This is a genomic window from Halomonas sp. HNIBRBA4712, from assembly GCF_043558675.1.
In the GTDB taxonomy this organism is placed as follows: Bacteria; Pseudomonadota; Gammaproteobacteria; order Pseudomonadales; family Halomonadaceae; genus Vreelandella.
Genome location: NZ_JBIFXR010000005.1, coordinates 1 through 56,427, shown reverse-complemented (window position 1 = coordinate 56,427; position 56,427 = coordinate 1). Strand labels below are relative to the sequence as shown.

At 63.0% G+C, this 56,427-nt stretch carries 49 protein-coding genes and 2 pseudogenes (1 of these 51 only partly in view); 24 read left to right on the top strand and 27 right to left on the bottom strand.

Features of this window, described 5'->3' with window-relative positions:
• Positions 1-746: the 5' portion of an NRAMP family divalent metal transporter gene (locus ACGK9R_RS11140; RefSeq protein ID WP_394581233.1), read on the bottom strand. 574 nt of this gene lie to the left of the window's left edge; the window shows 746 of its 1,320 coding nt (coding positions 1-746); the start codon lies at positions 744-746; the stop codon falls past the left edge of the window.
• 183 nt (positions 747-929) lie between these two features.
• Between ACGK9R_RS11140 and ACGK9R_RS11135 the strand changes: the two genes are divergently transcribed.
• A complete protein-coding gene (locus ACGK9R_RS11135) occupies positions 930-1,568 on the top strand; it encodes a hypothetical protein (protein ID WP_394581231.1) in 639 nt (212 codons plus the stop codon).
• Positions 1,569-1,636: 68 nt separating this feature from the next.
• A complete protein-coding gene (locus ACGK9R_RS11130) occupies positions 1,637-1,909 on the top strand; it encodes a DUF2798 domain-containing protein (RefSeq protein WP_394581230.1) in 273 nt (90 codons plus the stop codon).
• Positions 1,910-1,915: 6 nt separating this feature from the next.
• Here the strand turns inward: ACGK9R_RS11130 and ACGK9R_RS11125 are convergent, their stop codons facing one another.
• Genes ACGK9R_RS11125 through ACGK9R_RS11105 form a run of 5 tightly spaced genes read right to left on the bottom strand, consistent with a single transcriptional unit; the run spans position 1,916 to position 7,754 of the window.
• On the bottom strand, positions 1,916-5,374 hold the full coding sequence (locus ACGK9R_RS11125; RefSeq protein WP_394581228.1) for a pilus assembly protein: 3,459 nt from the start codon (positions 5,372-5,374) through the stop codon (positions 1,916-1,918).
• A gap of 7 nt (positions 5,375-5,381) precedes the next feature.
• Positions 5,382-5,819, bottom strand: coding sequence for a PilX N-terminal domain-containing pilus assembly protein (locus tag ACGK9R_RS11120; protein ID WP_394581225.1), 438 nt, complete (start codon positions 5,817-5,819; stop codon positions 5,382-5,384).
• Positions 5,816-6,832 carry a PilW family protein gene (locus ACGK9R_RS11115; RefSeq protein ID WP_394581223.1) on the bottom strand — a complete coding sequence of 339 codons (1,017 nt, stop codon included), beginning with the start codon at positions 6,830-6,832 and terminating at the stop codon, positions 5,816-5,818. Before ACGK9R_RS11115 ends, ACGK9R_RS11120 begins: the two co-directional genes overlap by 4 nt.
• A 1-nt stretch (position 6,833) precedes the next feature.
• Positions 6,834-7,229: a type IV pilus modification protein PilV gene (gene pilV / locus ACGK9R_RS11110; RefSeq protein ID WP_394581219.1), complete on the bottom strand. Its 396-nt coding sequence runs from the start codon at positions 7,227-7,229 to the stop codon at positions 6,834-6,836.
• Between the two features lie 12 nt (positions 7,230-7,241).
• Positions 7,242-7,754 (bottom strand): GspH/FimT family pseudopilin, encoded by a 513-nt coding sequence (locus ACGK9R_RS11105; RefSeq protein WP_394581217.1) that lies wholly within the window; start codon positions 7,752-7,754, stop codon positions 7,242-7,244.
• 396 nt (positions 7,755-8,150) lie between these two features.
• Here ACGK9R_RS11105 and ACGK9R_RS11100 point away from each other — a divergent pair, with 396 nt between their 5' ends.
• The 4 genes from ACGK9R_RS11100 to ACGK9R_RS11085 all read left to right on the top strand — a co-directional run bounded on the left by ACGK9R_RS11100 (position 8,151) and on the right by ACGK9R_RS11085 (position 13,037).
• Positions 8,151-8,339: a hypothetical protein gene (locus tag ACGK9R_RS11100; RefSeq protein WP_394581215.1), complete on the top strand. Its 189-nt coding sequence runs from the start codon at positions 8,151-8,153 to the stop codon at positions 8,337-8,339.
• Positions 8,332-9,801: a sodium:solute symporter family protein gene (locus tag ACGK9R_RS11095; RefSeq protein WP_394581213.1), complete on the top strand. Its 1,470-nt coding sequence runs from the start codon at positions 8,332-8,334 to the stop codon at positions 9,799-9,801. Before ACGK9R_RS11100 ends, ACGK9R_RS11095 begins: the two co-directional genes overlap by 8 nt.
• 205 nt (positions 9,802-10,006) lie before the next feature.
• A complete protein-coding gene (locus tag ACGK9R_RS11090; protein ID WP_394581211.1) occupies positions 10,007-11,578 on the top strand; it encodes a Re/Si-specific NAD(P)(+) transhydrogenase subunit alpha in 1,572 nt (523 codons plus the stop codon).
• Positions 11,579-11,594: 16 nt separating this feature from the next.
• Positions 11,595-13,037 (top strand): NAD(P)(+) transhydrogenase (Re/Si-specific) subunit beta, encoded by a 1,443-nt coding sequence (locus ACGK9R_RS11085; protein ID WP_394581209.1) that lies wholly within the window; start codon positions 11,595-11,597, stop codon positions 13,035-13,037.
• Positions 13,038-13,131: 94 nt separating this feature from the next.
• Here the strand turns inward: ACGK9R_RS11085 and ACGK9R_RS11080 are convergent, their stop codons facing one another.
• From ACGK9R_RS11080 to ACGK9R_RS11040, 9 genes are all read right to left on the bottom strand, one after another.
• Positions 13,132-15,120: a methyl-accepting chemotaxis protein gene (locus ACGK9R_RS11080; protein WP_394581207.1), complete on the bottom strand. Its 1,989-nt coding sequence runs from the start codon at positions 15,118-15,120 to the stop codon at positions 13,132-13,134.
• Between the two features lie 240 nt (positions 15,121-15,360).
• Positions 15,361-15,783 (bottom strand): VOC family protein, encoded by a 423-nt coding sequence (locus ACGK9R_RS11075; protein WP_394581205.1) that lies wholly within the window; start codon positions 15,781-15,783, stop codon positions 15,361-15,363.
• Positions 15,784-15,841: 58 nt separating this feature from the next.
• A complete protein-coding gene (locus ACGK9R_RS11070; protein WP_394581203.1) occupies positions 15,842-17,611 on the bottom strand; it encodes a S8/S53 family peptidase in 1,770 nt (589 codons plus the stop codon).
• A gap of 75 nt (positions 17,612-17,686) precedes the next feature.
• Positions 17,687-18,610, bottom strand: coding sequence for a biotin-dependent carboxyltransferase family protein (locus ACGK9R_RS11065; RefSeq protein WP_394581201.1), 924 nt, complete (start codon positions 18,608-18,610; stop codon positions 17,687-17,689).
• Positions 18,610-19,311, bottom strand: a complete 702-nt coding sequence (pxpB, locus tag ACGK9R_RS11060) for a 5-oxoprolinase subunit PxpB (protein ID WP_394581199.1) — start codon at positions 19,309-19,311, stop codon at positions 18,610-18,612. Before pxpB ends, ACGK9R_RS11065 begins: the two co-directional genes overlap by 1 nt.
• Entirely contained in the window at positions 19,308-20,066 is a 759-nt protein-coding gene (locus ACGK9R_RS11055; RefSeq protein WP_394581197.1) for a 5-oxoprolinase subunit PxpA, read from the bottom strand. Before ACGK9R_RS11055 ends, pxpB begins: the two co-directional genes overlap by 4 nt.
• A gap of 105 nt (positions 20,067-20,171) precedes the next feature.
• Entirely contained in the window at positions 20,172-20,918 is a 747-nt protein-coding gene (locus ACGK9R_RS11050) for a sulfite exporter TauE/SafE family protein (protein ID WP_394581195.1), read from the bottom strand.
• Between the two features lie 80 nt (positions 20,919-20,998).
• Positions 20,999-21,802 carry a 5-deoxy-glucuronate isomerase gene (gene iolB / locus ACGK9R_RS11045; protein WP_394581193.1) on the bottom strand — a complete coding sequence of 268 codons (804 nt, stop codon included), beginning with the start codon at positions 21,800-21,802 and terminating at the stop codon, positions 20,999-21,001.
• Between the two features lie 108 nt (positions 21,803-21,910).
• Positions 21,911-22,774, bottom strand: coding sequence for a MurR/RpiR family transcriptional regulator (locus tag ACGK9R_RS11040; RefSeq protein ID WP_394581191.1), 864 nt, complete (start codon positions 22,772-22,774; stop codon positions 21,911-21,913).
• A 340-nt stretch (positions 22,775-23,114) separates the two neighbouring features.
• On the opposite strand from ACGK9R_RS11040, the gene ACGK9R_RS11035 reads away from it, so the two are divergent.
• The 7 genes from ACGK9R_RS11035 to ACGK9R_RS11005 all read left to right on the top strand — a co-directional run bounded on the left by ACGK9R_RS11035 (position 23,115) and on the right by ACGK9R_RS11005 (position 32,654).
• The gene (locus tag ACGK9R_RS11035; protein ID WP_394581189.1) at positions 23,115-23,939 is read left to right on the top strand and encodes a TIM barrel protein; all 825 of its coding nucleotides are present in this window, start codon (positions 23,115-23,117) and stop codon (positions 23,937-23,939) included.
• Positions 23,940-23,970: 31 nt separating this feature from the next.
• Complete coding sequence (locus tag ACGK9R_RS11030) at positions 23,971-24,867, top strand: sugar phosphate isomerase/epimerase family protein (RefSeq protein WP_394581187.1); 897 nt, start codon at positions 23,971-23,973, stop codon at positions 24,865-24,867.
• Positions 24,868-24,928: 61 nt separating this feature from the next.
• Positions 24,929-25,939 (top strand): Gfo/Idh/MocA family protein, encoded by a 1,011-nt coding sequence (locus tag ACGK9R_RS11025; protein WP_394581184.1) that lies wholly within the window; start codon positions 24,929-24,931, stop codon positions 25,937-25,939.
• Positions 25,940-26,304: 365 nt separating this feature from the next.
• Entirely contained in the window at positions 26,305-28,224 is a 1,920-nt protein-coding gene (iolC, locus tag ACGK9R_RS11020) for a 5-dehydro-2-deoxygluconokinase (RefSeq protein WP_394581182.1), read from the top strand.
• A 25-nt stretch (positions 28,225-28,249) separates the two neighbouring features.
• A complete protein-coding gene (gene iolD / locus ACGK9R_RS11015) occupies positions 28,250-30,100 on the top strand; it encodes a 3D-(3,5/4)-trihydroxycyclohexane-1,2-dione acylhydrolase (decyclizing) (protein ID WP_394581179.1) in 1,851 nt (616 codons plus the stop codon).
• Between the two features lie 117 nt (positions 30,101-30,217).
• A complete protein-coding gene (iolE, locus tag ACGK9R_RS11010) occupies positions 30,218-31,126 on the top strand; it encodes a myo-inosose-2 dehydratase (protein WP_394581177.1) in 909 nt (302 codons plus the stop codon).
• A gap of 25 nt (positions 31,127-31,151) precedes the next feature.
• Entirely contained in the window at positions 31,152-32,654 is a 1,503-nt protein-coding gene (locus tag ACGK9R_RS11005; protein ID WP_394581175.1) for a CoA-acylating methylmalonate-semialdehyde dehydrogenase, read from the top strand.
• 66 nt (positions 32,655-32,720) lie between these two features.
• Here ACGK9R_RS11005 and ACGK9R_RS11000 read toward each other — a convergent pair whose 3' ends face one another.
• Positions 32,721-33,494, bottom strand: a complete 774-nt coding sequence (locus ACGK9R_RS11000) for a substrate-binding domain-containing protein (protein ID WP_394581629.1) — start codon at positions 33,492-33,494, stop codon at positions 32,721-32,723.
• Between the two features lie 129 nt (positions 33,495-33,623).
• Positions 33,624-33,740: pseudogene (locus tag ACGK9R_RS10995) on the bottom strand (LacI family DNA-binding transcriptional regulator); the annotation flags it as partial.
• Positions 33,741-33,844: 104 nt separating this feature from the next.
• Between ACGK9R_RS10995 and iolE (ACGK9R_RS10990) the strand changes: the two are divergent.
• The 8 genes from iolE (ACGK9R_RS10990) to ACGK9R_RS10955 all read left to right on the top strand — a co-directional run bounded on the left by iolE (ACGK9R_RS10990) (position 33,845) and on the right by ACGK9R_RS10955 (position 44,124).
• Positions 33,845-34,795, top strand: a complete 951-nt coding sequence (gene iolE, locus ACGK9R_RS10990; protein WP_394581172.1) for a myo-inosose-2 dehydratase — start codon at positions 33,845-33,847, stop codon at positions 34,793-34,795.
• 34 nt (positions 34,796-34,829) lie between these two features.
• Positions 34,830-35,993, top strand: coding sequence for a Gfo/Idh/MocA family protein (locus ACGK9R_RS10985; RefSeq protein ID WP_394581170.1), 1,164 nt, complete (start codon positions 34,830-34,832; stop codon positions 35,991-35,993).
• Positions 35,994-36,060: 67 nt separating this feature from the next.
• Complete coding sequence (locus ACGK9R_RS10980) at positions 36,061-37,671, top strand: solute:sodium symporter family transporter (protein ID WP_394581168.1); 1,611 nt, start codon at positions 36,061-36,063, stop codon at positions 37,669-37,671.
• Between the two features lie 44 nt (positions 37,672-37,715).
• Positions 37,716-38,879: a Gfo/Idh/MocA family protein gene (locus tag ACGK9R_RS10975; RefSeq protein WP_394581166.1), complete on the top strand. Its 1,164-nt coding sequence runs from the start codon at positions 37,716-37,718 to the stop codon at positions 38,877-38,879.
• 321 nt (positions 38,880-39,200) lie between these two features.
• A complete protein-coding gene (locus ACGK9R_RS10970) occupies positions 39,201-40,916 on the top strand; it encodes a purine-cytosine permease family protein (RefSeq protein WP_394581163.1) in 1,716 nt (571 codons plus the stop codon).
• Positions 40,917-41,159: 243 nt separating this feature from the next.
• Positions 41,160-42,137 (top strand): TRAP transporter substrate-binding protein, encoded by a 978-nt coding sequence (locus ACGK9R_RS10965; RefSeq protein ID WP_394581161.1) that lies wholly within the window; start codon positions 41,160-41,162, stop codon positions 42,135-42,137.
• A gap of 57 nt (positions 42,138-42,194) precedes the next feature.
• A complete protein-coding gene (locus ACGK9R_RS10960; protein WP_394581159.1) occupies positions 42,195-42,758 on the top strand; it encodes a TRAP transporter small permease in 564 nt (187 codons plus the stop codon).
• A 61-nt stretch (positions 42,759-42,819) separates the two neighbouring features.
• A complete protein-coding gene (locus ACGK9R_RS10955) occupies positions 42,820-44,124 on the top strand; it encodes a TRAP transporter large permease (protein ID WP_394581157.1) in 1,305 nt (434 codons plus the stop codon).
• 10 nt (positions 44,125-44,134) lie between these two features.
• Here the strand turns inward: ACGK9R_RS10955 and ACGK9R_RS10950 are convergent, their stop codons facing one another.
• From ACGK9R_RS10950 to ACGK9R_RS10915, 8 genes are all read right to left on the bottom strand, one after another.
• Complete coding sequence (locus ACGK9R_RS10950) at positions 44,135-45,664, bottom strand: diguanylate cyclase (RefSeq protein ID WP_394581154.1); 1,530 nt, start codon at positions 45,662-45,664, stop codon at positions 44,135-44,137.
• A 246-nt stretch (positions 45,665-45,910) separates the two neighbouring features.
• On the bottom strand, positions 45,911-47,266 hold the full coding sequence (mgtE, locus tag ACGK9R_RS10945) for a magnesium transporter (protein WP_394581152.1): 1,356 nt from the start codon (positions 47,264-47,266) through the stop codon (positions 45,911-45,913).
• A gap of 162 nt (positions 47,267-47,428) precedes the next feature.
• Positions 47,429-48,076 carry a 3-oxo-tetronate 4-phosphate decarboxylase gene (gene otnC, locus ACGK9R_RS10940; protein ID WP_394581150.1) on the bottom strand — a complete coding sequence of 216 codons (648 nt, stop codon included), beginning with the start codon at positions 48,074-48,076 and terminating at the stop codon, positions 47,429-47,431.
• A complete protein-coding gene (otnK, locus tag ACGK9R_RS10935) occupies positions 48,073-49,353 on the bottom strand; it encodes a 3-oxo-tetronate kinase (protein ID WP_394581147.1) in 1,281 nt (426 codons plus the stop codon). The genes otnC and otnK overlap by 4 nt, the downstream gene beginning before the upstream one ends.
• Positions 49,354-49,376: 23 nt before the next feature.
• A complete protein-coding gene (locus tag ACGK9R_RS10930; protein WP_394581145.1) occupies positions 49,377-50,864 on the bottom strand; it encodes a tripartite tricarboxylate transporter permease in 1,488 nt (495 codons plus the stop codon).
• A 36-nt stretch (positions 50,865-50,900) separates the two neighbouring features.
• Positions 50,901-51,368, bottom strand: coding sequence for a tripartite tricarboxylate transporter TctB family protein (locus ACGK9R_RS10925; protein WP_394581143.1), 468 nt, complete (start codon positions 51,366-51,368; stop codon positions 50,901-50,903).
• An 86-nt stretch (positions 51,369-51,454) separates the two neighbouring features.
• Positions 51,455-52,420: a tripartite tricarboxylate transporter substrate binding protein gene (locus ACGK9R_RS10920; RefSeq protein WP_394581141.1), complete on the bottom strand. Its 966-nt coding sequence runs from the start codon at positions 52,418-52,420 to the stop codon at positions 51,455-51,457.
• Positions 52,421-52,503: 83 nt separating this feature from the next.
• Positions 52,504-53,700 (bottom strand): flagellar biosynthesis protein FlgA, encoded by a 1,197-nt coding sequence (locus ACGK9R_RS10915; RefSeq protein ID WP_394581139.1) that lies wholly within the window; start codon positions 53,698-53,700, stop codon positions 52,504-52,506.
• A 24-nt stretch (positions 53,701-53,724) separates the two neighbouring features.
• On the opposite strand from ACGK9R_RS10915, the gene ACGK9R_RS10910 reads away from it, so the two are divergent.
• Complete coding sequence (locus ACGK9R_RS10910) at positions 53,725-53,964, top strand: hypothetical protein (RefSeq protein ID WP_394581137.1); 240 nt, start codon at positions 53,725-53,727, stop codon at positions 53,962-53,964.
• A gap of 215 nt (positions 53,965-54,179) precedes the next feature.
• The gene (locus tag ACGK9R_RS10905; protein WP_394581135.1) at positions 54,180-54,854 is read left to right on the top strand and encodes a GntR family transcriptional regulator; all 675 of its coding nucleotides are present in this window, start codon (positions 54,180-54,182) and stop codon (positions 54,852-54,854) included.
• Positions 54,855-54,887: 33 nt separating this feature from the next.
• Here ACGK9R_RS10905 and ACGK9R_RS10900 read toward each other — a convergent pair whose 3' ends face one another.
• Both ACGK9R_RS10900 and ACGK9R_RS10895 read right to left on the bottom strand, forming a co-directional pair.
• Positions 54,888-55,094, bottom strand: a complete 207-nt coding sequence (locus tag ACGK9R_RS10900) for a hypothetical protein (RefSeq protein WP_394581133.1) — start codon at positions 55,092-55,094, stop codon at positions 54,888-54,890.
• Positions 55,095-55,313: 219 nt separating this feature from the next.
• Complete coding sequence (locus tag ACGK9R_RS10895; protein WP_394581131.1) at positions 55,314-55,679, bottom strand: hypothetical protein; 366 nt, start codon at positions 55,677-55,679, stop codon at positions 55,314-55,316.
• Between the two features lie 333 nt (positions 55,680-56,012).
• Here ACGK9R_RS10895 and ACGK9R_RS10890 point away from each other — a divergent pair.
• Positions 56,013-56,427 (top strand): annotated as a pseudogene (locus ACGK9R_RS10890) (transposase); the annotation flags it as partial.

Here is a 56,427-nt window from a genome sequence, read left to right as displayed (position 1 = left end):
ATGTTGAAATCGATCTTCTCGGCGGCGGTGTCGCTGCGCGCGCCCTGGTTTTTATTGCGCGCCTCGGACCACAGCGAGTTCATCACCGCCAGCGTAATGTCCGACGGCATTAATCCAAGCACAGCCACCAGCGTCACGAAGGTCGCGACACTCCATAGCGGCGAGACCGCCGTAGCGGGGTAGAACGTCCACTCCACCAGCGGGATCGCGGCGACGGCGGCCAGCACCGTGGTCACGCTCAGGATCACCACGAATACCTTGTTGACCCAGTCCAGCAGCCGGTAGCCGCCGGCGAAGGTGAGTACGCCGCAAAGCGCGATCAGGATCACGGCCACCGTGGGCGGGCTGAGCGTGAGCGGCACGATGCTGCCGGCAAGCCCAGCGGTGGTGATCGCGATGGCGGCGATGATGATCGCGGTCACCGGAATCTGCACCAGCGCGAACAGGCCCACCACCGAGCGACCGAAGGTCTGGCGGTACCCCTCGACCAGCGACTTGCCGGTCACGCTGACGTAGAAGGGGCCAAAAAAGAACGAGGGGTACTTGAGCAGTACGGCGAGCAGAATGAACCCCAGAAGGCCAATGCCGTACTCGGCGCCGGCCCGGGTGGACTGCACTACGTGGGAGGTGCCGATGGCCGCACCGGCGAACAGAAAGCCGGGGCCGAGGGCGGCCAGATACTTTTTGGCGTGCGACGGTGAGCGCGCGGCATCGCCGGGCAGTGAAGCGGAGTCCTGGGAGGGCATGAGCGATTTCCTTGTGAGCCTTGAGACCGGCAGCGGTATTGTTGTTTTGTCGTTACCGAGTGAGGCGCCATGGTAGCCTGGCTTGGCTGCGCTTTCATGCCACATTCGACTATTACGTCGTATCTGTTATATGAAAGGATCATCGCTGAACGCGCTTCTTTCACTCAATCAAAAGGTCTGCCCATGCTTGTCGCTCTCGTTTACGGTTTGATCTTCGTTGGCGTCACCGCCACGCTCTATCAGCTCTATGCGGTGAACTACGCCATCAATTTCGATAACGCTCGAAAGCTCTCTCCCAGCGATCATGCAAAGCTCGAGCGGCTGGGGGCAGCGGCGGGGCAAAGTGGGTGGGATAAAGACGCGCAAGCGGAAACCTTCGATCACGCGGTTGATGCGACCCTGGGCGAGCACTTCGATAAAACGCTGGTGCGTGAAGCGATCGAAAGCGGCGATGAGAATGCCGCCCGCGCGCTGCTGCGTCGCCACGACGATCTACGCTTTGGCTCACGCGTCAGTGCCCGCATTGGGCCGCTTGGCCGCGCCCATTTGCCCCGACGCGACTGGCGGGCGCTGTTCATTACACTGGTGATCGTCAATAGCCTGATCGCGCAGTTTTTGGGCGGCATGAGCATCTATACGCTGCTCTACCCGGTACAAACGCCGGCACTTTCCTGGCTCAACGAGCCGGCGATCCTGATGGGGCTGATCTTTTTGCTCCTTCCGGTGAATTATCTGATCGGTCAGCTGGATTTTTATCTGAACGATCTTTACCGGATCGGACGGCTTACGCGGGAAAAGAGCGCCAAGGCGCGCTTCGCCTGAGCCGCCTTCATAATACGCCCAGCAGTGGTTAAGATAGCAGGCTCATTAAGTAGAGGAAGATCCTGTTCATGAGCTTGAAACGCTACCCCGAGCAGCGCCTGCTGGCAGCGCGCAAGCTGCACCCGAAGTTCACGCCCGTGGTCTTCGCCTTTTATATGTCCTCGATCATGGCGTTTTTGATGACGATCGTGATCACGGCCGTCAACGCCGGGATGGTCGAGGGCTTCATGTCGTTGGTCTGGCAGGCCTACCGGGTGGCGATGCCGGTGGCCTTTGTCTGTATTCTGATGGTGCGCCCGGTGGTCGCGCGGCTGGTGCAGTGGACCGTGCGCTCGGTTTGATTTCCCTCAATAGTTGACCTGGCGCCAGGAGCGGCGGCCGAGCGGCGTTTCGATGAGCTCGACGATCGGAGAAGTGTCGCTGGTCCCGTCCGGGTTGCCGGTGAAGAGGGTTTCTCGCCCATCGGCGCTCTTGACGCCGACCAGACGCTCCCCGCTGCCTATCTGAAGCCCCACGATCGCATCACCGTTGATTTTAGTTTCGCTGTCGATCGTGCCGTCTCGATTGAAGTCGAAGATCGTCCCCCCACCGCTGCCACCGGTATCTGCCAGCAGCGAGAGAAAATAGCCCACTCGCTTGCCGGCACAGGGGTTCGTGGTGTCTGGCCGCATGGTCGAAAAGCGCACCCGCCGAGGCAGGCCGCTGGAGAAACTGGGCGAGGCGACGACCCGCTCGCCCGCCGGTAGCGCCAGGCGCCAGCCAGGCTGGCTGGTCAGCGCCGCGTTGGTCGTCGCGCGCACGGTCAGCCCGCCCTGGGAGCCGGTGCCGCTGATGCGCTGTTCCAAAAGCTGTGAGGACGTGACCGGGGTCGTGCGGCTTACCTGATCGCGAATGCCGATCAGCTGCTGCACATTATTGTCGGCAAGATCCGAGTTTCGGAAGTAGCTGCCGGTGCCGAAGATCACCATGAGCTGGTTGTTGGCTCCGCCGCTCAGAGTGACCGCCGGGGCCGAGGTGATCGGCTGGCTGCGCGCGCCGGTATAGAGTTTGGTGATCTGCCCGCCGCTCTGGGTCAGCGGAAAGCGCCATAGCGTGCCGTTCAAATCCCCGGCATAGGCGAAGCGCGCGCCCTGGTTGAAGGTGGGCCAGGCGGTCACGGTGGGCGTGGCAAGCCCATTGGGCGCATCCACGCTGCCTTCACCGGTGTCGAGTCGGGCGATAAGCGCACCGGTTTGCAGATTGACCACGTAGAGCGCGGCCTTGTAGCTCGCGCTGTTGTAGCCGTTGCCGAAAATCGCCGCCCAGGTGCCGTCGCTGAGCTGGGTGATGGTGGGTTCGCTCACGCCGCTGCCAAGCTCCGGGCGGCGAAACTCCCACAGTACGCTTTGCGCGCCCATGCTGGTCGGGTTGCTCACATCCAGCGCAAACACCGTGCGCCCGCCGGCACCCATGGTGCCGACCGCGATGGCACGTTTACTGCCGTCACTCCGCGTGATTTCCCGCGCGGCGGGCGTGCCGTCCATGAAGTAGCGGTGGCTATAACCGGGGCGCGTCAATTCGCGAAGCGGCGGCGAGGCGCCTTGGGTAAGCTCGGAAGGCAGGTAGGCAAACAGCTCGCGGCCGGTATCGGCGTGAAAGCCGTGCAGCATCCCGTCGTTGGCCGCCACCAGCAAAAGCGGCGGGCGAGTGTCGCTACCTGGCAGCATTACCGGGCTTGCGTTGATGATATCGCCCAGCGGCGACTGGCGGGTGCGCAGGCCGGTCTGGTTCGACCCCTGCAACCAGTTGATTTCGGCTTGGGTAAAGCCGCTGGTGACCGTACTGAGCAGCGCCCCGGTTTTACGGGTTTGGCCTTGGGGCTGGTGCGAGGTCAGCAGACGCCGGGTGCCCACCTGGCGGGCAAGCTCCGTCTCGGCATTCCAGCGCGGGGTACGTTGGCCGCTGGCGTCGATAGTGGAGGCGACCAGCCGGCCCGACCAGTCACCGCTACGAAACCCCGCGCTATAGAGCAGGTTGTTACCTTGCAGGTCGAAGGTATCGCTACTCACCGCTGAGGCGGTGCTGGACTGCGACGAGGCGATGATCTGGCCCAGCACCTGGCGCATGACCTGGTTGAGCGAGGCCTCGTCGTTGGCGAAGTAGGCGCGCTCGGTGCCGCCAGCCTTGGCCAGCTCCCCGAGCGGGTCGGCGGGCACGCCGGGCAGGTTATTGATATCCGGCGGCAGGTTGAAGCCCACCACGTAGGTGCGTACCGGGTTGCGCAAGCTGCTTGCGGTATCGTTGTAGAGCCGCCGAATGGCGTTCTGGGCATCGGTTAGCGCCTGGCTTACGTTATTGCCCAGCGAGCGGCCGGTGCGATCCACTGAGGGCAAACCGTCGGTCAACCAGATGTTGGCGTTGATCAGGCACTGTTGAGCGCTTTGATTGCTCATATTGGGAATACTGATACCGGAGCTACGTCCTTGAGCCGTTCCGAAGGAGTTACCGGCACGGGTATTGTTCAAGAAGTAGTCCCGCACGGTGTACATGGTGCCTTCGATGGGCGTCAGGCCGGTGGCCAAAAGCGGCCATGCAGGGTCCGTCATGGGGTTGCCGCTACCGTTCCAGTCGTGGCGCTGGGGTTGGAGCTTGGCCAGGATTTGGTTCCAGTGGGCGTCGTCGATCGAACCGTTTGCGTTGAGTCCGCCGATGGGCACATGCAGGTAGCCAAGGCCTGGCGAGGAGGCGGTACGCCACTCGAGCTGGTTAAGCGCCAGCGAAGCTGTGTGCGCACCCCAGTTGGGGATGCCGCGTTGGCGAAGGCTATCGACAAGCGGGAGAGTGTACTCACCCACGATAGGACGGAAAAACGGGAGACCGGTATTTCCTGCAATAACCGGGTCGTCGTACCAAACACGATTGGTCTCGATCATCGGCCAGCCCGTATTGCTGCCTGCCACCCTTCGATACCGTTCGACGCGCTGATCGGTCGTCGCCGTAGGGTTTTGAATGTTACGCCAGTATTCGGTGACGTCACGAGTGGGCACGCCAGTCGTATAGGACTCATCGAAGGTATACCCCGGTACGCCAGCGTTAAAAAAGACGTAATAGTTGCTGCCGGGTAGCCGCGCCCGGTAGCGCTTGGTGGTGGCGTTCCAGGCCCCGGTGAAACTGGGTACATACCAACTTGGGTTGGCATCACTGGAGTAGCGGGCATCCAGCGCTCGCTCGGTCAGACGCCACACCACCGTTCGATTGGTGAAGGCGTCATCTCGATTGCGCGATGCGGGGTTCTGCTCATAGGCCATTAGCCCGAGGTTAATATCCCCCCGGTAGCGGTCGATCAGCTCGCGGCCCACTTTCTTCATGATGCTCGACTTGCTCAGCGGCGAGCGTGCGCCCGCCGGGCACTGAGATGCGTTGAACGTGGTGAGCTGACACGCCGCCAGCGTCTCGCGATCCCCGGAGTTGTTGCCAATCGCCACGCGCCCATCGAGCCCTTCCTGACCGCTTTCGGAGTTATCCAGAATCAGCAGAATGTTGGGCGGAACCTGGCTGACCGCGTTGAGCGGCGCGTTGGCGAGCCCCGTGCGGTCGGTGGGGATCTCGTACTGATCGCGGCCATCGTCCGTGCCGCCGCCTATTGGAGTGTCGGGTGGCGGCGGCGGCTCGGGTTGAGGGTCGGGCACGGTGGGCTGGGTGGGGCCAGGAGTGGGCGAGGTGGGCGGCGGGCTGGTGCCAAGCGCCAGCGCGTCGGTTGCGTCAAAACCCGTCCAACATACCAGAACGAGCGTATAGAAAAGTCGTAGGCCTTTGTTCTTTGACATGGTGAACTCACTCTATACGGACATAAACGGCTTCGAGATTGACGTTGGTCTCCTTCGAGCGGCCAAACCCTTTGGCTTCGATGCGATACAGCACTTCGAGTGTCTCGACCCCTTGGCTGGTGACGCGCGAGCCGATGACTTCGCCGGTTTGTCGAAGCATCCGGTACTCCGGGTCGTGAATAAAGCTGGCGCTATCGGATGAGTAGGAACTCCAGCCGCTGGTAGGCTTGCGGCCTTCTTCAAGAATACGCTCAGCTTCCTGGAGTGCGGCCTCGGCCGCCTGTAGCGCCATGCTGTACTCCTGCTGATTGACCGCCATGTGGCGTTGCACCATCGAGCCCTGCATCGACGACAGGCTCACCAGCGTGACGATAGCGAGAAAAACCAGGCTCAGCACCAGCGCAAGCCCGCGCTGGTTGGCCGGGGTGGCGCCTTCGCTGTTCACAGCCGGTTCCTCAGGTCGATGGTGGTGGTGAAGGCCTGATAAAGGCGGCCGTCATTGGCTTGGAACGGATTCGTTTGAAAGTTGCCGGTCGCAATTTGTGTCGGCGTTTGGCGCAAGTCGGTGCGTTCACTCTGAATGATCAGACTGACGCGCACGGCGCGAACGGCCGGCCATTCAGCGGCGCTGACGTCTTCCACCGGTTTGTAGCTTCCATCCACCAGATACCGCGCGCGCAGGGCGACCACGTGGCTGGCCAGCACTTCGTTTTGCGTTGTCGCGGTGCTGGTATCCAGACGCATCAGCGAAGGCACGCCCGCATTGTTTGAATCATTGCCCAGGTAGTAAACGCCGCTATTGAGTACGGTGAGCGTAACGGTCTGATTCTGTATATAAGACAGGGGCGATGCTTGAATGCTGTTGGCAGGCCAACCGGCCGTGCTTTTCTGCAGCTTGCTGGCTGCGGTGGCGGCGTTAAGAATAAGATCGCATTTTTGCGCGCTTTGAAGCAGCAGCATGCGGCCCACTGTGTCAGGAGGCGCAGAAGGTGCAGGAGGAATGGGTTTAAAATCGTAAAGCTGCCCGGAAACCGACGTGATTGTGCCCGGGGTCGACGCGCCCGCCGCGCGAAAAGCGATGCTCTGGGAGTTACCGAGCGGGTTAGTCAATGAGGAGAAGGTCCGCGTTTGCGAGGCGGTAAAACCCTGCAGGCCCGGCGCTGGCGTAGGCGTTGCACCGGAAGCGCTTAGCGGTGCGCGTACGCTGACGTTCACCTGGTTGGGCGCGCAGCCGCCCTTGAAGTCCGCTTGGCGAAGCTCCCGAGAAAGCGTCTCTAAAGCGAAGCGCCCGGTGTCCTGCATGTTGGCAAGGGCAGTGGTGGTGCGGTAGTTCTGTTGCGATGCGACAAAAAGCTGGGTGGCGCCCAGAATCACCAATACGCCGATCACCATGGCGACCATCAGCTCGATGAGGGTAAACCCCGTTTGTTTTAGAGAGGCGCCACGAGCGGTGTTCATTTCATAGCTCCGTGACCAGTTCGACCGTGCGCTTCTTGCTTGAGAAGGGGTTATTGAAACGCACCGCGACACTAACCTGATCATTTACCTCGACCTTGCCTTCGCCACCGGGCAGCACAGCGTTGAGGTCGCTTATCCATGTGGCAGTATCGTTGGCGACAAGCCCCGTACCGCTGGAGTCCTCGCCGAAATCAAGACTATAGGCGCTGGCCTCGCTGCGATTGGCGCGAATGCGATCCATCATGTCCTGAGCCATATTGGTAGCCTGGGTCTCGAGATAAGCGCTACGCTGCTGGGAAAGCGAATTGGTCTGCAGCGCCACCACGCCTAAAAGGCCAACGGACATGATCAGCATGGCCACCAGCGACTCGATCAATGAGATACCCCGCTGTTTCATGTTCGTGAAGCCTCACTGTTTATTCGGGAAAGGGCATTGGTGGACATCCAGTACACGCGATAGGCCGCTCGGCTCCAGGCGAATACAACGCTGCTGCTGATCGACGGCGAACGCAATGAAGGTGGTTCGGGGGATACTGATGCCCTCGTCGTCTAAACGCCCCAGGCTGGAAAAACGCAGCTGGCCCATGTTGCTCTTTTGCGGAACGCCGAACTCAACACTCAATTGGTTGGAGGCCGCAGGCCACTGGCGTAGCGTGGTGGACTGCGTTCTGACCTCCCAGCCGGCGGCCCAATTTCCCGCCAGTGGCACAAGCGTTATGTAAGTATTACGCCGCACCGCTTCGCTTCGCGCATAGTTCAGCGCGGTCTTGAACTCGTTGGTGGCGCTGACCACGCGGTTGACCTCGAGCATGCGCGCGAAGTTGGGCAGGCCCACGCTCGCCATGAGCGCGATAATGGCGATGGCCACCAGCAGTTCCAGCAGGGTAAACCCTGCCATCGAGCGTTTTCGTCTCAGCGCCACGTCACTCTCGCCGGCCGCATGATGTGGCTAGAATTCATTCATTATCATGATCTAATATCGTCATTTTGGATGATCGGTAGGAGCCTTTAGTAATAGTAAAGTACCAGATGAAGGAAAAGGGTAGTCGAGAAATACCTGCCATTAATGGCCCCTATTGGCGCCAATGCCCGAATCCGTCGTTACTCCGCTCTCCAGCGGCGTTTTGAACCCTGTCGATACGCTAACGGCACGCGGCTTCGAAACTTGAGGAGAACGCGCATTTTTGTCGACAATCGCCGTTTTAGTGCGCCTGCTATCCGCTTTTAGTCGTTAATTTGAATTACGATATCTGGTTGTCGGTGCGGGAGCGTGTATGCTTGAGCGCCTGTCAATCACAACGGATACAAGAGGACAGCAATGGCGCGTGATAAATGGAGTTGGGCGGTGGCGGCGGTCGTGGTGCTCTGCTGTGTGGTGCCTTACACCCTGCTGACTAATGTGGCGGCCTGGTACGGCAGTTTTCTCTTCTGGAGCGGCGCAGGGCTGGTGGTCATCGCCTTGAACATTGTCATCACCCGTTCGTTCAAGGAGTTCGACCGTGACTGAGTCGATGATCTGGTTCGCCATCGCGGCCTATCTGGTCGTCTCGGTCGTGATCGCCTTTCTCTCGCGCCAGGGGCGGGCCGAGAGCATGTCGGGCTACTTTCTGGGCAACCGGCAGATGAATGGGGTCGTCTCGGCGCTGAGCTACAGCGCGACGACCTACAGCGCCTTCATGATGGTGGGGCTCGCCGGGCTCACCTACGCCGGCGGCGTGGGGGCTCTGGGGTTTGAAATCATCTATTTTGCCGGGGTCTCGCTGGTGGCGGTCTTCGGGCCGCGTTTCTGGGCGGTGGGGCGGGCGTTCGGCTTCGTCACACCCAGCGAAATGCTGGGCTTTCGCTATCACAGCAAGGCCGTGGCGCTGTCGATGTCGGTGGCCAGCTGTATCTTTTTGATCCCTTACTCGGCGGTGCAGCTGGCGGGCGTGGGGTATCTGCTCGAGGGCATGACCAGTGGGGCGATCGGCTTCACCACCGGGGTGGTGCTGGCCACCGCCATCGCGGTCTTCTTCGCCTTCGTGGCGGGCATTCGCTCGGTGATGTGGACCGACTCGCTGCAGGCGCTGATGATGATCGTCGCCTCCACCCTGGTCGCGCTGCTGGTCATTCACGGCCTCGGCGGTTTCAGCGGGCTGTTCGAGACGCTGTCGACCGAGCACCCCGACTCGCTCACCGTACCAGGCCCGGGGCTTTTCAGCCTGACGACCTTTCTGGGATTGAGTATTCCCTGGTTCTTCTTCAGCCTCTCCAACCCCCAGGTGAGCCAGCGCCTGTTCATGCCCTCATCGCTTTCGGCGATGCGCCAGATGCTGATCGGCTTCATGGTCTTCGGCTTCATTTATACCCTGGTGTCGGTGCTTTGGGGCTTCTCTGCGCTGGCGGCGTTTCCGGATCTCGAACGGGCGGACCTGGCCACGCCCACGCTGCTCGGTTCCGACTTCATCCCGCCGTTACTGGGCGTGATCGTGATGATCGGCATTCTGGCGGCGGCGGTCTCCACCATCGATTCGATCATGCTGACGCTGGCGTCGATGCTCTCGCGCGACGTTTACGCCCACGTCAAAAGCGGCGCCAGCGAAAAGCGCCAGCTGTTGATCGGCAAGTTCGTGATACCGGTCATCGCGCTGCTGGCGCTGGGCTTTGCCGAGCTTCAGCTCGATCTGATCGCGGTGTTGTCGGTAGCGGCGTCGTCCGGGCTGGTGGCCATGGTGCCGGCCATCGTTGGGGCGTTTTTCTGGAAGCGCGGCACCGCCCTGGGGGCGCTTGTCAGTATTATCGGTACAAGCGCGTTCGTGCTCGTAATGTACGCCACCGGCAACTCGCTTCTGGGGCTGCCGGCGGGTATCTGGGGGATTCTGGTCGCCACGCTGCTGTTTCTGGGCGGGAGCCTGCTGAGTACGCCGCACACGGCCTCGCGGGATGACTTTTTCGAGGCGGTGGACGGGGTACTGGCCAAACGCCGTTAACGAGCGTGGCGCTCTTCGGCTTTAGACGAAAGTAGCGGCCAGTGGTATTAGCCAAAATGCGCATGGCAATGTATGTAATATTACTACATTGTGGTGTCATCCGAGAGCAATTCGGCGGTTCGGTGATGAACCGCGTTTTTTCAGGCGGTGCTGAGCGTGCAAGCAGTGAGCGCCGCCTGACTTTTTCACCCAGGAGGGGCAACGAGTGAAAATAGGCGCATTAAAGGAGAGTCACCGGGGCGAGGCGCGGGTCGCGCTGACCCCGGAAAGTGCGGGCCAGCTTCAGAAGCTGGGCCATGAGTGCCTGATCGAAGCCGGGGCCGGCGTGGCCGCAGGCTTCGACGACCAGGCCTACCGCGACGCCAACGTCACCGTGGTCGAGGGCGCTCAGCCGCTGTTTGACGACGCCGATGTCGTCATCAAGGTGCGCGAGCCCAGTGACGAAGAGGCCGAGCGCCTGCGCGAAGGCCAGACGCTGATCTCGTTCTTCTGGCCCGCCCAGAACGAGGCGATGCTCGAGAAGTGCCGGGTGAAGGGCGCCAGCGTCATCGCCATGGACATGGTGCCGCGTATTTCCCGGGCCCAGAAGATGGACGCGCTCTCGTCGATGGCCAACATCGCCGGCTACCGTGCGGTGATCGAGGCGGGCAACCACTTTGGGCGCTTCTTCACAGGCCAAGTGACCGCCGCGGGCAAGGTGCCGCCGGCCAGGGTGCTGGTGATCGGCGCGGGCGTTGCGGGCCTTGCCGCCATCGGCACCGCCACGAGCCTCGGTGCGGTGGTGCGCGCGTTCGACGTGCGCCCGGAAGTCTCCGAGCAGATCGAATCGATGGGCGCGGAGTTCCTGTTTCTCGATTTCGACGACACCCAGGACGGCTCGGAAAGCGGCGGCTACGCTTCGCCCTCGAGCCCGGAGTTTCGCGAGAAGCAGCTCGAGTGCTTTCGCGAGCAGGCGCCGGACGTCGATATCGTCATCACTACCGCGCTGATTCCCGGCAAGCCTGCACCGAAGCTCTGGCTCGAGGACATGGTCGCGGCCATGAAGCCGGGTTCGGTGATCGTCGATCTCGCCGCCGAGAAGGGCGGCAACTGCGACCTGACGAAGCCCGACGAGCGCGTGGTGTCTGACAACGGCGTAATCGTGGTCGGCTACACCGATTTTCCCTCGCGCATGGCGACCCAGGCGTCGCTTCTCTACGCCACCAACATCCGCCACATGCTGACTGATCTGACGCCGGAGAAGGATGGCGTGATCGTTCACGACATGGAGGATGACGTGATTCGCGGGGCGACGGTGACGCACAAAAGCGAGATCACCTTCCCACCGCCGCCGCCGAAGGTGAAGGCGATCGCCGCCGCCAAGCCCAAACCGAAGGAGAAGGAGCCGACCGCCGAGGAGAAGAAGGCCGCCGAGCTTGCCACCTTCAAGGCGCAGACCAAGCGCCAGGTCACGCTTCTGGCCGTGGGCGGGGCGCTGATGCTGCTGCTTGGCCAGGTCGCGCCGGCGTCGTTCATGCAGCACTTTATCGTCTTCGTGCTGGCGTGTTTCATCGGCTTCCAGGTGATCTGGAAGGTGAGCCACTCGCTGCACACGCCCTTGATGGCAGTGACCAACGCGATTTCCGGCATCATCATTCTCGGGGCGATTCTGCAGATCGGCTCCGGTAGCGCGATCGTCACGCTGCTGGCGGCGATCTCGGTGCTGATCGCTACCATCAACATCGTGGGGGGCTTTCTGGTGACACGCCGGATGCTCGCCATGTTCCAGAAATCCTGAGCGGCGGAGAGACGACATGTTGGGTCAAGGATTCGTATCGGCCGCGGCGATCGCGGCAAGCGTTCTATTCATTCTTTCGCTCGGGGGCTTGAGTAATCAGGAGAAGGCCAAGCGCGCCGTCTGGTACGGCATCATCGGCATGGCGGTGGCGGTAGGCTTCACCGCCTTCGGCCCCGGCATCGGCGGCTACGGCTGGCTGATCCCGATGGTGCTGATCGGTGCCGGCATCGGTGCGTACCTGGCGCGCAAGGTCGAGATGACCGAAATGCCCCAGCTGGTGGCGGCGCTGCACAGCTTCGTCGGCCTGGCGGCGGTGTTCGTCGCCTGGAGCGCGGATCTCGAGCGCCGCCGGGTACTGGCGGCCCGCGCCGCCGATGGCGTGATGCAGGAGTTCTCGGCCTTCGCCGCGCTGGTCGCCACCAAGGCGCCGGACGAGCTGACGTTCCTGCAGATCGAAGTGGTGCTGGGCATCTTCATCGGTGCGGTGACCTTTACCGGCTCGGTGATTGCGTTCGGCAAGCTCGCCGGCAAGGTCGACGGCAAACCGCGCCAGCTGCCGGGTGGGCATCTGCTCAACGCCGGTGCCGCGGTGCTTTCACTGGTACTGGCGATCATGTACCTCAACGGCGCCGGCTTCTGGACGCTGATTCTGCTGGCAGCACTCGCGTTCTTCATCGGCTACCACCTGATCATGGGCATCGGCGGCGCCGACATGCCGGTGGTGGTCTCCATGCTCAACAGCTACTCCGGCTGGGCGGCGGCGGCGATCGGCTTTACGCTCTCCAACGACCTGCTGATCGTGACCGGGGCGCTTGTCGGCTCCTCCGGGGCGATTCTCTCCTACATCATGTGCAAGGCGATGAACCGTAACTTCGTCAACGTGATTCTCGGCGGCTTTGGTGGAAGTCAGGGCCCCGCGGCGGAGATCGAAGGCGAGCAGGTGGCCATCGACGCCGGTGGCGTGGCCAGCGCCTTGAACGACGCCGACAGCGTCATCATCGTACCGGGCTACGGCATGGCGGTCGCCCAGGCGCAGAGCGCGGTGAGCGACCTGGTGCGCAAGCTGCGCGCCGCCGGCAAGGAGGTGCGCTTTGGCATTCACCCGGTCGCCGGGCGCCTGCCGGGGCACATGAACGTGCTGCTGGCAGAAGCCAAGGTGCCGTATGACATCGTGCTGGAAATGGACGAGATCAACGACGACTTCGCCGAGACCGACGTGGTGATCGTCATCGGCTCCAACGACATCGTCAACCCGGCCGCCCAGGAGGACCCGAACAGCCCGATCGCCGGCATGCCGGTATTGAAGGTGTGGGAGGCCAAGCAGGTGTTCATTTCCAAGCGGGGCCAGGGTACCGGCTACTCCGGCATCGAGAACCCGCTGTTCTACAAGGAGAACAGCCGCATGTTCTACGGCGATGCGCGGGAAAGCCTGAATACCTTACTGCCGCTGATCGACTGACGGCCGGTTCTTGAAACGCTAGCTCTTGAAACGCAAAACCCGCGACCTGGTCGCGGGTTTTTTGTGCAACTGTCTGAGCCTCAGCCGCTTTGAGTTAGAACTCCTCCCACTCGGCCACGTCCGACGGTGGTTGGCGCCATGAGAGCGGCTTTTGCGGTGAGGGCAGCGCGGCGGCGCCTTTGCCGGGCGCGGGCCTTGCCGCCGAGAGCGTCGAGGCAAAAGAGGGCGACTCGTTGCCCAGCACGAACTCGCTCATCAGCCGGTCCAGGCGCTCGGCGTTTTCGCGCATCTGCGCGGCAAGCGAGGCGTTCTGGCTGACCATGGTGGCATTTTGCTGGGTCATGGTGTCCATTTCCGCCACGGCGGTGTTGACCTGGTCGATGCCCGAGGTCTGCTCGCGGGCGCCGGCGGCGATCTCGCCCATCACGTCCGTGACCTGGGTGATGCTCTTGTGAATCTCCTCCATCTGCTGGGCGACCGCGTCGACGATCTGGTTGCCCTGTTGGGCGTGGCCCACGGAGACATCGATCAGCGCGCGGATGTCTTGGGCGGCGCTGGCCGAGCGGCTGGCCAGCGTGCGCACCTCGTTGGCAACCACGGCGAAGCCGCGGCCCTGCTCGCCGGCCCGCGCCGCCTCGACCGAGGCGTTGAGCGCCAGGATGTTGGTCTGAAAGGCGATCGAGTCGATCAGCCCGATGATCTCGCTGATCTTGTGCGACGACTCGTTGATCGCCTGCATCTTGCTCTGCATCTCGCGCATCGACTCGGTGCCGCGCTGGGAAGCGCCGGCGGCCTCGAAGGCGAGGCCATTGGCCTGTTCGGAGGCCTGGGAGGTGTGCGCCACCGTCGAGTGGATCTCCTCCATCGAGGCGGAGGTTTCCTGCAGGTTGGCGGCGGCCTGTTCGGTGCGCGAGGAGAGCTCGCGAGTGCCGTCGGCGATATCGCCGGCGCCGAGCAGCACCGTCTGGGCATTGTGGCGCACTTCCAGAAGCGTGCCCTGCATCCGCTCGACGAAGGCGTTGAAGCCTTTGGCCAGGTCGCCCACTTCGTCCTGACTCTTCACCTCCAGGCGCCGGGTCAAATCGCCCTTGCCCTGGGCGATCTCTGCCATGGCGGCGGCGGTACGCTTGACCGGCGCCAGCGCGCGGCGCGCGGCCAGCGCTACCACCAGCAGCAGAAGGCCAAAGAGCACGAGCCCCACCACCAGAAGCGAGAACAGAAGCGAGTGGGTAACCGAGGTAAACACGGCCTTTGGGATAGTCGTGCCCACGACCCAGGACGTGCCTTCGACCGGCTGCCACATCAGCGTCTTGTGCTCGCCGCTGGGCATGATGATATCGCCGGCACCGGGCGTGCCGTCGAGCATCTGCGCGCCCAATGTGCTCAGGCCCTGATAGCCGTGGGTTTGATCACCCTCGGTATAGTTGAGCGCCAGGCGGTAGGAAGAATCCGGGTGCGCGATGACGCGGCCCAGGCTGTCGATCATCCAGCCGTAGCTACCTTCCCCCACGTTGATGTCCGAGGTGATGCTGGACAGCGACTCGAGCGACAGCGCCAGCCCCAGAAGCCCGGTTCGATTACCCTGGGCGTCGAAGACCGTCTCGACCATCAGCGCGGCGGGTTCGTTGGTTGCCATCGAAATGAACGGGTCGAGCAGCAAGCGGTCGGCGCTGCCCTCTACCACCAGCGCCTGAAAGTAAGGGCGCTCGGCGATATTGAGCGGCAGTCCGTCCTGGTTGATCGTGTTGCCGGCGGCATCGGAGAGAAACAGCGACTCGATCATGCCATCAAAGGCGTGGCGCTTGGCCAGCCACGGCACGAGACTCTCGAGCGACGCCCCCTGAGCGAGACGGTCGTCCTGGGCCAGAATGCCGAGCCAGTTACGATAGCCGTCGACCCAGCGGCCGATTTCGTCGCCCCGCGCGTCGACCTGGCGCATGGCGCTATTGTCGATCAACGCCGGAATCGACTGGTTGAGTTGAAAACTGATCACTGCGCCCAGCGTAATGGCTACGGCCAGCAAGGGAAGCGCGGTCGCCAGCAGCAGCTTCTGCGTCAGCGACAGGCGAGAAAGTTTATTCATCGAAAGCCCCAAAGAGTCGGCTTCGTTCACCACGGGTCAGCGCGGCTCAAAAGCCGAAAGCGAATATTGTGCCTTGTTACAGCGTTAATAACGGCAAAGGGGGGCGGAACTTGAAAAAAAGAGTGATCTTTAACCGATTTTAAGCAGTGTGATGCGAGAGGGAATGAATGCAGGCGATGAGGCTCGCAAGGGGCAAAAGCGGCGCTTGGCGCCGCTTTTGCTGGACGGTAGGGATTTTGCTCAGGCGAAGCCGTCGTCGTACTCGGCGAGAATTCCCCGGCCGCGCTCGACGAACTCGATGGTGTTGTCTTCGGGGTCGTCGAGAAACAGCGTGCCAATGCCCGCATCCAGCGGACCTTCGGCGCTTTTAACCTCGACACGCTTCTGCTCGTTGGAGAGCTGGTAAGGGCGCTGGCCCTGATCCAGTAGATAGCGGGCGCACTCGTTGAGCGATTCGACTTCGAAAGCGATATGGCGCGACGGATCATATGGCGCCCGTTCGCGATCCGAGGGCATCAGATGCAGCGAAAAGCCGTGGCCGGTGTGCAGCCAGTTGGATTTTTCCGGATGCTGCTGGAAGCCGATCACGCGGGTGTAAAAATCCGTCAGCAGGTCCATGTCGTGGGTGGCAATGGCTGCGTGGTGGACGCCTTTTAGGGTCATGGGGTCTCCTTTCGTCAATGTCCGTATCGAGTACTTGCTCCTGAAGGTTAGCTCATTCTTATGTACCCGGCGTCCGTTCCAGGCTTTGTACCGTCAAATCCAGCGCCTTGTACATGTCGAGCCGCGCGGAGAGGCCGATATCCGGGTGGTTGAGGTCGTTGGCGCGCTCCGAAGGGATAATGGGCGCGGTGAGGTCGTCGGCATCGGTGGGCTCGAAGTCGTACTCTTCGCCGATCGGCATGGCGCTGCGGCGCAAAAGGATACGCAGCTGCGCCGGTGTCAGGGTGGGGTCGATCGACATCATCGCGGCGATCAGCCCGGCGACCAGCGGCGTGGAGTAGGAGGTGCCGCAGTGGGCCTCGCCCTGCTTGGCCTCATCAACCGTGGAGCCGCGCACGCAGGCGGCGGCGGTGATGTCCACGCGCATGTCGATGTTTGAGGCGTCGCGCTTGATCGCGTAGCGCACGTCTTCGACCGCTACGTCCTCGCCGCTTCGTTCATGACCGCCGACCACGAACAGCTGGTCGGTGACGAAGGACGAAGGCAGGCGATATTCGTCGCGCCCGGAAAACGAGGAGGCGTTGCCCGCCGAATTGACCACCACCACGTCCGGATGCTCCCGGCGCAGCCAGAGAAAGAACTCCTCGAGCAGCTCCTCGTAGCCATCCATGGCGATGCCGGAGCGTATCAGCGAGTCGACCTCGTCACCGTTGATATCGGTGGTGCCTACCCGGTGAATGCCCCAGCTCCAGTTGATGACTTTTGCCCCGTCCTGCACCAGATTGACCGAGGCGGCGATGTTCGCGGTGATACCGGCGTCCGAACCGCGGTCGACGATCACGTCGAAGCCCGGGCCAACGCTGTCGAGGCCTCTGAGAAAGCCGCTGTTGCCGCCTTCGTTCCAGGCCGCGGCCAGAATGCCGGCCACCGTGGTGCCGTGGCCGTCCGGCGCATCGGCATCCTTGGCGTAAACGCAGGTACGGGTCGCCTCCATGCGGCAGTCGCCCAGGTAGTCGGCAAAGTCCGGGGCGTCGAAATCGACGTTGCGTTCGATCACGCCGATGCGCACGGGGTGGGTATCGACGTCGTCGTGATCACGCGGCAGGCGCCGCTGATAGAAGTTCACCGCGTCGAGAAAGCGATTCGCCGCCCACTCCTGGTCGTGGGCCTCGGGCGGGGTGACCGCGTCCGCTTCGATGCTCTCTTCGGCATTCGACTCCTCGACGACCACGGCATCGACGCTGAGCTCGCTGCCCAGGCGCAGCACCAGGGCGTCGCGGGCGTCCAGGTCCTTTGCCGGCAGGCGCAGCTGATACGTGTTGAGCGGCGGAATCTGGCCGACCACCTGGGCGTCGTACTTCTCGGCCAGCCGGCGCGCCTCCTCCAGCCCGTCGTACTCCTCCTCGATGATCAGGCTGATGAGATCGACGTAGCTCGATACGCCATCCATGTTCTCGGCAATCTCATTTTCGGTGGCGGCGATCACGTGGCTGCCGCGAAGGCTCGCCCACACCGGATTGCTCTGGCGCTGATCCTGCTCGAGCCACAAGGGGCCGCTCTGGGCATCGCTATCCAGGGTGATGCGAAGCACGCCGTTCTGCTTCTCGATGCGCTCCGGTGCCAGCGCCGTGCCGGCGAACGTCACCTGGGGCGTGGCGTCATCGAGCCCGCTGACCTGCAGGCAGAACGTCTGCGTCTGCTGGCCGAGAAGATCGCCACAGCGCTGAAAGAGCTCGATACGAAGGGGGGCCTCGCTGGCCGTGACCGGCGAGGAAAGCGCCAGTGCCAGGCTTGCAATCAATGGCAGCGCGAAGGGGTTGACGGTCATGTCACGGTTTCCTTTGAGGCAAGAGAGGCGGGTGAGCATAACCTCGGCGGTTTAACCTGACATGAACGAGCGGGTCTATGCCCAGACGCCGAGCTGGCGGCGGTGAAGGAGCTGCGCCTGGGTGGCACTAACCGGCGCGAGGCGCACTTTGGTGCCGGGCAGGCACTGGGCGAGCCGGGCGCAGGCGCTGGGGGTGAGCGCGCCGATACGCGGATAGCCGCCGATCGTCTGACGATCGTTCATCAGCACGATCGGCTGGCCGTCCGGGGGAATCTGCACCGCGCCGAGCGGAATGCCTTCCGAGACGATGCCGGACAGCGCGCTTTGCAGCGGCGTGCCGGTCAGGCGAATGCCCATGCGGTCGGCGCGCTGGTCCACCGTCCAGACCTGGTTGAAAGCCTGGTAGAGGTTGCGTCCGGCAAAATGCGACGCCTGGGCGCCGAGCACGAAGGGCAAGGTGCACTCGGTGCTGGGCAGGGGTAGCTGGATGCCGCGCGGCAGCGTGCGATGGGTCGATTCGCCGCCAAACCAGGTGAGCCGGTCGCCGGCTTTTAGCGGCGTACCGTCGTCCGCAAGCCCGCCGATCTTCTCGCGCGCCGTGCAGGCGCGGCTGCCAAGCGTTTTGGGTGCGTCGAGCCCGCCGGGAAACGCCAGGTAGGTGCGAAGCCCCCCCTTGGGTTGGCGAAAGCAGAGCCGCTGCCCCGGGGCCAGCGTGAACGTGCCCTGGGCGGCGAGCGGCGCGTCGTCGAGGCGCGCGTCGAGATCCGCGCCGACCAGCGCCAGCGTCACCTCGCATTCGGCCTCAAGGGTCAGATTGCCACCCATGACGATTTCGAGCGCGGCGCTGTGCGGGTCGTTGCCCAGAAGCCAGTTGGCCCAGCGATAGGAGATCCAGTCCGCCGCACCGCCCTGGGTGATGCCCAGGTGATTGAGCCCGAAGCGGCCGGTGTCCTGAACCAGCGCGAGCGGGCCTGCCTGAATGACGCGTAACCCTTGCATCAGCGCTCCTCCATCGGGGTGGTGTCGCCACCGGCGGCTTCGAACTCGGCCTTCGAGATCGCCTTGAAGCGCACCTTGTCGCCGGGGCTGAAAAGCGGTTCGCCGCGGCGGGCGTACTCGAACAGCGGCACCGCGGTGCGCCCGAGAATGTTCCAGCCGCCGGGAGAGAGCAGCGGGTAGATCGCGGTCTGGCGCTCGGCGATACCGACGCTGCCCGCCGGGACGCGCTGCCGAGGCGTGGTCAGGCGCGGCGTGGCGAGCGCTTCTTCCACCAGGCCCATGAAGCCGTAACCCGGTGCGAAGCCGAGTGCGAACACGCAGTAGTCGTGGCTACAGTGGCGCTCGATTAGTGCCTCGACGCTGAGCCCGGCGCGCTCGGCTATGCGGGAAAGCTCCGGGCCGACGCTGTCGTCGTACCATACGGGGATTTCGTGGAGCTGGCCGTTTTGCGTCGTGGCCGGCTGCAGGCCGTCGAGCGCCTGGCGCACCTTGTTCGAAGCCTCGCTGAACGAAAGCGCCAGGCAGTCGTAGTGGATCAAGAGCGTGGTGTAGGAGGGCGTCAGGTCGATCAGGGCGTCGCCGAAGGCCTCTCGCAGGGCGGTGTCTGCCGCCATGATCCAGGCCATGTTCTCTTCTTCGATGGTATCGAACAGGCGCACCGTGATCGCGTCCATCGCCGCGGTTTCAAGGCGCGGCCTCACGCGCGCTCCAGCGCGTCGAACGCCTCACGAATGGCGCGCACCGCCTTGATCGATTCCGGGTTGTCGCCGTGTACGCAGAGCGTATCGCAGGCAAGCGTCAGTGGCGTGCCGTCGCGGGCGGTCAGCGCCTCGCCTTTGGCAAGTGCCACGGCCTGGGCAACGATGGTCGCGCGGTCATGATGCACCGCGCCTTCGAGCCGGCGCGAGGCGAGATGGCCGTTGGCTTCATAGGCGCGGTCGGCGAAGGTCTCGAACCAGAGAGTGACGCCCATTTTCGCCGCCAGCTCGCGCTGGCCCTGGGGGTCGGCGGTCGCCATCACCATCAGCGGGAGCTCGGCATCGAAGGCCTTGACCGCGAGCAGCGCGCCTTCGAGCAGTTCGAGGTTGGCGGCCATGTCGTTGTACATCGCCCCGTGGGGCTTGATGTAGGCAAGCTCGGCCCCTTCGGCGCGGCAGATGCCGGAAAGCGCGCCGGCCTGGTAGAGGATCATGTCCTCGACCTCGGCGGCCGAGCAGGCCATCGAGCGCCGCCCGAAGCCCATCAGATCCGGGTAGCCCGGGTGGGCGCCGATACGCACGCCGTGTTCGGCGGCCAGCGCCACGGTGCGGCGCATCACGTGAGGGTCCGAGGCGTGGTAGCCGCAGGCGATGTTGGCGCAGTCCACAAACGGCATCACCTCGGCGTCCATGCCCAATTGCCAGTTACCGAAGCTTTCGCCCATGTCGCAGTTGAGCAGCGGGAGGGATACGGTCATGGGGCTCTCCTGGTGGTTATTCTTCGGCGCCGTAAAAGGATTTTATAGCAATGCTCGCCGCGCGATCGCAACCCCGGCCCGACGACCGGGCAAAAGCCCGGGCGACTAGCCGCCCCAGGCCTGCCACACCAGCTGCGCCCCGACCAGGAACATCGCCGCGATCACCAGCCGGTAGAAGAGTACTTCGTTGACGCGGTGCTGTAGCCACAGCCCGTTACGTACGCCGACCCAGGCCAGCGGCACCAGCAGCAGCGATGCCCAGGCGCTGGTCAGGTTGATCTCGCCAAGCCATAGATAAGGCCCCAGCTTGATCACGTTGACCGTGGCGAAGGCGATCACCGAGGTGGCGATGAAGGTCTCCTTGGGCAGCTTGCGCGGCAGCAGGTACAGATTCAGCGGCGGGGCGCCGGCGTGGGCGATGAAGCTGGTGAAACCGCAGGTCGTGGCGGCGGGCAGCGCCCAGTAGGAGGAAATGGGCTTGCTGGCGACGGGTTTGATCAGCATGTAGAGCGCGAACGCCAGCGACAGCACGCCCAGCACCAGGCGCACGCCCTGCTCGCTCAAACTGCCAAACAGCGCGGTGCCGATCGCCACGCCAACGAACAGCCCCGGCACGAATCGCCACACCTCCGCCATGCTCTGCTTGCCCCACCAGGCTTTCACCGCGAAGGCGTCCATTACCAGCAAAAGGGGCAGTAAAAGCCCCGCGGCTTGGGTCGGGCTGATCACCAACGCCATCAGCGGCACCGAAAGCGTGCCGAAACCGCCGGCGAAGCCGCCCTTTGAAACGCCGGTAAGGTAGACGGAAAAGGCGATGACCAGCCAGGCGATGAGCGAGTAATCGGGCAGCATGAGGCGTCCTCTTAAGCAATGAAAACCCCGCCGCAGCGGGGTCGATAAAGTGTAGCGAGGCGCGAGGGCGGGTTGAAGGCTCAGCCCTTGATCAGCCACTCGTGGTCCGGGTCGTTGTGGAATTTCCACACCCGCTTTGGCCCCGCCATCACGTTGAGATAGTAGAGCGAGTAGCCGTGGGGGGCGCCGACCGGATGATAGCCTCTGGGCACCAGCACGCAGCGGCCGTTTTCCACCGCCATGGTCTCGTCGAGCGAACGGTCGTCGGTGTAGACGCGCTGGAAGGCGAAGCCCTGAGGCGGGTCGATGCGGTGGTAGTAGGTCTCCTCGAGCTGCGACTCCTCGGGCAGGTTATCCACATCGTGTTTGTGCGGCGGGTAGCTCGACCAGTTGCCTTCCGGGGTGTACACCTCGACCACCAGCAGGCTGTCGGCGGATTCGCTGTCCGGCAGGATATCGTGCACGTGGCGCACGTTGCTCCCCTGGCCGCGGGTGCTCTGCTTGATGTCGCTCGGGGCGATCAGGCGCACGGCGTGGTTGCCCTGGCCCGGCGCTGCGCATACCGCAAGCTCAAGCTCGGTGGTCGCCTCGACTTCGTAGCTTGCGCCGTTGGGCAGGTAGACGGCGTAGGGCGGGATCTGCTCGAACACGTCCATCCGCTCGCCGATATCCTCGAAGCGGTGCTCGCCGCTGATCACGGTGGCGCGCCCGGTCAGCAGCACCAGGCACACCTCCTGGTCGCCGGTGGTCGCCTCGATACGCTGGCCCTTCTCGAGTTTGTGAACGCGAAAACCGATGTACTCCCAGCCCGCCGAGGCCGGGGTCACGTCGATGATCGTGCCCTGTTCGTCCGGGGCGGCGGGGTGAACGAGTAGCGATGACATGGCGGCTCTCCTCATGGGCTCGCGCGATGGCGAAGGTTGAAAGCCTTGAGTGTAGAGCCTTGGAATAAATATTCCAATTGAACGAAGGTTTAGAATTAAAGCCCGCGCTCAGTTGGAAAGCGGCGCCGGCGTCGCCTCGAGGTGGTCGCGCGCCTTGTCCTGGCGCACGCCCAGGGCAATCGCCAGGGTCTGGGTCAGGCAGAGCGACGCGGTGAGGCCGCGAAAGCTTTTCACTTCGGCCTCATACACCAGCAGTGAAACGTCGGCGAAGCGCACCAGCGGGCTCAGCGGGGAGTCTGTCAGCACCACCAGTGGAATACCGCGCTGGTGCGCCTGCTCGGCCACATCCTGGGACTCCTGAGCGTAGGGCGAGAAGCTTACCACCAGCAGTGCGTCCTCCTGGCTTGCCGCCTTGACCTGCTCGCCGTACATGGCGCCGAGCCCGTTCATCAGAAAGGCGGGCTTGTCGATGTGATGCAGCGCATAGGTCATGTAGCTGGCCACCACGAAGCTTCGCCGCGCGCCCATGACGTGCACCGCCCGGGCGTTTTCGAAGATATCCAGCGCCTGTTCCAGGTGCTTCGGGTCGATGCGCCCGGGCAGCTGGCCGAGCACCTCCTGATGGGCGGTGGCGAACTCCCAAAGCAGCTGGGCGCTGTCGAGTTCGTCGCCGGTGGCGCTGCGCACCGCGCGAATGCGCTCGCTGTAGTTGGGCAGCTCGTCGAACAGCCGCGAGCGAAACAGCAGCTGCATTTCCGAAAATCCAGAGAAACCGAAGCTGTTGGAGAAGCGGATCAGGGTCGACGGCGTGACGCCGGCCTGCTTGGCGAGCTGCGCCACGGTAGCGAAGGCGACCTCCTGGGGGTGGTCGAGAAGGAACTTCGCGGTCTGCTGGAGCCGGCGGCTCAGCGACGGGTAGTCGGCGGTGATGCGCTCTTCTAGGGTGGCGAAGCTCTGCGGTACTTGGCTCATGGCGGGCGCCTGCGGGTCACAAAATCGTTATAGGGTTATGCCCTAGCGTAGTGAAGTGGGAATGGAAATTCTATATCTCCTGAAAACGTTCCGGATGCCGAGCAGGTGCGCGTTCCCAAGCCAGGGAACGGCCGAATGCACTACTGCTTTAGTCGAGTTTGTCCGAGCAAAATGCGCCATTATTCATTTCAAGCAATTGTTTTTAATTAATTTAATGTTCTGCTGAGTGAAGTTTCCTGAGGGCGGAATATTCTGATCGTTGTTCGTTTGGAATATATATTCTATTCTCTCGCTACTCTGGAATACCTCAAAAAAACCGCTTTTAACCCAGGAGACCGCCATGGCGCACAACAACCTCAACTTCGCGCTCAACCACATGGTCAACCCCCGCTGGACGCCCCAGCAGTTGATCGAGACCGCCGCCGAAATGGGCGTGCGCGCCGTGGAGCTTCGCAACGACGTGGGCGACAACAGCATCGTCGACGTGGCCTCGGCCAGGCGCGCCGGGGAGCTGGCCCGCGAGCACGGTATCGAGGTGCTGAGCCTCAACGCGCTCTACCCGTTCAATGTCTGGAACGCCGAGCGCGAAGCCCAGGCCGACAAACTGATCGAGTGGGTCGATGCCGCCGGCGGTAAAGGTTTGGTGCTTTGCCCATTGGTAGACGCCAATGACTCACGCGACGGCAAGGCGCGTCGCGAAGGCCTCGAACAGGCGCTGATCGCCCTCGACGAGCGGCTGGGCCGCCATGACCTGAAAGGCTTCGTCGAGCCGCTGGGGTTCCCGATTTCGTCGCTGCGCTTCAAGGCCGAGGCGCTCGAGGTGATCGACGCGCTGGGGCTCGCCGAGCGTTTCTCGCTGGTCCACGACACCTTCCACCACCAGGGCGCTGGCGAGCAGGCGGTGTTTGCCCGCCGTACGGGGCTGGTACACGTTTCTGGCCTCGACGACCCAATGATCAGTTTTGAATCGATGCTCGACGAGCACCGGGTGCTGGTCGACGAACGCGACCAGCTCGACAACGTCGGCCAGCTGCGCGCGCTGTTAAGTGATGGTTTCGATGGCTACGTCTCCTTCGAGCCCTTCGCCCCAGCGGTGCACCAGCACCCGGAACCCGAGCAAGCGCTGCGCGAGAGCATGGACTTTCTACGCCGGGCACTCGCCTGAGTCCGCGCCGATAACAACACAGGAGACGTCCATGAAGATCGCCCTCGACCCCCACATGCACCGCCATCTTTCGCTGCCGGAGATTTGCCGGCTGACCCGCGAACTCGGCTACGACTACATCGAACTCTCGCCGCGCCCGGACTTCATGGTCTGGTGGACGCGCCCGCGCACCTACCCAAGCGCTATACGCGAGTTCAAGGCCGCGATGAAGAAGTACGATGTGGGCCTTGCCACCATGCAGCCGATGTACCGCTGGTCCAGCCCCTACCGCGACGAGTGGGAAATGGCGATGGATAACTGGAAGCGCCTCATCGAGGTGGCCGTCGAACTCGACAATCCGCTGCTGATCTCCGAGTTCGGCCGCGGCGGCTCGGTCGAGCGCTCCCAGGCGGACCGCGACGGTATCCACACCCCGGAGGCGTGCGAAAACGCCTTCTGGCGTTCGATGGACGTGCTGGTGCCGATTCTCGAGCGCGAAGGGCTGACGCTCAGCCTCGAGCCGCACCCGGAGGATTGGATCGAGACCATGGCGCCGGCAGTCGAGATCATCAAGACCATCGATTCACCGGCGGTGAAGTGCTCCTACATCGCGCCGCACTGCTTCTTCTACGGCGACGATCTGGCCGAGACCCTGCGCGCCACACAAGGCGAGCTGGTGCACGCCCGGGTTGCCGACACCTTCAACCACAAGGCGTCGTCGCAGCTTCGCTATATCGTCAATCCGCCCGGCTCGACGGCGCGGGTGCATCAGCACCTGGACATGGGCGAAGGTGAAATCGACTGGGATGTCTTCTTCAAGACGCTGCACGAGATCGGCTTCGACGGCGTGCTCTCGAGCTGCGTGTTCGGCTGGGAGGAGCGCGCCGAAGCCTCCAACCGCTTCATGCGCGAAGAAATCCAGCGCTACGTCGACAGGTACTGGAAATAAACGTACTGAAACTGACACGCATTCAACCCGATACGTACGCAACAATAAGGAGGGTCACGCCATGACCATCAAACTCGGCATCATCGGTACCGGCATGATCGGCGAAGAGCACGCCCGCCGGATCACCTGCGAGCTGACCGGCGCCATTATTACCGCGGTCACCGACGTCAACCAGGAGCAGGCGCGGGGCGTGGTCGAGCGCCTCGGCCTTGCCGCCGAGGTCTACCCGGACGGCGCCTCGCTGATCGCCTCGCCTGAGGTCGACGCGGTAATGGTCACTTCCTGGGGGCCTACTCACGAAGAGTACGTGCTGGCGGCAATCAAGGCGGGCAAGCCGGTGTTCTGCGAAAAGCCGCTGGCCACCACGGCCGATGGGTGTCGCAACATCATTAACGCCGAGATCGAAGGCGGCCGGCGGCTGGTGCAGGTTGGTTTCATGCGCCGCTACGACAGCGGCTACCGGCTAATGAAAGAGGCGATCGACGCCGACCGCCTGGGCGAGCCCTTGATGATCCACGCCGCCCACCGTAACCCGGAGGTGCCGGAGCGCTACGTCACGCCGATGGCGATTCACGACACCCTGATCCACGAGCTCGACACCTTTCGCTGGCTGCTCGACGACGACTACAAGAGCGCCCAGGTGGTCTTCCCACGCAAGACCCGCCACGCCCACAGCCAGGTGGCAGACCCTCAGATCGTGCTGCTCGAAACCGTCAAGGGCGTGCGTATCGACGTCGAGGTGTTCGTCAACTGCCGCTACGGCTACGACATCCAGTGCGACGTGGTGGGCGAGGAGGGCGTGGCCCGCCTGCCGGAGCCCCAGTCGCTACAGTTTCGCCAGGCCGCCCAGCGCTCCAACGACATTCTGATGGATTGGAAAAAACGCTTCGGCGATGCCTTCAGCGTGGAGCTTCAGGCGTTCATCGACGGCGCGGCGAGCGGCGAGCTCGGCGGACCCTCCTCCTGGGACGGCTACGCTGCCGCGGTGGTGGGCGATGTCTGCGTCAAGGCCCAGGAGAGTGGCGCGATCGAGGCCGTCGAGATGCCCGAGCGGCCGGATTTCTACGCCTGAGCCAACCCGATTTATCAAGGATGTAATACGCTCACTGTTTCGCAGGCACAGGATTTATCAGGAAGAGAAGGCTCTATCAGGAAGAGACGGCTTCATCAGGGAAGGCAGGCTCCGCCAGGGATGGCGGGGCCGTTTTTTTTGGTTCGAACTCGGGTTGAATTCGCTCTACGACCAAAGCATAGCGCGCTTTTCATTTCATTCGTTGAGTATTTGGAATAAAAATTCTATATTGAGCGCAGACGCCATCAACGACGATGTTTTGATCACGACATTCTTACAACGACCTTCCTATAAACAGTGCAGCCGCCGGGCCGTGATGCGATCACCGAAACAGGCGGCGCGGGAAACGCGCAGGATGTGACGCCATGAACGAAAACAAGACGCTGGATCTGATCTGCCTCGGCCGAGCCGCCGTCGATCTTTACGGCCACCAGGTGGGCAGCCGCCTGGAGGACATGGGAAGCTTCGCCAAGTACCTGGGCGGCTCCTCGGGCAACATTGCCTACGGCACCGCCCGCATGGGGCTCAAATCCGCCATGCTCACTCGGGTGGGCGACGAGCACATGGGCCGCTTCGTGCGTGAGGAGCTTGCCCGCGCCGGGGTCGATACGAGCCACGTGGTGACCGATAAGGAGCGCCTGACGGGGCTGGTGATTCTCGGCATCAAGGACCGCGACACCTTTCCGCTGATCTTCTACCGCAATGACTGCGCCGACATGGCCGTCGACAGCGCCGATTTCGACCCCGCGTTCATCGCCTCGAGCCGCGCGCTTCTGATCACCGGCACCCACTTTTCCACCGAGCAGACCTACACCACCAGCAAGACCGCCATCGAGTATGCCAAAGCGGCGGGCACCAGGGTGATTCTCGATATCGACTACCGACCGGTGCTGTGGGGCCTGACCACGCTCGGCGACGGCGAGACCCGCTTCATCTCCAACGAAGGGGTGAGTCGCCACCTGCAGACCATCCTGCCGGATCTCGACCTGATCGTGGGGACCGAAGAGGAGGTGCATATCGCCGGCGGCAGCACCGATACCCTTGAAGCGCTGAGAAAGATCCGCGAGCTGACCGACGCCACCATCGTGCTCAAGCTCGGCGCCCAGGGCTGCACCGTGCTCGACGGCGCAATCCCGCAAAGCGAGGACGATTTCGAGGTTCACACCGGCGTGCGGGTCGACGTGCTCAACGTACTCGGCGCGGGGGATGCCTTCATGAGTGGCTTTCTGCGCGGCTGGCTGCAGGGTGAGTCTCACGCTCAGAGCTGCGCCTACGCCAACGCCTGCGGGGCGCTGGTGGTGTCGCGCCACGGCTGCGCGCCGGCGATTCCCAGCGCCGAGGAGCTCGACGACTACCTGACCCGGGCCGAGAGCATTCCCCGCCCGGACCTGGACACCCGGCTCAACTACCTGCACCGCGTCACCACCCAGCGCTCGCCGAAGGTGTGGAACGATCTGTGCATTCTGGCCTTCGATCACCGCAAGCAGCTTTTCGACATGGCCCGGGAAGAGGGCGCCGATATCGAGCGTATCTCCACGCTCAAGCAGCTGCTGGTCAAGGCGACCGAGCGCGGAAACGAACACCTCGGCGACAGCAAGGTGGGCGTGTTGATCGACGACACCTACGGCCAGGAGGCGCTCAACGCCGTGACCGGCCGCGACTGGTGGGTCGCTCGCCCGGTGGAGCTGCCAGGCTCACGGCCGATCGAGCTCGAGGGTGGGCGCAGCATCGGCTCGCGGCTGGCCCAGTGGCCGAAGGAGCACATCGTCAAGTGCCTGGTGTTCTACCACCCGGAGGACCAGGTGGCGCTGCGCCAGGCTCAGGAGCGCCAGGTGATCGAGCTCTACCGCGCCTGCAGCGACGCCGGCAACGAGCTGCTTCTGGAGATCATTCCGCCAAAGGACGTCAGCGCCGACGACGACGTGTTCATCAGCGCCATCCAGCGCTTTTACAACCTCGGTGTCTACCCGGACTGGTGGAAGCTGCCGGCGCAAAGCGCGGATGCGTGGCGGCGTATCGGCGAGCTGATCAAGGCGCGGGCGCCGCACTGCCGGGGCGTGGTGATGCTGGGGCTCGACGCGCCGCTCGAGGAGCTCAAACAGGGCCTGATGAACAGCGCCGGGGTGGATATCTGCAAGGGCTTCGCCGTGGGGCGTAGTATCTTCGGCGAGCCCAGCCGGCGCTGGCTGCGCGGCGACTACGACGACGAGCAGCTGATCCAGGCGGTACTCGACAACTACCTTGCGCTGGTCGACGCCTGGCAGATGCGCCAGCGCGCGGCCTGATACGAACCGAACGAGAGACAGGGCTATGACAACCATTCGACTCACCATGGCGCAAGCCGTCGTTCGCTACCTGCAGGCGCAGAAAGTGGACATCGACGGGCAGATCGAGCCGCTGATTCCCGGCGTCTGGGCGATTTTCGGCCACGGCAACGTGGCCGGGCTCGGCGAGGCGCTGTACCAGGCGCGTGAAACGCTACCCACTTACCGCGCCCACAACGAGCAGGGCATGGCCCACGCCGCCATCGCCTACGCCAAGACGCAAAACCGCCGCCAGCTGATGGCCTGCACGGCGTCCGCCGGGCCGGGCTCGACCAACATGGTCACCGCCGCTGCGCTTGCCCACGTCAACCGCCTGCCGGTGCTGTTTCTGCCCGGCGACACCTTCGCCACGCGCATGCCGGACCCGGTGCTCCAGCAGGTCGAGAACTTCCACGACCACACCCTGACCTCCAACGACTGCTTCAAGCCGGTCAGCCGCTTTTTCGACCGTATTACCCGGCCCGAGCAACTTTTGACCTCGCTGCCCCAGGCGCTGCGCGTGCTGACCGACCCGGTCGAGTGCGGCCCGGTGACGCTGGCGCTGCCCCAGGATATCCAGACCTTCGCCTTCGACTACCCGGAGCACTTCTTCGACGAGAAGATCCACCGCCTGCGCCGCCAGGCGCCGGATCGCGACGAGCTCGAAAGTGCGCTCGCGCTGATCCGCCAGGCGAAGAAGCCGCTGGTGATCGCCGGCGGCGGCGCCCACTACGCGGGCGCGCTTTCCGAACTCGAGGCGCTAGTGACGCGCTTTCACCTGCCGGTGGGCGAGACTCAGGCCGGCAAAGGGGCACTGCCCTGGGATCACGCCCAGAATGTCGGCAGCATCGGCGTGACCGGCGGGGCGGCGGCCAACGCCCTGGCCGCCGAGGCGGACCTGATCGTCGCCGTGGGCACGCGGCTTGGCGATTTTGCCTCCGGCTCGCGGGCGATGATCAACCCGGACGCGAAGCTTCTGAGCATTAACGTGGCCTCCTTCGATGCGGTCAAGCACAAGGGCCAAGCGCTGGTGGGCGACGCCAAACTCACCCTTGCCGAGCTTGCCGATAAGCTCGAGGGCTGGCAGCCGTCCGGCGAGTGGATCGAGCAGGCGGCGGCGCTTCGCGACGACTGGAACCGTACGGTAGATAAGGTCACCGCGGATCGCAAAAGCGCGCTTCCCTGCGACGCCGAGGTGGTCGGGGCGGTGAACCGCGCCGCCGGCGAGCGCGATATCGTGGTCTGCGCTGCCGGCGGGTTGCCCGGCGAGCTGCAAAAACTCTGGCGCACCCGCTATGACCGTGGCTACCACATGGAGTACGGCTACTCCTGCATGGGCTACGAGCTGGCAGGGGGCCTCGGCGTCAAGATGGCCAGGCCCGACTCCGAAGTGTTCGTGATGGTCGGCGACGGCTCCTACCTGATGCTCAACTCCGAGATCGCGACCTCGGTGATGCTTGGCCACAAGATCATCGCCGTGGTGCTGGATAACCGCGGCTACGGCTGCATTCACCGCCTGCAGCAGTTCTGTGGCGGGCCGGGCTTCAACAACATGCTCGAGGATTGCGTGAGTGTGGAGGCGGGGGCGCCGAAAACCGATTTCGCCGGCCACGCCCGCGCGCTGGGTGCCGAGGCCGAACAGGTCGGCAACATTGCCGAACTCGAAGCAGCGCTTGCCCGCGCCAAAGCGAGTGAGACGAGCTACGTCATCGCCATCGACACTGACGCGCTGGCCGACACCCAGGACGGCGGTACCTGGTGGGACGTAGCGGTGCCGGAGGTCTCCGAGCGCGCCGAGGTACGCACCGCCCGCGAGCGTTACGAGGCCTACAAGGCGCGCCAATTCAAGAACCTGTAGCGCACGGCGCGCCCTTGCGGGCGCGCCGTTGAAAGCGAATGCCTGAACAATGATCGCTTGAACAGCGAATGCCCTGAACAACGAATGCTTTTAAAAATAAAAGTAACGGAGAGCGCCATGAGCGTAAGACTCGGCATCAACCCGCTGACCTGGACCAACGACGACCTGCCCGGCCTTGGCGGCGATACCCCGCTCGAGCAGTGTCTCGAGGAGGGCCGGCGCGCCGGCTTCACCGGCTTCGAGCTCGGCAACAAGTTTCCCCGCACGCCGGAGGCGCTCGGGCCCATTCTCGACGAGCATCGACTGTCGCTGGTCTCCGGCTGGTACAGCGCCTCGCTTTTGACCCGCAGTGTCGAGGAGGAGATCGAGGCGCTCACGCCGCACCTGCATCTGCTCAAGTCGCTTGGCGCAAGCGTGATGGTGTTCTGCGAAGTCACCGGCTGCGTGCACGGCCAGCGTGAAACGCCGCTATCCCACTCGCCGCGCATGAGCGAGGCGCAGTGGGCCACCTTCACCGAGCGCCTGAACCAGGTGGCGGACTACTGCCAGGCCCAGGGCGTGCAGATCGCCTACCACTACCACCTGGGCACCGTGGTCGAAACGCCAGAGGAGATCGACCGGCTGATGCGCGAAACCAAACCGTCGGTCGGGCTGCTGCTCGATACCGGCCACCTGGCCGCCGCCGGGGGCGACCCGATCGCGCTGCAGAAGCAGTACGCCGAGCGCATCAATCACGTTCACTGCAAGGATATCCGCCGGGAGGTACTGGCGGACGTGCGCAATCGTAACCTGAGCTTTCTCGACGGCGTGCTGAACGGCATGTTCACGGTGCCGGGAGACGGGTATATCGACTACACCACGCTTTTCGAAGGGCTCAAGGCGAGCGACTACGCGGGCTGGCTGGTAGTCGAGGCGGAGCAGGACCCGGCCGTCGCCCACCCGCTCACCTACGCCTGCCTCGGCCACGACAATCTACGCCGCTTCTGCGCCGAGGCGCGCCTGTCCATCGAACCGTCCACACATTAACATCCTGAATTAGAGGGAGACTCCCATGAGCACGCTAGGCAATTTCATCAACGGCCAGGCCACCGCCAGCCAGAGCGGCCGTACCGCGCCGGTTTTCAATCCCGCTACCGGCGAACAGGCGTTCGAGGTCGCGCTCTCCTCGGCGGAGGAAACCCGCGAGGCGGTGCGCGTCGCCCATGACGCCTTCGCTTCCTGGGCGAAGATGACTCCGCTCAAGCGCTCGCGCATTCTGTTCAAGTTCAAGGCGCTGGTCGAGGAGCACGCCGACGAGCTGGCGCGGTTGATCTCGAGCGAACACGGCAAGGTGTTCTCGGACGCCAAGGGCGAAGTGACCCGCGGGCTCGAGGTGGTCGAGTTCGCCTGCGGCATCCCGCATCTGCAGAAGGGCGAGCACTCCATGAACGTCGGCACCGGCGTGGACAGCTACGCGATGATGCAGCCGCTCGGGGTGTGCGCCGGTATCTCGCCGTTCAACTTCCCGGCGATGGTGCCGATGTGGATGTTCCCGATCGCGCTCGCCTGCGGCAACACCTTCGTCATGAAGCCCTCGGAGAAGGACCCCTCCACGCCGATGCGCCTGGCGGAGCTGTTAAAAGAGGCGGGCCTGCCGGACGGCGTGTTCAACGTGGTCAACGGTGACAAGGAGTCGGTCGACGTGCTGCTCACCGACGAGCGGGTGCAGGCGGTGAGCTTCGTCGGCTCCACGCCGATTGCCGAGTACATCTACGCCACGGCATCGCAACACGGCAAGCGCGTGCAGGCCCTCGGCGGCGCCAAGAACCACATGGTGATCATGCCGGATGCGGATCTGGATCAGGCGGTAGGCGCGCTGATGGGCGCGGCCTACGGCTCGGCGGGGGAGCGCTGCATGGCGATCTCGGTGGCAGTACCGGTGGGCGAGGAGACCGCCAACCGCCTGCGCGAGAAGCTCGAAGCCGAGCTTGCCAGCCTGCGCGTGGGGCCGGGGCTGGTCGACGGCCCGGACAACGACATGGGCCCGCTGGTCACCCGCGAGCACCTGGAGAAAGTGAAAGGCTACATTCAAACCGGCGTTGACGAAGGCGCAGAACTGGTGGTGGATGGGCGCGAAACCCGCATCGACGGCGCCGGGGATGGCTACTTCATTGGCGGCACGCTGTTCGACCACGTCAAGCCCGGCATGCGCATCCATTCGGAAGAGATCTTCGGCCCGGTGCTGGCGATCAGCCGCGCGGCGAGCTTCGATGAGGCGGTGGCGATGATCAACGCCCACGAGTACGGCAACGGCACGGCGATCTTCACCCGCGACGGCGACGCGGCGCGCCAGTACTGCGAGCAGATCCAGGTCGGCATGGTCGGCGTCAACGTACCGATCCCGGTGCCGATGGCGTTCCACAGCTTCGGCGGCTGGAAGCGCTCACTGTTCGGCCCGCTGCACATGCACGGCCCGGACGGCGTGCGCTTCAACACGCGCATGAAGACCATCACCCAGCGCTGGCCCAGCGGCATCCGTGAAGAGACCAACCACTTCACCATGCCCACACTCTAAGCCTCTACTCGCAGATACTCGCAGAACCTCACGCGCCCCGGCACCCGCCGGGGCGCTTGCGTTGGCTCAGACGCTTTCCGGGGTGTAGATATCGATGGAGAGCAGGTACTGGCGCGTGCCCTCCGGCGGCTGCGGCTCCGCGAGCCAGGCCGCCATCGCCTCGACGGTACGCTCGGCGAGCTCCCGGCGGGGTAGCGAGATCAGCATGTCGATGGTGCCATCGATCAGCGCCCCCCGGGTGGTGGCGGTCAGGTCGTGGCTGATCACGAACAGATCCTGGCGCCCGAGTTCTCTCAGCGTCGCCACCGACCCTTCGATCCCGCCACCTGCGACGTAGAGCCCGCGAAGCTGTGGTTCCTCTGCAAGCAGGGCCCGTGTCGCCCTGGCGGCAACGGCGGGGTCCTCGTGGCTGAACACCGGCTCCAGCACGCGAAAATCCGGCGCTTTTTCGCGAAAGTAGCCGCGAAAGCCGATCTCGTAGAGCTCCTGGCAGACGTAGCGGTGGCTGCCGGAAATGATCCCCACCGGCCCAGGGTCGGTCATGTGGCGCATCGCCCAGCCAGCGGTGCGACCCACCTTGCGCGCGTCCTGGCCGATGAACGCCGCGCTCTGCCCGCCCGCCGGCAGTTCCGAAAGCAGTGCAAACACCGGTACGCCGCGCTGTTTGAGCCGGGCGATGGTCTGGGCGACCTCCGGGTGGTCCGTAGCGACGATGGCGATCGCATCGGCTTTTTGCGCCAGCCGTGACAGCGCCTCGGAGACCTGAACGGGATCGAGGGTGTCGCAGTACTCGATGAGCGGCTCGATGGGGTTTTTTTGATAGTTTCGTGATGATTCCATCAAAGCGTCGGCAATGATGCGGTAAACCGGCGAGCGGCGCTTCTGGAGCAGAAAACCCAAGCGCCGTTTGGACCCCGAGATCCCCGTGGTGGGGCTTGCAGAGCCTCCGATTCTTTCCGTATATCCTAGTGATTTTGCAGCTTTTAGAACCTTTTCAGCGGTAGATTTACGCACGTTGGCGCGCCCGCTGAAAACGCGGTCGACCGTGGCCACGCCGACATTCGCGGCCCGGGCAATATCGACCATAGTAGGGGTCGACGATGGCTTTGGAGTCATGGAATATCACTCTCAATGATTTTCTATCATTATATCTATCAAAAACTATCAAATACAACGTCAGCGAGGTCGACATGGCCACCAACATAGCAGATCAGCGCACCACCGATCACACCCTGGCGGACCTTCTCGCCCCGCACCAGCTGCGCGTGGGCATCAATCCGCTGAGCTGGACCAACGACGTGATCGAGGAGTTCGGCAACGACACGCCGGTGGAGACGTTTTTGCGCGAGGCCGCCGAGTGCGGCTACCAGGGCGTCGAGATGGGGCGCAAGTTCCCGCGCACGGCCTCGGTGCTCAAACCGCTGCTCGACGATTACGGCCTTGCGCTTGCCAGCGGCTGGTACTCCGGCTTTCTTGCCGAGCGCGATGTCGAGACCGAGCTCGAGGAGGTGGCCGCCCACGCCGACCTGCTGGCGAGCTGCGGGGCGAAGGTGATGGTCTACGGCGAGTGCGGGCTGATGCCGGGCAGTGACCCGCTGAACGAGCCGCTCTCCAAAACGCCTGCGATCGAGCGCGCCGGCTGGCAGGCCTACGGCGAGCGCATGACCCGCTTTGGCGAGGCGCTCAAGGCGCGCTTTGGCCTGTCGCTTGCCTACCACGCCCACCTGATGATGGTGGTCGAGAGCGGCGAGGAGATCGACGCGCTGATGGCCAACAGCGGCGAGGCGGTCGGGCTGCTGTTCGACGCCGGCCACGTGGTGGCTGGCGGCGGCGATTTGAAGACGCTGCTTGCGCGCCACGGCTCGCGCATTAACCACCTGCACTTCAAGGACATTCGCCGCGACGTGATGGCGAAGGTGCGCCGCGACGACATCAGCTTCAATCAGGGCGTGCGCGACGGCATGTTCACCGTGCCCGGCGACGGCTATCTGGACTTCTCGCCGCTGGTCGAGTTCGCCACCGAGAGCGACTACCAGGGCTGGCTGATCGTCGAGGCGGAGCAGGATCCCGCCAAGGCGCCGCCGAAGGAAATGGCCACCATCGCCCACCGTCACATGACCCAACTGTTCGCCCACCGCTGATTCGCGGCTGGCCCCTTTTTTCGGAGACTCTCTCATGGCGAAGCAACTCAATATCGGTCTGATCGGCAGCGGTTTCATGGGCCAGGCCCACGCCGATGCCTACCACCGCGCACGCATGCTCTATCGTGACCTGCCGCTCGAACCCAACCTTTACGCGATCGCCGACCAGGGTGACGAAGCCGCCGAAGCGGCGCGCAGCCGGCTCGGCTTCGAGAAGGGCTACGGCGACTGGCGCGCGCTGATCGACGACCCGAAGGTCGACGTGGTCGACATCACCTCGCCCAACGCCCTGCACCACGAAATGGCGCTGGCCGCCATTGCGGCGGGCAAGCACGTCTACTGCGAAAAACCGCTGTCGATGAGCGACGAGCAGGCCCGCGAGATGCACGAGGCCGCCGAAAAGGCCGGCGTCAAAACGATGGTAGCGTTCAACAACATCAAGACCCCGGCGGCGCTTCTGGCCAAGCAGCTGATCGAGGCCGGCGAGATCGGTCGGCCGATCCGCTTTCGCGGCACCTTCGATCAGGGCTTTTTCAACGACCCGGAGCTGCCCTGGTCCTGGCGCTGCTCCCGTGAGGGCGCGGGCACCGGGGCATTGGGCGATCTCGGCGCGCACATCATCAGCGTGGCGCAGTTTCTGATGGGGGATTTTGCCGAGGTCAACTGTCAGGCGCAGACCCAAATCACAGAGCGCCCGGTGCCCACGAGCGACGCCGGCTACGCAAGCCATGTCGACGCCAACGCCGAGATGCGCCGGGTGGAAAACGACGACCAGACCCAGTCGCTGGTGAAGTTCACCTCCGGTGCGGCGGGCGTCATCGAAAGCTCGCGCGTCGCCGCCGGGCGGGTGTTCGGCGTCTACTGGGAGATCTCCGGTACCGAGGGCACGCTCTACATGGACGGCGAGCGCTTCAACGAGCTGCAGATCTTCCGCTTCAACGACGACAAGCGCGACCGCGGCTTCAAGACCCTGCTGGCCGGCTCCCAGGTGCCGCAGTACAGCGCCTTCTTCGGCTTCGACTTCGCCGGTGGCGGCCTTGGCTTCTTCGATGCCAAGGTGATCGAGGTGTACGACCTGATCCAGGGTATCGCCAGGCAGGACGACTGCTACCCCAACTTCGCTTTTGGGCGCGCCAACCAGCGCATCATCACCGCCATGGACGAATCCGCCCACAGCGGCCAGTGGGTGCGCATCTAGGCATTACCGGCGCCCTCGCTTAGGGCGCCGACGTTTTATCGGGCTCTATGACAATGACGCAATAACAATGACGCAACTTCACGCCATCACGCTGTTATCGTTTCTCTTCTTCACGGGCCTGGTCGCCTTTCTGACCTGGCGCATCACCCGGCGCGACGACCACCACTCGAGCGACGGGATGTTTCTGGCCGGGCGCAGCCTTACCTTTCCGCTGATCGCCGGGTCGCTTCTGATGACCAACCTTTCCACCGAGCAGATGGTAGGGCTCAACGGCTCCGCCTTTACCGACGGCTTCAGCGTCATGGCCTGGGAGGTGGTGGCGGTGATCGCGCTGGTGTTGATGGCGCTGTTCTTTCTGCCGCGCTTTCTGAAAAGCGGCATCGCCACCATTCCGCAGATGCTCGAGATCCGCTTCGACGCCGGCACCCAGAAGATCTGTAACTTGATCTTTCTGATCGCCTACGCGGTGCTGCTGCTGCCGATCATCCTCTACTCCGGGGCGATGGGGCTGCAGGGCATGCTCGATCTGCCCGCGCTGACCGGCATCCAGTCGCCGACGCTGCTGCTCTGGCTGACGGTGTGGGGCGTAGGGCTGATCGGTGCGGTCTATGCGCTGTTTGGCGGGCTACGCACGGTGGCGGTCTCGGATACCCTGAACGGGGTGGGACTTTTGGCCGGCGGCTTCATCATCGTCTACTTCGGCCTCCAGGCGGTCAGCGACGGCCAGGGCGTGGTGGCCGGTTGGCAGACGCTCGCCGAGAGCGACCCGGCGCGCTTTGACTCGATGGGCGGCCCGGATCAGCAGGTGCCCTTCGCCACGCTCTTCACCGGGGTGTTTCTGCTCAACGTCTTCTACTGGACCACCAACCAGCAGATCATTCAGCGCACCCTGGCCGCGCGCAACCTCGCCGAAGGGCAAAAGGGCGTGCTGCTGACCGGCTTCATCAAGATCCTGGGGCCGCTCTACCTGGTGCTGCCGGGAATGATCGCCTACTACCTGTATGTCGACGACGGCATCGGAGCGGACCAGGCCTACGGGCACCTGGTGTTCAACGTGCTGCCGCCCTGGCTCAGCGGCTTTTTCGCCGCGGTGATGGTGGGCGCGATTCTCTCCTCCTTCAACTCGGCGCTCAACAGCACCACGACGCTGTTCAGTCTCGGCTTCTACCGCACCACCTGGAACAGGAACGCCAGTGACCCTCAGGTGGTGCGCGCCAGCAAGCGCTTTGGCTGGGTCATGGCGCTCACCGCCATGACCATCGCGCCGCTGCTGGCAGGGCAGGATAGCCTCTACGACTACCTGCAGAAGATGAACGCGATCTACTTCATTCCCATCTTCGCCGTGGTGGTGGTTGGGCTTCTGACCCGCCGGGTGCCGCCGGTAGCGGCCAAGGTGGCGCTGGTGGGCGGCTGTCTGTTGATCTTCGCAGGGTACTTCATCGCGCCGTTCAACCGCATTCCCGAGCTCATGCACGAGTACCACTTCGTCGGCGCCGTGTTTGTGCTGCTGGTGCTCATCATGCTGGTGATCGGCCGGTGTTACCCTCAAACCGAGCGCTTCGAGCAGCGCGCCAGCGGCGAGGTGGATCTGACCCCCTGGCGCGGTGCCCGCCCGGTGGGGCTTGTGCTGGTCGCGATCGTCATTGGCATCTACGCGTTCTTCGCGGGCGGGCTGTAGCGCTGCGCTCGTTCGAATCACACGGCAACACCCAGGGAGGTAGTATGGCTCAATCAAGAATTCGCATCGGTATGGTGGGCGGCGGCCCGGGCGCGGGAATCGCCAGGGCGCACCGGATGGGCATGCGCCTGGACGATCGCTATACGCTGGTGGCCGGCGCCTTCTCGCGTTCGCTCGAGAAGTCCCGCGAGGCCGCCCGGGAGCTTCACGTCGATGAGTCGCGCGTTTATCAGGATTACGCCGAGATGGCCCGGGCCGAAGCTGAGCGCGACGACGGTATCGAGGTGGTAGCGATCGTCACCCCCAACGACAGCCACTACCCGGTGGCGAAGGCGTTTCTCGAGGCCGGCATTCACGTAGTGTGCGACAAGCCGATGACCGACAGCCTCGAGGATGCCGAAGCGCTGCACGCGCTGGCCGAGTCGAGCGGCAGGCTGTTCGTGCTGACCCACAACTACAGCGCCTACGCCATGGTGCGCCACGCCGCGGAGCTTGTGCGCGGCGGGACGCTGGGTGAGATTCGCATCGCCCAGGTGGAGCACGCCTCGGGCTGGGCGGCGACGCGCATGGAAGATGACCCCAGCAACAAGCAGGCGGCCTGGCGGCTGTCGGCGGAGCAGGCGGGCCAGTACAGCGTGCTGTATGACCTGGGCACCCACGCCCACCAGCTTCTGCGCTTCGTTTCCGGGCTCGAGCTCGCCGCAGTGGCGGCGGAGCTTCAGACCTGCGTGCCGGGGCGAGAGGTGTTCGATAACGCCCACGTGCAGCTGCGCCTTTCCAACGGCGCGCGCGGCACGCTCTGGGCAACGATGGCGGCGACCGGCCAGGAGCACGGCCTGCGCTTGCGCCTGTTCGGCGATAAGGCCTCGCTCGAGTGGGAGCAGACCGACCCGCACCATTTGACGCTGCGTTACCCGGACGGGCGGCGCGAAATTCTGGCCCAGGGCCACGATGGCGCAAGCGCGGCCGAGGCGCGGCTAACGCGGGTCGGGCTTGGCCACCCGGAGGGGTTCGTCGAGTCCTTCGCCAATCTTTACAGCGACGTGGCCGAGGCGATTACACGCCACCGCGAGACAGGCACAACGCACCACGACGATTTGCCGGTGCCTGGCACCGGTGACGGACTTCTGGGCGTGCGTTTCGTGCGCGCGGTGGGCGCCTCTCACGATACCGACGGCTGCTGGGTCGAACTCGACCAGGGCGGCTGAGCTCCCTCGAGCGCGGCGCCGCCGCGCTTGGTAACGCCAGTGAGATAGGCGTGAGTACGATATTCCTTTGACTGTGTGCCGTCCGGCACGCAGGCTTTTTCCTGCGCGTAATTTATAACTCATTGATAAATTTAAACTCTCCCATTTACAGCGGCTTGGCGAAAAATGAAACGAAAGGTCGACCAAAGTATTGAATGAAATGTTTGATTAAAAAATTTTTAGAATATAAATTCCGGATACCTGATCGTTTAATCAATTTCGCAAACTTTCAGCGCTTATAGCCCTGATAAGAACAAGCCCCAATAACAACAGGAGATGCGCATGAGCACCTACTCCTCGTCGCTGGCGTCACCCGCCAGTGAGAGCACGCCCAACACCCGTTCCTCCAGCGGCGAATTCGAGCATCAGCGAATTCCCGTCAGTCATCAACTCAGCGGTAAATACTTTCTCGGCACCTACGCCGGCGAGCACGTGGCGGGCACCGAGTTCGTCATCGGCGCCTCGCTGGTCGCGCTCGGAGTGAGCACCAGCGACCTGCTTTGGGGGCTTCTGATCGGCAACCTGCTGGCCGTGCTCTCCTGGGCCTGGGTCTGCAGCCCGGTGTCGGTGCGTTCACGCATGACCATCTACTGGTACCTGGAGCGGCTGGCCGGCAAGCACTTCTCGCTGGTCTACAACTTGCTCAACGGCCTGATCTTCGCCGTGATTTCCGGGGCGATGATCACCGTCTCGGCCTCAGCGTTTCGCGCGGTGACCAGTATCGCGCCGCAAACCGCCTGGTACCCGCAGAGCGTGAGCTTCGTCGCGCTGGTGCTGTTCGTCGGTGCGATCACGGTGTTCATGACGCTGAAGGGCTTCAAGCTGATCGCCAACTTCTCCACCGTTTGTTCGCCCTGGATGGCGACCATGTTCCTTGCCAGCGGCGTGGTGACGGTACCGATTCTTTTGAACATGGGCGAGCTCGACGGCATCACGACGCTTTCCGGGGTGGTCGACACCTTCGTCTGGACCGGCGCCACGCCGGACGGCGCGCCGGGCATCTCGGTGTGGATCATCGCCGCCTGGGCCTGGGGCGCCAACCTGCCCCAGCACCTGGGGATGAGCGACATGTCGATTCTGCGCTTCGCGCGCAAGTCCTCCTACGGCTACTTCTCCGCCGCGGGAATGTATATCGGCCACTACATGGCCTGGGTGTGCGCGGGGCTGATGGGCGCGACCGCGGCGCTGTTGGTGGGCTCGCAGTTGACCGCCATGGACCCGGGCGGCGTTGCGTTTCGCGTACTCGGCGCCATGGGGCTGATCGCCGTGGTCATCGCCGGCTGGACCACCTCGATTCCGTGTCTTTACCGAGCGGGGCTTGCCTTCCAGTCGGTGTTTCCGTCCCAGTCGCGGGTCAAGGTCACCGCGATCGCCGGGGTGGCGACCACGGCGATTGCCTGCTTCCCGTTCGTGTTCACCCAGTGGCTCAACGTGCTGTCGTATTTCATCATGCTGATGGCGCCGGTCGGCGCGATCATTGCCGCTGAGCACTTTTTGCTGCCACGCATGGGCATCCGCCCCTTCTGGCGTGAACAGAAGAACCTGGCCACCAACTGGGCCGCCTTTGCCGCCTGGGGGCTGGGGGTGCTGGTGGGCGTGCTGTTTTTGCTCGAAGGCTCGCTGCACTTGTTTGCGCTGTTCATCCCGGTCTGGTTCTCGAGTCTTCTGATCTACCCGCTGCTGTGCCGCCTGTTCGGCGCCGAGCGTGAAGAGGGCGATCTGTACGAGAAAGCCTACGGCGCGCCCAACCCGGTGGAACCGGCGGGTACCGCAGTAGCGCCGCAGAACCCGGTACGCCGCCGCGACCCCTGGTACTTCGCTGCGCTAGCGTGTCTGGTGCTGATTCTGGGCATGGCTAGCTGGTCCTGGCGCGCGGGGCTGGACGCCACGGCGCAGCTCGATACCTTCCAGCTGTTCATCATCGTGCCAACGGTTGGCTACTTCATCGCCGCGACGCTGTGGATGAAAAAGCGGCGCCGGCCGCAGCGTGGCGCGTGAGTGGTGAATCGTAAGGCCTAAAACGCTCACACGCCGTACTCTCTTTCATTGATCTCTTTAGCCGCCCTCTCCAGGGCGGTTTTTCGTTGGGGACTTTTTTACAGAACCTCATCAAGCGGTCGTGGAAAGAGAGTTGGGGATGGCCTGGCACGAAATTGGCACCATAATGAGGGAACGGGGCGCGACAGGCCGCGCCCCGTATTGCCCGGTTTTCCCCCAATGCCAATAACGAGGAAACGCCCCATGCAACGCAAGACGCCGCTACTGCTGGCCATGGCCTGCGCCATGCCCTTCGCCGCCCAGGCCGCCGAGTGGACCATGGCTACGCCCTACGGCGATGCCAGTTTCCATACCCAGAACACGAAGCAGTTCGCCGAGGACGTGGATGAGGCCACCGACGGCGAGTTGACCATCACCGTGCACAGCGGTGGTGCATTGGTGTCCCACGGCGAGATCAAACCCTCCGTTCGCCGCGGCACCATCGATGCCGGCGAGGTGTTTCTATCGGTGCTCTCCAACGACGACCCGATCTTCGAGGTGGACACGCTGCCCGGCGTTGCCGGCAGCTACGACGACGCCTTCGCGCTGTGGCAGGCGACCAAACCGATGATCACCGAGCTGTTCGCCGCCGAGGGGCTGATACCGCTCTACGCGGTGGCCTGGCCCGCTCAGGGGATCTACACCGCCGAGCCGCTGACCGACCCGGCGCAGTTCGAGGGGCTTCGCGTGCGCGCGCCGAACATCAACACCCAGCGCTTCGTCACCCTTATGGGCGGCAGCCCCACCGAGACCGAGGAGTCGGATATCCCGACCGCCTTCAGCACCGGCCGGGTCGATGCGATGATCACCTCGAGCTCCACCGGCAATGCAATGACCGCCTGGGATTACGTCTCGGCCTATACCGACGCCAACCTGTGGCTGCCCAAGAACATCGTGTTCATCAGCCAGCGCAGCTTCGACCGGCTGGACGAGGAAACCCAGCAGGCGCTGATGGAGGCCGCCGCGCGGGCCGAAGAGCGCGGCTGGGCGGCGAGCCGTGAGGACAACGACGCGAGCCTGGCGGCGCTGGAAGAGAACGGCATCAGCGTCTCCCAGCCCAACGAAGCGGTGTCGGCGGCGCTGCAGGAAGCCGGTGACGCGCTTTACCAGGACTGGCTCGACCGCGCCGACGAAGAGGCGGAGCAGGCGCTCGAGGCGTATCGCGCCCAGCGCGACGAGTAACCCTGGGGGAGGGGCCCGGCGGCCTCTCCCGTTTTGCCATCCCGAGAGGGAGACATCATGCATTTCAAATTGGACAGGCTTTACCGCCTCGGCGCCTGGGGCGCGGCGGCCTGCATGATCGCCATTTGCGCGCTGATCACGCTGCAGGTCGCGTTTCGACTGGTCGATGCGCTGCTGGTGCTGGTCGGGCAGAGCCGTTTGGGCATCAGTATCACCGGCGTATCGGAAATGGCGGCGTACCTGCTGGTCGGCGCGACCTTTCTGGGGCTTGCCTACACCTTCACCCACCACGCCCATATTCGCGTGACGCTTTTGATCTCGCGGCTGCCCTCGGCGGTGCGCGTCTGGTTCGAGGTGTTCGGGCTGCTCGTGGCGCTTTCCATCAGCCTGGTGCTGGGTTACAGCCTGATCGAGCTGGTTCGGGAAAGTATTCAGTACAGCGACGTGTCATCGGGCTTTTTGAAACTTCCCTTGTGGATTCCGCAGAGCGTGCTGATTACCGGCGTGGCGCTATTGTGCCTTGCGCTGATCGAGGCGCTGATCATCGCGCTTCGCATCGCCGCACGCGACCCGTCGAGCTTTCGCGAGGCGACCGCTACCGACGATAGCGAGATGCACTGAGTCATCGCTCAACGCGCCGTCTTCGAGTGCGTGTTAACCGAGATCACGAGGAGAAGCCTTCGTGCTACTACTGAGTCTGGTGACCATCGTCACCCTGTTTGCGCTGCTGGGCAGCGGCGTTTGGGTCGCGTTCGCGCTGATGGGCACGGCCTGGATCTCGCTTGCGCTGTTCAGCTCCTTCGAGCCGGGGCCGGTACTTGCCTCGGATTTCTGGGGCGCCAGCTACGGCTGGGATCTCACCGCGCTGCCGATGTTCATCTGGATGGGCGAGATTCTGTTTCGCTCGGGGCTGGCCGACAGCATGTTTCGCGGTCTGTCGCCCTGGCTCAACCGCCTGCCGGGGCGGCTTTTGCACACCAACATCATCGGTAGCGGTCTGTTCGCCGCGGTGTGCGGCTCCTCGGCGGCGACCTGCGCCACCGTGGGCAAGATGACGCTGCCCGAACTCGAGCGCCGTGGCTACGACAGCCGCATGGCGATCGGCACGCTGGCCAGCGCCTCGACCCTGGGGCTTTTGATTCCGCCATCGATCGTCTTGATCGTTTACGGCGTGGTGACCGAGCAGTCGATTTCGCGGCTGTTCATGGCCGGGGTCGGGCCCGGGCTGATGATTCTGGCGCTGTTCATGAGCTACCTGATTCTCTGGTCGCTGATCAAGGGCCGCCGCGCGGGGTTGACCGGAGCCGACGAAGCCGACATGCCGCTGGGCGAGAAGCTTCGCAACACCCTGGCGCTGGTGCCGATTCTTGCGCTGATCGGCGGCATCATCGCCTCGATCTACGGCGGGCTCGCCTCGCCCACCGAGGCGGCGGCGGTCGGAGTGGTGCTCTCGATCATCATCGCCCGCTGCAACGGTCAGTTCGACGCTGGCATCTTCAAGGACTCGTTGTTCGCGGCGATCCGCACCGCCTGCATGATCGCCTTCATCATTGCCGGGGCGTCGTTTCTCACCTCTGCGATGGGCTTTACCCAGGTACCGATGCGCCTGGCCCAGGCGATTGGCGAAATGGGGCTATCGCCCACCATGCTGCTGGTCGCACTGACGCTGCTGCTGCTGATCATGGGCTGCTTTCTGGACGGGATTTCGCTGATTCTGCTGGTGACGGCGATCATCATGCCGGTGATCAGCGCGGCCGGGTTCGATCTGATCTGGTTCGGGATCTATCTGGTCATCGTGGTGGAGATGTCGCAGATCACCCCGCCCGTGGGCTTCAACCTGTTCGTCATCCAGAGTTTGACCGGCAAGGATATCCTGACGATCACCCGGGCGACGCTGCCGTTTTTCCTGCTGATGCTGCTGGCGATCGCCCTGATGCATCTGTTCCCGGCGATCGCGCTCTACCTGCCCCGGGCGATGACCGGCTAGCCCATCGGGCTCACTGCCCGTAGACCGAGACGCCGCTGCGCCCGGAGCGCTTGATGTAGTACATGCTCTGGTCGGCGGCGGCGATCAGCTCGTGCTCGCTTTCGAACACCCCATCCGCCGTGCAGGCGATCCCGATGGAGACCGAGATATAGAGCGCTTCGTCGTCGCATTCGCCCATGGGCTCGTTTTCAAGCAAAGCGATGATGCGCTGCGCCAAGCTCAGCGCGTTGTGCGCCGTTTCGTCGGGCAGGATGACGAGAAACTCCTCCCCACCGTAGCGGCCCGCCAGGTCCGAAACGCCGACCAGCGACAACAGCGCCTTGCCAAAGCGCTTGAGCACCTCATCCCCAGTGCGGTGGCCGTAGCGGTCGTTGAGCGCCTTGAAGTGGTCAAGGTCGATGAATATCACCGACAGCGTGCGCTGTTTCTCCCGGCACTGGGCAAAGCGCTGTTGGAGCTGATCCTCGAGCCAGGCGCGGTTGGCAAGCCCGGTGAGCGGGTCGAGCCGGCTGCGCTCGAGCAGCGTGTCGTGCTCCCGTTCGAGGGCATGAAAGCGCGCCTGTTGGGTTTCGAGCCGGGCGCTGATCGTAAGCGTATGCTGAAACAGCAGCTGCTTGGCCTCGCCCAGCACGGCGTGGCTGTCGAGCGGCAGCGGCACCGCCAGCTTGAGCAGATCGCTAAGCAGGTGGATCTGCTGGTGAATGCGATGAAAAAGCGACTCCAGTAGCTCCACGTGCGCCGACTCCCCGGCGGAGAGTTCGAACAGCAGCGTAGCGAAGGCGTGCGCGGCGTTCGGCGAAAGCCAGGCGTCGGCCACCGGCCCCGAAAGGCGCACGCACATCGCCACCGGGTCCTCTGTGAAAAAGCTGTCGTGGCTATCGCGAATCGCCGTGACGATGCTCTCGGGCAAGCCCCATTTGGCGGCAAGCCAGGCGCCGATGAGAGCATGGTCGCAGCCAAAGCGCTGGCGCTCCTCGCGGGCGAGCTGCAGATGAATACGGTCGCGCGAAGCGTAGAGCGTTTCGGCTTCCTCGGGGTAGGCGCGCTGAAGCGCCAGAATGCCGATATCCTGTAAAAGCGCCACCGTGAACACCTGGCCCGGCTGCTGCGGGCAGCAGGTTTGGGCCAGTTGACTGGCGATCGCCGCCGAGGCGATGGCGCGCTGCCAGGTGGGGGTGGCCACTTCGGTCGTCTGCTCGTCTCTGAAGAGCGCAAAGCTCAACACGGTGGCAAGCGTGGCATCGGTGCCGAGCCGCTGGGTCGCTTCCAGACTTGTGAGCGCGGGGTTGGGCGAGCGCACGTGGTGGGCCGTATTGGCGACTGCGATCAGGCGAGCGGTGAGCGCCGGGTCGTGCTCGATGACGCCGGCGTACTCCTTGAGCGAGGCGCTGGGCGTACGCGCAATCTCGAGCACCTGCAGCACGACCGCGGGGAGCGAGGGCAGCGAGGCCGTCTTCATGAGCGCCCGGCTGAGAAAGCGGGGCAGCCTGTCCGACAGCGCCCGATAAAGCGAGGTGTCTACCGCTGAAGGGCTTTTCATCGTTTCTCCGAGGGCAGGGCGGCTCGCCAGTAAGCGTCATTCATGAGAGATAACCTAATAAAAGCATATAGGTTTGAAGCGCCTGCGTCGTCACAACATGATGTGTAAAAACTGGCGTTAATCCTTATAAGATAAATGCCGCCACGCAAAAATGAAAAATTCAGCGGGCGCTGACGAAGAGGTAGAAAGGAAGGTCGAGGATGAGCGGGCGCCTGGTCTGGCCGTATCGCCCGATCATTGGGGCCGCTATAGAATGATCACCGTCGCCAGACCCAGAAACGAGAGGAAGCCGACGACGTCGGTGATGGTGGTCAGGATGACCGCGCCGGAGAGCGCCGGGTCGATCTGCAGCCGTTTGAGCACCAGCGGTATCAGCACGCCGGAGAGATTGGCCAGGCTCATGTTGATGAAGATGGCCAGCGTAATCACCAGCGTGATGAGCACCTGCCCAAACCAGAGATAGGAGATCAGCCCGACCACCAGCGCCCACACCAGGCCGTTGCCCATGCCTACCCAGAGCTCCTTGTTGTAGAGCCAGCGCTTGTTGTTACCGGCGATCTGGCCCAGCGCCAGCCCGCGAATCACCACGGTGAGCGTCTGGCTGCCGGCAATGCCGCCCATGCTCGCCACCACCGGCATCAGAATCGCCAGCGCCACGATCTGATCCAGCACGGCCTCGAAGCGCCCGATGACGAAGGCCGCCAGAAAGGCGGTCAGCAGGTTGATGCCGAGCCACACGCCGCGGCTTTTGGCGCTGCGCATGATCGGCGTGAAAACCTCCTCCTCGTCGCTGACGCCGGACATGTGCTTGAGCGTCAAATCCGCGTCGTCCTGGGTGATCTCGAGCACGTCCGCGGCGTTGAGCTGGCCCACCAGCAGGCCGTCGCTGTCGCACACCGGTACGAACGGCAGCTCTTTCGAGCGCAGCAGCGCCGCCGCGTCGCTGACCTTCATCTGGTCGTTGAGGGTGAACGAGTCGCCCATGAAGTCATCGACCACTGCCTCCTGGGGCTGCTTGATCAGATCGATCAGCGTCAGCGTACCGAGCAGGCGCTTGTCCTTGTCGGTGATCATGATCTGCTGGGACTCGTCGTCGAGCAGGTGGTGGATACGAATGTAACGCTGCACCGCCTCGAGCGAGACGCCCTGCTTGACGTTGACCGTCTCCGGGTCCATATAGCGCCCCACGACGTCCTCTTCGTAGGCGTGCAGGTTCTCGACCTGGGCGCGAATGTTGTCGTCGAGGCTGGCGTAGACGCTGCTCTTGACGTCGTCGTCGGCGACCTCGAGCACCTCGGCCACGTCCTGGGCATCGAGCCCCTTGACGATATTCTCGATATCACTGACCGACAGGTCCTCGACGTAGTCGGCGCGGATATCCTCGTCGACGTTCGCCAGCACCTCACCGAGCAGCGCCTCGGGAATGTAGTCCCAGAACAGGTCGCGGCTCTTGGCGGGGAAGGACTCGAGCAGCCGGGTGATCTCCCACACATCGAGCTCGCCAAAGAGCGCGCGCAGGGCATCACGATCATCCTCTTCCAGGCGCTGCTGAAGGTAGAGCAGCTGCTCTTCGGTGTTGGTGTACTTCTCTTCTTCGTCCATAGGATCCGTCCCGGGCCGTCGATGGTAGTCACTTCAGTTTATGGCCCGAGCGGTATGAAAGCCATCCGGTCGGCGGAAACGGATGGCGGCGAGTGCGAAAAGCGTCAGGTAGGAAAAAAGCGAAGCCCGTTGGCTTCGCTTGAAGGGCGCAAGCGGTGCGGGTCAGTCGCGCGGGTAGCGCGCTTCGAGCTCGGCGACCTGTTCCGGCGTCAGCGCCCGAGGGTTTTCACCGCGCAGCAGCAAGAAGAGTTTCGCCGTCTCTTCCAGCTCTTCGGTGGCGTACACCGCGGCCTCCAGGTTCTTGCCGGCGACCACCGGGCCGTGGTTGGCCAACAGCACGGCGCTATGCTTCCCCGCCAGGCTTCGCACCGCGTCGCCCAGCGTTTCATCACCGGGCACGTGGTACGGCACCAGCGGCAGCTTGCCGACCCGCATCGCGTAGTAGGCGGTAAGAGGCGGAATACAGTCGCAGGGGTCGATACCGGGCAGGCAGGAGACGGCGACCGAGTGCGTGGAGTGCAGGTGGACGATCGCGCCGGCCTGGGGGCGCTCTTCGTACATCGCAGTGTGCAGGAAATGCTCCTTGGTGGGTTTGTCGCCGCTGATCAGCTGGCCGTGTTTGTCCAGGTGCGAAATGCGCGCGGGATCGAGCCGGCCAAGACAGGCGTTGGTCGGCGTCATGAGCCAGCCGCCGTCGTCAAGCTGGACGCTGATGTTACCGCTCGACCCCATGGTCAGACCCCGGTCGAAAAAGGATTTGCCCATCGTGCTGATCTGTTCGCGCAGGCGATTCTGCTCGTGTGTGCTCATGGAAGTACCTCGAAGGCTCGAGTGAAAAAGTCGACGCCGCCAAAATTGCCGGATTTCAGCGCCAGCGATAGCAAGGCGCCTTTCCGTTGGGTTTGGGTCCAGGGTACGCCCGGGTCGATCTGCTCGCCGATGCGTAGAGCGGTGATGCCAAGCGCAGAGACCACGGCGCCGGAGGTTTCTCCCCCCGCCACCAGTAGCCGCCCCACGCCTTGATCCACCAGCGCCACCGCCAGCTGGCTCAGAGCATCTTCGACCAGATGACCGGCTTTCTCCACGCCAAGACGTGCCTGAGCGGCCTTCACCTTCTCCGGGTCGGCGGAGGCGTAGACCAGCACCGGTTCGCCGTACTCGATACGCGCGCGCGCGAAGGCCAGTGCTTCGTTCCAGTGCGTCTCATCCCTGGCCAGCGCCTGCGGGTCGAGCGCAAAACCGCCCGTTGGATGGCGCGTCAGAAAGTCATCGACCTGGGCAAGCGTTGCCCGCGAGCAGCTGCCTGACAGCACCAGCGCGCTTCCGCAAGCGGGCGCCAGGCGGCCGGGCTCACGGATCACCTCGAGCCAGCCTTTCTCGCGGTATTGGGCGGGTAGCGCCTGACCGAGCCCGGAGCCGCCGGTCACAAGCGCCAGTTCGACGGTGGCGCTGGCCAGCGTTTTCAGATCTTCGTCGTCCACGCTGTCGCAAATGACATGACGCACGCCTTCCTCGCGCAAGGTGTCCAGGCGTTGGCGCGCGACATCGGCGCCTTTGGCCAGCACCGCGCGGCTGACCAGCCCCACGCCGTGGGGCGTTTGCCGAGCAAGCACTCGCACCAGATCCGCGTCGGTCATGGGTGTGAGCGGGTGATGCTGCATGCCGCTGTCGTTCAAAAGCCGGTCGCCGACGAACAGATGCCCCTGGTAGACCGTGCGGCCGTTGATCGGAAAGGCCGGCACCATGACGGTCTGGGTGGCATTCAGGCGCTCGAGCAGCGCATCGGCCACCGGGCCAATGTTGCCCTTGTCGGTCGAGTCGAAGGTCGAGCAGTACTTGAAGAAGATCTGTCGCGCGCCGAGCCCTTGTAGCCAATCGAGCGCTTTCAGCGAGTCGTTGACCGCCTCTGAAGCCGGGCAGGAGCGGGATTTCAGCGCCACGACGACGGCGTCCACGTCGTCCAGTGGCGGCAGCGTCTCGGGAACGCCGATCACCTGAACGCAGCGCATTCCGCCGCGTACAAGGTTGTTGGCAAGGTCAGTGGCCCCGGTGAAGTCGTCGGCGATAGCGCCCAGTACGATGGTCATGGCGAGTCTCCTGAAGGCGTTCGTTAGGTGGCACTACGGCGCCGCGCGCGTTTGATCAGCGGCATGACGAGCGTGGCAATCAACAGCAAGAGCGCAATCGCCAATAACGTAGCGCTTATCGGGCGGTCGAGGAAGATGTCGAAACTTCCCTGGGACATCGACAGCGACCGACGCAGCTCGCTTTCGGCGATCGGGCCCAGCACCAGCCCCAGAATGATCGACACCATGGGGAAATTGATCTTTTCGAGCAGATAGCCCAGAACGCCGAAGCCCAGCATGAGCCAGACATCGAATATCGAGTTGCGCACTGAGTAGGTACCCACGATGCAGCACATGATGATGATCGGCCCAAGCGCCGAGTACGGCACGTTCAAAAGCTTGGTGAACAGCACGATGAACGGCTTGGAAAACAGCAGGATCATGAAGTTGACGATGAAAAGGCCAGCAAAGACCGCGTAGATCAGGTCGCTGCTGGTCATCATGAACATGGGGCCGGGCTGCAGGCCGTGCATGATGAACGCGCCGAGAATCACGGCGGTGGTGCCGCTGCCGGGAATACCCAGCGCGAACAGCGGGACCAGCGCGCCCATCGCGGCGGCGTTGTTGGCGGATTCCGGTGCGGCGATGCCTTCCGGGGTGCCCTTGCCGAATTTTTCCGGGTGTTTGGACCAGCGCACGGTTTCGCTATAGCTGACCATGGCGGCGGTGCTGGCACCGATGCCTGGCAGAATGCCAATGATCACTCCAATGATCGACGAGCGCGACAGGGTAGTGCCGATCTGGCGCAGGATGGGCAGGTCGAAGATCTTGACCTTCACTTTCGTCAGCGGCTGATGGCTTTCGTGGTCGAGGGTGCGCTTCATGACCTCGGAGACTGCGAAAAGCCCCACGATCACCGGAATCAGGCCCACGCCCTCGGCCAGATTGAGATTGCCGAAGGTGTAGCGGCTGGTACCGGTGAGCGGGTCGATCCCGATGGTGGCGATGAAAAGACCCAGCGCGGCGCCGATCAACCCGAAAATCAGCCGCCCGCCCAGCGACGCCACGACGGTCAGCCCCAACACCGCCAGCGCGAAATACTCCGGCGAGGAGAAGCGCAGCGCCGTAGTGGCCAGGATGGGCGTGAAGATGATGAGCGCGATGGTGCCGACGATACCGCCGATGGCGGAGCTCAGCACGCCGATGCCCAGCGCCTTGCCGGCTTCGCCGCGCTGGGTCATGGGGTAGCCGTCGAAGGCGGTCATGACGGCCTCGGGCGTGCCTGGCGCTCGGTAGAGAATGGCCGTGATCAGGCCGGAGAAGACCGTTGCGCCATAGATGGCGGTTAGCACCATGAAGGCGGTGGTCGGCTCCATGCCGTAGGTGACCGGCAGTAGAATCACTACCAGGATCACACCGCTGATACCCGGCAGCGCCCCGCCGATAAACCCGATGAAGACGGCGGAGGTGAGAAGCAGCAGGTTGAGTGGCTGCATGACCACGGCTAACCCGCCCATGAAATGTTCCAGCATGATCGACGTCCTGAAATGAGGGAGTGGGGAGCCGCCTCAGGGCATGGGAATACCGAGCAGCGAGACGAAAACGCCCTGCATCAGCAGCGCGGCAACGACCAGCGTCACGGTGATCGTGATCCACGAGCGGGCGCCGAGCAGTAGAGTCCCGGCCAGTGTGAATAGAAGGCTTGCGATGAGAAAACCGACGCTCTGCATCAACAGCGTATAGCCCGCGGCACCGGCAATGAGCCACCAGTGGCGCGTGCGAGCGATCGAAAAAGCGGGTCGCTCGCTCGTGACAGGTTCATCGGAGTGCGATACCGCGCGGCGCCGTTCCCGCCAGGTCAGGATCAACAGCACGATACCCAGCGCGAAGAGAATGGCCAGCAGCGTTAGCGGCCAGACGCGGGGGCCGATGAACGTGGATACGTCTGCAGAGCCTGGAAATTGCAGCGTGGGATAAAGCCCTGCGATCGCAAGCAGTACGACGCTCAGCGCGAAAATGGTGATCCTTACGTGCATGGCATGTCCTGAAGGGGAGCAGTGAAAGACCGGCCCCGAGGCCGGTCCTTGAAACAGCGGCGAGAGAGCGTGCCGCAGCGCCCGGGTTACTCGTTTTCGAGCAGGCGTGAATAGAGCGTATAGTTGTTTTCCAGACGCTCACGGTACTGCGCACCGTCCATCCAGCCCTCGCGGTAATCGAGGTTGACGCGTTCAGCGTACGCCTGGTAGTCATCGGAGTCGTACACCTCCTTGAAAGCGCTTTCCAGACGTTGAACGATCGCTTCCGGCGTGTCGGCGTGAACGAAGATCGCGCGGTCGTTACCGTCGGTCAGATCCCAGTCGTACTCGACCGTCGTTGGCGCGTCAGGATAATCCTCGAGACGTTCGTCACTGAAAATCAGGATCGGCGCCATCTGGCCCGCATCGATATAGCTCAAAAGCGGGCTCAAGGACGTGGTGGTCGCATCGATGTTGCCGCCCAGCACATTGGCGGTCGCATTGCCGGTGCTATCGTAGGGAATGAAATTCATATCGAGACCCGAAGCGTCGGCCAGCGATAGGAACGCCATGTGGTCCGGGCTTGCGGTGTGTGTACCGCCGACCGTGACCTTGCCGGGGTTCTCCTCGGCGTAGGTCATAAAGGCGTCGAAGTCCTCGAAGCGCTCGGGGTTCACGAACAGCGCCATCACATCGGACTGCATACGTGCCACCGGGGTGAGTTGATCCAGCCCCACTGGGTTCTGACCGGCGGCGAGCGAGGTGACGAGCGTTGTGGAAGCGAAGTCGAGCGTATGGCCGTCCGGTGCGCCGTTGGCGGTGCGCTGGTGCGCCAGTGCTCCCGATGCGGCGGGCAGGTTGATCACGTTGATCCTTGCGCCGCCCACGGCCTCTTCGAACATGGGGCGCACCACCCTGGCAAAGTTATCGGTGCCGCCGCCGGCGCCGGCCGCTACCAGAAACTGCATGGGCTTACTGGGAAAGTTCTCGGCGTCGCTGGCGCTGACGCCGGTGCTGGCACCGATCAAGGCCAGGCCAAGAGCGGTATGTTTGAGCGTAAAGTGAATTGGCATCGTTTTCTCCAAATCGGTTGTTGTTGCTTTTGATCGCTATCGCTAGGAAGTGACGGTGTTAACCACCGCCCGTCATCAAGCAGTCAAGCCTGATCAGCGAACAGGGCGTCCTGCTTGAGGCGAAGCTCCTTGAGTTTGCTGTTCGGCAGCTCGACATCGGCAAGTGTGATCGGCTGACCAGGGGCAATGTCGCGAATGACCTTGGCTCCGGGCAGCAGATAAAACGGCACGTTGGCACTGCCGGCTAACGCTTTGGCGGAGTGAATTTCCGGGCGCAAGCCTTCGATATGACGGTGATGGCCTTTCATCTCCAAAAGCTCTCCTGCCGTGATGGCGCTGGTGGCTCGAGCCGTCAGATCGAACCGAGGCGTGGTGGCTTCGCCGCCGCCCGAGGTCAAGCCGTTGAGCACGACATCCAGCAACGAAATCGGCGCCTCGAGCCCCAGCAGGTGGCGGGGCAGATATACCATGGCGCTATTGCCGCTCTGGCTCAGCACGTGGCCCTTGCCGCGCAGAATCTGCCAAACGTGGGGATCTTCACAGCGCACCACCACGAAAACGCCGCCGGCAAAGCTCAACTCATCCGGGCGGCGCAAACAGTTGAAGACTTCGAGACGGCGGTTGCCTTTGAGCACGCCACCGCGAGACTCGGTGTCGAGCAGCGTCGGAACTTCGGCGGTTCTCAGCACCAGTGCATGAAACTCGGGGAGATCGGGTGCAAGGCCTGTGGCATTGGCCACGTTGACCATCTCGCACAGGTCGGGTACCGAAATCTGGGGGATGGCTGACAGTACATCGCCGCGCGCTCTGACCGTTTCACAGCTGTTGGCCTCATCCAGATACCAGAGCGACGCCATGTCCGCAGCGGCGTACTCTGCACCGTTGCAGCTCACCGTGGCGCTGGCTTCATCCCAGACGAAATCGTATTCGCTGCTCTTGCCCGCCGAGACGATCTCGAAACCGAGCGTTTCGGCCCAGGTCACAAGACCGATCAGAAGGCTGGGCTGATCGCCGTCTAGCGGCGTGAAGAGTACGCCTTGCTGTTTGGCCAAGCGCGTCAGGTAAGGGCCCACTACCGACTCGGTCTCCTTGGTGGCGATACCGACGTGCTTACCCGCCAGTATCGCGCTTTCGGCATAGCGAGCGCCTACATCGGGAATGCCCGTCGACTCGACGAGAATATCGAAGGGCAGGCTTTCGACGGTTTCGAAAGCGGCGGTCGCGATGAAATGTCCTTTCGCCCAAGCGCTCTCCGCCTCCTCGCGAGAATGGCATACCATTATTTCGCTCCGAGAGACGCCTGCGTGCTCAAGCGCTTGCGCAGCCCTTTCCGAGTTGATATCGATCGCGATGCGCGCGGAGAGTTTCTGCATCTGGCGTGCCTGGCGCAGTACGCCGCGGCCGAAATCGCCCGCGCCTGCGACGCAAGCTTCAACCACTCTGGCGCCTTCGAAATGCTTCAAGTAATTCATGATCGATCACTATTTCCCGTTGAGGCGGTACGAAACCGCAATACGATGTTCCGCTTGAGCCGGTCTGATTGACGAAGCGGTCCATCGTTTGGATGGAGGGAATTTAGTGGTATACCATTTTGAGGGTCAATGCGTGACGTATGCTACTTTAGTAGATAGCCTGTTTATTGTGCTATAAGATTATGAAATAAAAAGATTTATTTTATCGTCAAAGATTAATCCAAAATTTGAAAGGTTGAATGTGGTATGCCAATCTTCCGCATTCCTTAATGAAGGTGAATAGCGCCATGGAAGAGAGTACCCGGACCAGTCACGCCGGGTTGGTAGAAAAGGTCGCCCACTACCTGCGTGAGCATATTGTGATGGATCATTTTCAGCCCGGTCAGCGTCTGCCCGAGCGAACGCTGGCACTCGAGCTCGAAGTGTCGCGTACGCCGCTGCGCGAGGCGCTTAAGATTCTTGCGGCCGAAGGGCTCGTGGTGATCTCGCCCCACCGAGGCGCGGTGGTCGCGGATGTGAGTGCCGAGGATATGAAAGAGAAGGCGTACGTACTTAGCGTACTGGAGCAGGCAGCCGCCGAACTCACCTGCGCAGCGGCAAGCGATGACGATATCGCGGAGTTTCAGGCGCTTCACTACGAAATGAAAGCCGCCTTCGTACGCCGGGACCGGCAGAACTACTTCCGCTTGAATCAGGCTATCCACAACCGGATCGTGGCGCTGTCGGGCAACGCAACGCTGATCGACATGCACGCCAACTTGAGTCGCCAACTCTACCGGGTTCGCTATCTATCGAATCAAAAAAACGAAAAGTGGGCGACCGCCATGGACGAACACGAGGCGATTCTGGCCGCGCTGGAAGCCCGAGATGGCAAGCGGGTAGGCCATGAGCTGCGCAATCATCTGGGCAAGACCTGGATCAAGTACGCCAATGGCGAACCGGTCAGCGATCCTGATAAATAGAGCCCGCGCTGTCGTTAGTGAAAGGCGTGATAACTACTTCTTGTTTTTGCCCTTGGGCATGAACGGCAGCACCTTCTTCATCGTATCCGCCATCACCTGGTCGAGCGGCTTGTGCTCAAGGCTAACCGCCGCCCGCGCGGCGGTGTAGGTGCCCTTGTAATCCCGCGCGATTTCCTCATCGCTCATGCTATCGGGTAGCCCCTCTTTCTGGCGTATCGCGTCGATGACGTGCTTGTCCATAAGACTCTCCGGCTGTGATCGTCTCAGTGTAGGCGATGAGCGTCTAGCGAGTGCGTGGTGGGAAAGGATGGGTGGCGTAGGATACGCCGTTTGGAAACAAAAAAAGCCCCCAAGGGTGCTTGATTTGCTGGGGTGTCTGGTGAAGGCGGCGGGAATTGAACTCGCGAACCTTTCAATTAAATCAATATCTTGAATGTCATATTGACTCAATCTTGACAATCAGAATGAGTTACTACCTCTTTGTTCCCCTTGATAGTGAGAGTAATTGGGCATGAAAGAGGGAGGTTGCTGACCGAGCCCTAGCTGCTGCGGGTAGATAGGGTACAGCTGAGGCTGACTCAATGTAGCCGCGAGCCTGTTATCAATGCACGATTTATGATATGCGTAAAAGCCTTTCATCATTTCGCTGTTCGCGGCTACTTTAGCTTTCTCTATCTCGTATTTGCTGTTGATTTCAGATGTGTAAGCATCTTTCCAGGCATTAACTGCGGCAGTGTAAGCTTTTTTAATTTCCTGATTGTCTGGAAAATCGTTCATTTGTTCTTGGAGAAAAATGATTTGTTCGCCCATTTCCTTTGAAGTCATAATTTTATCCTGCGTATATCTGCTTGCTATATAGATTCAAGTTTTTTTAGCCAAACAGTTTATCGGCATTATTTCCAATGCCTTTAATAGTTGTGGGTATCCAGCCCGCGTATATTCTCGCCGTGGTCACTCCACTGGTATGCCCCATTTGTTTTGAGACCCACGCCAGCGGCTCACCGGCGCTGACCATCATGCTCGCGTAGGTGTGACGGGTTTGGTAGGTGCGGCGGTATCGGACGCCGGCGCGTTTGAGTGCGTGGACCGGTAATCCCCCCGAAAAATAATCGCGGTGATAAGTGGAGTTTTGTACTCTGAGGAACCAGGAGATTCCGCATGCGCAAATCACGTTTTACCGACAGTCAGATCATGGCAATTTTGAGGCAGGCCGAGTCTGGCGTGCCGGCTCCTGAACTTTGCCGCGAGCACGGTATGAGCAGTGCCACTTTTTACAAATGGCGTTCGAAGTATGGCGGTATGGACACGTCCATGATGAAGCGCCTCAAGGAGCTGGAAGACGAAAACCGTCGTCTCAAAAAGATGTACGCCGAAGAGCGCTTGGGGTCCGAGCTTCGCCAAGAGGCCCTTAAGGAAAAGTGGTAAAGCCATCTCAACACCGAGAGATGGCCAAAAATGCAGTTGATGCAGGTCGCTGCAGTGTACGGCTGGCCTGTGTAGCCTTTGGCATCAGCGAGACCTGTTATCGCTACCGGTCGAAGCTGAGCTATGAAAACTCGGTGATTGCCGATTG

What these genes read in the sequence shown, in the direction of transcription:
- ACGK9R_RS11135 (WP_394581231.1), top strand. Translation starts at nt 930, where the DNA reads ATGCTTGTCGCTCTCGTTTACGGTTTGATCTTCGTTGGCGTCACCGCC.
- ACGK9R_RS11130 (WP_394581230.1), top strand. Translation starts at nt 1,637, where the DNA reads ATGAGCTTGAAACGCTACCCCGAGCAGCGCCTGCTGGCAGCGCGCAAG.
- ACGK9R_RS11125 (WP_394581228.1), bottom strand. Translation starts at nt 5,374, where the DNA reads ATGTCAAAGAACAAAGGCCTACGACTTTTCTATACGCTCGTTCTGGTA.
- ACGK9R_RS11115 (WP_394581223.1), bottom strand. Translation starts at nt 6,832, where the DNA reads ATGAACACCGCTCGTGGCGCCTCTCTAAAACAAACGGGGTTTACCCTC.
- pilV (WP_394581219.1), bottom strand. Translation starts at nt 7,229, where the DNA reads ATGAAACAGCGGGGTATCTCATTGATCGAGTCGCTGGTGGCCATGCTG.
- ACGK9R_RS11100 (WP_394581215.1), top strand. Translation starts at nt 8,151, where the DNA reads ATGGCGCGTGATAAATGGAGTTGGGCGGTGGCGGCGGTCGTGGTGCTC.
- ACGK9R_RS11085 (WP_394581209.1), top strand. Translation starts at nt 11,595, where the DNA reads ATGTTGGGTCAAGGATTCGTATCGGCCGCGGCGATCGCGGCAAGCGTT.
- ACGK9R_RS11080 (WP_394581207.1), bottom strand. Translation starts at nt 15,120, where the DNA reads ATGAATAAACTTTCTCGCCTGTCGCTGACGCAGAAGCTGCTGCTGGCG.
- ACGK9R_RS11075 (WP_394581205.1), bottom strand. Translation starts at nt 15,783, where the DNA reads ATGACCCTAAAAGGCGTCCACCACGCAGCCATTGCCACCCACGACATG.
- ACGK9R_RS11070 (WP_394581203.1), bottom strand. Translation starts at nt 17,611, where the DNA reads ATGACCGTCAACCCCTTCGCGCTGCCATTGATTGCAAGCCTGGCACTG.
- ACGK9R_RS11065 (WP_394581201.1), bottom strand. Translation starts at nt 18,610, where the DNA reads ATGCAAGGGTTACGCGTCATTCAGGCAGGCCCGCTCGCGCTGGTTCAG.
- ACGK9R_RS11055 (WP_394581197.1), bottom strand. Translation starts at nt 20,066, where the DNA reads ATGACCGTATCCCTCCCGCTGCTCAACTGCGACATGGGCGAAAGCTTC.
- ACGK9R_RS11050 (WP_394581195.1), bottom strand. Translation starts at nt 20,918, where the DNA reads ATGCTGCCCGATTACTCGCTCATCGCCTGGCTGGTCATCGCCTTTTCC.
- iolB (WP_394581193.1), bottom strand. Translation starts at nt 21,802, where the DNA reads ATGTCATCGCTACTCGTTCACCCCGCCGCCCCGGACGAACAGGGCACG.
- ACGK9R_RS11040 (WP_394581191.1), bottom strand. Translation starts at nt 22,774, where the DNA reads ATGAGCCAAGTACCGCAGAGCTTCGCCACCCTAGAAGAGCGCATCACC.
- ACGK9R_RS11035 (WP_394581189.1), top strand. Translation starts at nt 23,115, where the DNA reads ATGGCGCACAACAACCTCAACTTCGCGCTCAACCACATGGTCAACCCC.
- ACGK9R_RS11030 (WP_394581187.1), top strand. Translation starts at nt 23,971, where the DNA reads ATGAAGATCGCCCTCGACCCCCACATGCACCGCCATCTTTCGCTGCCG.
- ACGK9R_RS11025 (WP_394581184.1), top strand. Translation starts at nt 24,929, where the DNA reads ATGACCATCAAACTCGGCATCATCGGTACCGGCATGATCGGCGAAGAG.
- iolC (WP_394581182.1), top strand. Translation starts at nt 26,305, where the DNA reads ATGAACGAAAACAAGACGCTGGATCTGATCTGCCTCGGCCGAGCCGCC.
- iolD (WP_394581179.1), top strand. Translation starts at nt 28,250, where the DNA reads ATGACAACCATTCGACTCACCATGGCGCAAGCCGTCGTTCGCTACCTG.
- iolE (WP_394581177.1), top strand. Translation starts at nt 30,218, where the DNA reads ATGAGCGTAAGACTCGGCATCAACCCGCTGACCTGGACCAACGACGAC.
- ACGK9R_RS11005 (WP_394581175.1), top strand. Translation starts at nt 31,152, where the DNA reads ATGAGCACGCTAGGCAATTTCATCAACGGCCAGGCCACCGCCAGCCAG.
- ACGK9R_RS11000 (WP_394581629.1), bottom strand. Translation starts at nt 33,494, where the DNA reads ATGGAATCATCACGAAACTATCAAAAAAACCCCATCGAGCCGCTCATC.
- iolE (WP_394581172.1), top strand. Translation starts at nt 33,845, where the DNA reads ATGGCCACCAACATAGCAGATCAGCGCACCACCGATCACACCCTGGCG.
- ACGK9R_RS10985 (WP_394581170.1), top strand. Translation starts at nt 34,830, where the DNA reads ATGGCGAAGCAACTCAATATCGGTCTGATCGGCAGCGGTTTCATGGGC.
- ACGK9R_RS10980 (WP_394581168.1), top strand. Translation starts at nt 36,061, where the DNA reads ATGACGCAACTTCACGCCATCACGCTGTTATCGTTTCTCTTCTTCACG.
- ACGK9R_RS10975 (WP_394581166.1), top strand. Translation starts at nt 37,716, where the DNA reads ATGGCTCAATCAAGAATTCGCATCGGTATGGTGGGCGGCGGCCCGGGC.
- ACGK9R_RS10970 (WP_394581163.1), top strand. Translation starts at nt 39,201, where the DNA reads ATGAGCACCTACTCCTCGTCGCTGGCGTCACCCGCCAGTGAGAGCACG.
- ACGK9R_RS10965 (WP_394581161.1), top strand. Translation starts at nt 41,160, where the DNA reads ATGCAACGCAAGACGCCGCTACTGCTGGCCATGGCCTGCGCCATGCCC.
- ACGK9R_RS10960 (WP_394581159.1), top strand. Translation starts at nt 42,195, where the DNA reads ATGCATTTCAAATTGGACAGGCTTTACCGCCTCGGCGCCTGGGGCGCG.
- ACGK9R_RS10950 (WP_394581154.1), bottom strand. Translation starts at nt 45,664, where the DNA reads ATGAAAAGCCCTTCAGCGGTAGACACCTCGCTTTATCGGGCGCTGTCG.
- mgtE (WP_394581152.1), bottom strand. Translation starts at nt 47,266, where the DNA reads ATGGACGAAGAAGAGAAGTACACCAACACCGAAGAGCAGCTGCTCTAC.
- otnC (WP_394581150.1), bottom strand. Translation starts at nt 48,076, where the DNA reads ATGAGCACACACGAGCAGAATCGCCTGCGCGAACAGATCAGCACGATG.
- otnK (WP_394581147.1), bottom strand. Translation starts at nt 49,353, where the DNA reads ATGACCATCGTACTGGGCGCTATCGCCGACGACTTCACCGGGGCCACT.
- ACGK9R_RS10930 (WP_394581145.1), bottom strand. Translation starts at nt 50,864, where the DNA reads ATGCTGGAACATTTCATGGGCGGGTTAGCCGTGGTCATGCAGCCACTC.
- ACGK9R_RS10925 (WP_394581143.1), bottom strand. Translation starts at nt 51,368, where the DNA reads ATGCACGTAAGGATCACCATTTTCGCGCTGAGCGTCGTACTGCTTGCG.
- ACGK9R_RS10920 (WP_394581141.1), bottom strand. Translation starts at nt 52,420, where the DNA reads ATGCCAATTCACTTTACGCTCAAACATACCGCTCTTGGCCTGGCCTTG.
- ACGK9R_RS10915 (WP_394581139.1), bottom strand. Translation starts at nt 53,700, where the DNA reads ATGGTATGCCATTCTCGCGAGGAGGCGGAGAGCGCTTGGGCGAAAGGA.
- ACGK9R_RS10905 (WP_394581135.1), top strand. Translation starts at nt 54,180, where the DNA reads ATGGAAGAGAGTACCCGGACCAGTCACGCCGGGTTGGTAGAAAAGGTC.
- ACGK9R_RS10900 (WP_394581133.1), bottom strand. Translation starts at nt 55,094, where the DNA reads ATGGACAAGCACGTCATCGACGCGATACGCCAGAAAGAGGGGCTACCC.
- ACGK9R_RS10895 (WP_394581131.1), bottom strand. Translation starts at nt 55,679, where the DNA reads ATGACTTCAAAGGAAATGGGCGAACAAATCATTTTTCTCCAAGAACAA.